55 protein-coding genes and 1 tRNA gene (2 of these 56 running past the window's edge) are annotated in these 57,671 nt (G+C 35.4%); 25 read left to right on the top strand and 31 right to left on the bottom strand.

The genetic code is table 11. The features are described 5' to 3' along the window. The 5 genes from galK to ACOCEA_RS10085 all read right to left on the bottom strand — a co-directional run. A protein-coding gene (galK, locus tag ACOCEA_RS10105; protein WP_420756111.1) for a galactokinase crosses the window boundary here: on the bottom strand, positions 1-641 show its 5' portion. The gene continues 517 nt to the left of window position 1, outside the view; the window shows 641 of its 1,158 coding nt (coding positions 1-641); the start codon lies at positions 639-641; the stop codon falls past the left edge of the window. 19 nt (positions 642-660) lie between these two features. Beyond that, the gene (locus ACOCEA_RS10100) at positions 661-2,397 is read right to left on the bottom strand and encodes a sodium:solute symporter family protein (protein ID WP_420756110.1); all 1,737 of its coding nucleotides are present in this window, start codon (positions 2,395-2,397) and stop codon (positions 661-663) included. Positions 2,398-2,508: 111 nt separating this feature from the next. Beyond that, positions 2,509-5,040: a PIG-L family deacetylase gene (locus ACOCEA_RS10095; RefSeq protein WP_420756109.1), complete on the bottom strand. Its 2,532-nt coding sequence runs from the start codon at positions 5,038-5,040 to the stop codon at positions 2,509-2,511. Between the two features lie 78 nt (positions 5,041-5,118). Then, entirely contained in the window at positions 5,119-5,685 is a 567-nt protein-coding gene (locus ACOCEA_RS10090; protein WP_420756108.1) for a mechanosensitive ion channel domain-containing protein, read from the bottom strand. A gap of 4 nt (positions 5,686-5,689) precedes the next feature. Continuing rightward, complete coding sequence (locus ACOCEA_RS10085) at positions 5,690-6,643, bottom strand: septum formation inhibitor Maf (protein ID WP_420756107.1); 954 nt, start codon at positions 6,641-6,643, stop codon at positions 5,690-5,692. A gap of 734 nt (positions 6,644-7,377) precedes the next feature. Here ACOCEA_RS10085 and ACOCEA_RS10080 point away from each other — a divergent pair. The 11 genes from ACOCEA_RS10080 (at position 7,378) to ACOCEA_RS10030 (ending at position 16,651) form a co-directional block, all read left to right on the top strand. Beyond that, the gene (locus tag ACOCEA_RS10080) at positions 7,378-7,881 is read left to right on the top strand and encodes a hypothetical protein (RefSeq protein ID WP_420756106.1); all 504 of its coding nucleotides are present in this window, start codon (positions 7,378-7,380) and stop codon (positions 7,879-7,881) included. Between the two features lie 119 nt (positions 7,882-8,000). Beyond that, positions 8,001-8,381, top strand: a complete 381-nt coding sequence (locus ACOCEA_RS10075) for a hypothetical protein (RefSeq protein WP_420756105.1) — start codon at positions 8,001-8,003, stop codon at positions 8,379-8,381. A gap of 86 nt (positions 8,382-8,467) precedes the next feature. Continuing rightward, entirely contained in the window at positions 8,468-8,785 is a 318-nt protein-coding gene (locus ACOCEA_RS10070) for a hypothetical protein (protein WP_420756104.1), read from the top strand. 4 nt (positions 8,786-8,789) lie between these two features. Then, positions 8,790-9,149 (top strand): hypothetical protein, encoded by a 360-nt coding sequence (locus ACOCEA_RS10065; protein ID WP_420756103.1) that lies wholly within the window; start codon positions 8,790-8,792, stop codon positions 9,147-9,149. Between the two features lie 97 nt (positions 9,150-9,246). Continuing rightward, a complete protein-coding gene (locus ACOCEA_RS10060) occupies positions 9,247-12,594 on the top strand; it encodes a DEAD/DEAH box helicase (RefSeq protein ID WP_420756102.1) in 3,348 nt (1,115 codons plus the stop codon). Positions 12,595-12,692: 98 nt separating this feature from the next. Beyond that, complete coding sequence (locus ACOCEA_RS10055) at positions 12,693-13,184, top strand: hypothetical protein (protein ID WP_420756101.1); 492 nt, start codon at positions 12,693-12,695, stop codon at positions 13,182-13,184. A gap of 417 nt (positions 13,185-13,601) precedes the next feature. Continuing rightward, positions 13,602-14,468, top strand: coding sequence for a hypothetical protein (locus tag ACOCEA_RS10050; protein ID WP_420756100.1), 867 nt, complete (start codon positions 13,602-13,604; stop codon positions 14,466-14,468). A 144-nt stretch (positions 14,469-14,612) separates the two neighbouring features. Further along, complete coding sequence (locus ACOCEA_RS10045) at positions 14,613-15,143, top strand: hypothetical protein (RefSeq protein WP_420756099.1); 531 nt, start codon at positions 14,613-14,615, stop codon at positions 15,141-15,143. Between the two features lie 2 nt (positions 15,144-15,145). Beyond that, positions 15,146-15,511, top strand: a complete 366-nt coding sequence (locus tag ACOCEA_RS10040; protein ID WP_420756098.1) for a hypothetical protein — start codon at positions 15,146-15,148, stop codon at positions 15,509-15,511. 389 nt (positions 15,512-15,900) lie between these two features. Then, entirely contained in the window at positions 15,901-16,251 is a 351-nt protein-coding gene (locus tag ACOCEA_RS10035) for a hypothetical protein (protein ID WP_420756097.1), read from the top strand. 136 nt (positions 16,252-16,387) lie between these two features. Next, a complete protein-coding gene (locus ACOCEA_RS10030; RefSeq protein WP_420756096.1) occupies positions 16,388-16,651 on the top strand; it encodes a hypothetical protein in 264 nt (87 codons plus the stop codon). Here ACOCEA_RS10030 and ACOCEA_RS10025 read toward each other — a convergent pair whose 3' ends face one another. After that, positions 16,652-17,230 (bottom strand): recombinase family protein, encoded by a 579-nt coding sequence (locus ACOCEA_RS10025; protein WP_420756095.1) that lies wholly within the window; start codon positions 17,228-17,230, stop codon positions 16,652-16,654. A 685-nt stretch (positions 17,231-17,915) separates the two neighbouring features. Between ACOCEA_RS10025 and ACOCEA_RS10020 the strand changes: the two genes are divergently transcribed. After that, the gene (locus ACOCEA_RS10020) at positions 17,916-19,607 is read left to right on the top strand and encodes a recombinase family protein (RefSeq protein ID WP_420756094.1); all 1,692 of its coding nucleotides are present in this window, start codon (positions 17,916-17,918) and stop codon (positions 19,605-19,607) included. 2 nt (positions 19,608-19,609) lie between these two features. Beyond that, positions 19,610-20,170, top strand: coding sequence for a Maf family nucleotide pyrophosphatase (locus ACOCEA_RS10015; RefSeq protein WP_420756093.1), 561 nt, complete (start codon positions 19,610-19,612; stop codon positions 20,168-20,170). On the opposite strand, the gene ACOCEA_RS10010 is transcribed toward ACOCEA_RS10015, so the two are convergent. Genes ACOCEA_RS10010 through ACOCEA_RS10000 form a run of 3 tightly spaced genes read right to left on the bottom strand, consistent with a single transcriptional unit; the run spans position 20,160 to position 22,058 of the window. Next, on the bottom strand, positions 20,160-20,732 hold the full coding sequence (locus ACOCEA_RS10010) for a Maf family nucleotide pyrophosphatase (RefSeq protein ID WP_420756092.1): 573 nt from the start codon (positions 20,730-20,732) through the stop codon (positions 20,160-20,162). The two genes, ACOCEA_RS10015 and ACOCEA_RS10010, sit on opposite strands and share 11 nt — an antisense overlap. A gap of 2 nt (positions 20,733-20,734) precedes the next feature. Further along, positions 20,735-21,262, bottom strand: coding sequence for a KdsC family phosphatase (locus ACOCEA_RS10005; RefSeq protein WP_420756227.1), 528 nt, complete (start codon positions 21,260-21,262; stop codon positions 20,735-20,737). Next, on the bottom strand, positions 21,246-22,058 hold the full coding sequence (locus ACOCEA_RS10000) for a Rossmann-like and DUF2520 domain-containing protein (protein WP_420756091.1): 813 nt from the start codon (positions 22,056-22,058) through the stop codon (positions 21,246-21,248). Before ACOCEA_RS10000 ends, ACOCEA_RS10005 begins: the two co-directional genes overlap by 17 nt. A gap of 86 nt (positions 22,059-22,144) precedes the next feature. Between ACOCEA_RS10000 and ACOCEA_RS09995 the strand changes: the two genes are divergently transcribed. Continuing rightward, positions 22,145-25,330, top strand: a complete 3,186-nt coding sequence (locus ACOCEA_RS09995; RefSeq protein ID WP_420756090.1) for a cytochrome c biogenesis protein — start codon at positions 22,145-22,147, stop codon at positions 25,328-25,330. A 4-nt stretch (positions 25,331-25,334) separates the two neighbouring features. Here the strand turns inward: ACOCEA_RS09995 and ACOCEA_RS09990 are convergent, their stop codons facing one another. Beyond that, a complete protein-coding gene (locus ACOCEA_RS09990; RefSeq protein WP_420756089.1) occupies positions 25,335-26,615 on the bottom strand; it encodes a M14 family metallopeptidase in 1,281 nt (426 codons plus the stop codon). Between the two features lie 261 nt (positions 26,616-26,876). On the opposite strand from ACOCEA_RS09990, the gene ACOCEA_RS09985 reads away from it, so the two are divergent. Together ACOCEA_RS09985 and bshB1 are read left to right on the top strand one after the other, a co-directional pair. Beyond that, positions 26,877-28,055, top strand: coding sequence for a trans-sulfuration enzyme family protein (locus ACOCEA_RS09985; RefSeq protein WP_420756088.1), 1,179 nt, complete (start codon positions 26,877-26,879; stop codon positions 28,053-28,055). A gap of 62 nt (positions 28,056-28,117) precedes the next feature. Then, positions 28,118-28,834 carry a bacillithiol biosynthesis deacetylase BshB1 gene (bshB1, locus tag ACOCEA_RS09980; RefSeq protein WP_420756087.1) on the top strand — a complete coding sequence of 239 codons (717 nt, stop codon included), beginning with the start codon at positions 28,118-28,120 and terminating at the stop codon, positions 28,832-28,834. Here bshB1 and ACOCEA_RS09975 read toward each other — a convergent pair. Both ACOCEA_RS09975 and ACOCEA_RS09970 read right to left on the bottom strand, forming a co-directional pair. Further along, positions 28,831-30,912 (bottom strand): tetratricopeptide repeat-containing sensor histidine kinase, encoded by a 2,082-nt coding sequence (locus tag ACOCEA_RS09975; protein WP_420756086.1) that lies wholly within the window; start codon positions 30,910-30,912, stop codon positions 28,831-28,833. The two genes, bshB1 and ACOCEA_RS09975, sit on opposite strands and share 4 nt — an antisense overlap. 249 nt (positions 30,913-31,161) lie before the next feature. Further along, positions 31,162-33,222, bottom strand: coding sequence for a tetratricopeptide repeat-containing sensor histidine kinase (locus ACOCEA_RS09970; RefSeq protein ID WP_420756085.1), 2,061 nt, complete (start codon positions 33,220-33,222; stop codon positions 31,162-31,164). Positions 33,223-33,421: 199 nt separating this feature from the next. Here ACOCEA_RS09970 and ACOCEA_RS09965 point away from each other — a divergent pair. Then, positions 33,422-33,497 (top strand) — tRNA-His (locus tag ACOCEA_RS09965). Positions 33,498-33,634: 137 nt separating this feature from the next. Here ACOCEA_RS09965 and ACOCEA_RS09960 read toward each other — a convergent pair. Continuing rightward, the gene (locus ACOCEA_RS09960; RefSeq protein ID WP_420756084.1) at positions 33,635-35,188 is read right to left on the bottom strand and encodes a M28 family peptidase; all 1,554 of its coding nucleotides are present in this window, start codon (positions 35,186-35,188) and stop codon (positions 33,635-33,637) included. Positions 35,189-35,352: 164 nt separating this feature from the next. Between ACOCEA_RS09960 and ACOCEA_RS09955 the strand changes: the two genes are divergently transcribed. Continuing rightward, positions 35,353-36,237, top strand: coding sequence for a phytanoyl-CoA dioxygenase family protein (locus ACOCEA_RS09955; RefSeq protein ID WP_420756083.1), 885 nt, complete (start codon positions 35,353-35,355; stop codon positions 36,235-36,237). On the opposite strand, the gene ACOCEA_RS09950 is transcribed toward ACOCEA_RS09955, so the two are convergent. From ACOCEA_RS09950 to ACOCEA_RS09940, 3 genes are read right to left on the bottom strand one after another with little or no spacing between them, the layout of a single operon-like run. Next, positions 36,234-37,940, bottom strand: a complete 1,707-nt coding sequence (locus ACOCEA_RS09950; protein ID WP_420756082.1) for a phytoene desaturase family protein — start codon at positions 37,938-37,940, stop codon at positions 36,234-36,236. The genes ACOCEA_RS09955 and ACOCEA_RS09950 overlap by 4 nt on opposite strands. Before the next feature lie 6 nt (positions 37,941-37,946). Continuing rightward, entirely contained in the window at positions 37,947-38,633 is a 687-nt protein-coding gene (locus ACOCEA_RS09945; protein ID WP_420756081.1) for an SGNH/GDSL hydrolase family protein, read from the bottom strand. Positions 38,634-38,644: 11 nt separating this feature from the next. Beyond that, positions 38,645-39,103: a hypothetical protein gene (locus ACOCEA_RS09940; protein WP_420756080.1), complete on the bottom strand. Its 459-nt coding sequence runs from the start codon at positions 39,101-39,103 to the stop codon at positions 38,645-38,647. Between the two features lie 101 nt (positions 39,104-39,204). On the opposite strand from ACOCEA_RS09940, the gene ACOCEA_RS09935 reads away from it, so the two are divergent. Beyond that, positions 39,205-39,663, top strand: a complete 459-nt coding sequence (locus ACOCEA_RS09935) for a hypothetical protein (protein ID WP_420756079.1) — start codon at positions 39,205-39,207, stop codon at positions 39,661-39,663. 785 nt (positions 39,664-40,448) lie between these two features. Then, positions 40,449-41,585 carry a Gfo/Idh/MocA family protein gene (locus tag ACOCEA_RS09930; protein ID WP_420756078.1) on the top strand — a complete coding sequence of 379 codons (1,137 nt, stop codon included), beginning with the start codon at positions 40,449-40,451 and terminating at the stop codon, positions 41,583-41,585. Positions 41,586-41,847: 262 nt separating this feature from the next. Here ACOCEA_RS09930 and ACOCEA_RS09925 read toward each other — a convergent pair whose 3' ends face one another. From ACOCEA_RS09925 to ACOCEA_RS09915, 3 genes are read right to left on the bottom strand one after another with little or no spacing between them, the layout of a single operon-like run. After that, positions 41,848-42,612 carry a TIGR02757 family protein gene (locus ACOCEA_RS09925; RefSeq protein WP_420756077.1) on the bottom strand — a complete coding sequence of 255 codons (765 nt, stop codon included), beginning with the start codon at positions 42,610-42,612 and terminating at the stop codon, positions 41,848-41,850. Then, on the bottom strand, positions 42,609-43,166 hold the full coding sequence (locus tag ACOCEA_RS09920; protein ID WP_420756076.1) for a CPBP family intramembrane glutamic endopeptidase: 558 nt from the start codon (positions 43,164-43,166) through the stop codon (positions 42,609-42,611). The genes ACOCEA_RS09925 and ACOCEA_RS09920 overlap by 4 nt, the downstream gene beginning before the upstream one ends. A 10-nt stretch (positions 43,167-43,176) precedes the next feature. Further along, positions 43,177-43,857 carry an ABC transporter ATP-binding protein gene (locus ACOCEA_RS09915; protein ID WP_420756075.1) on the bottom strand — a complete coding sequence of 227 codons (681 nt, stop codon included), beginning with the start codon at positions 43,855-43,857 and terminating at the stop codon, positions 43,177-43,179. 232 nt (positions 43,858-44,089) lie between these two features. Between ACOCEA_RS09915 and folE the strand changes: the two genes are divergently transcribed. From folE to ACOCEA_RS09895, 4 genes are all read left to right on the top strand, one after another. Further along, positions 44,090-44,689, top strand: a complete 600-nt coding sequence (gene folE / locus ACOCEA_RS09910; protein ID WP_420756074.1) for a GTP cyclohydrolase I FolE — start codon at positions 44,090-44,092, stop codon at positions 44,687-44,689. Positions 44,690-44,788: 99 nt separating this feature from the next. Then, on the top strand, positions 44,789-45,076 hold the full coding sequence (locus tag ACOCEA_RS09905) for a hypothetical protein (protein ID WP_420756073.1): 288 nt from the start codon (positions 44,789-44,791) through the stop codon (positions 45,074-45,076). 53 nt (positions 45,077-45,129) lie between these two features. Next, positions 45,130-46,350: a sulfite oxidase gene (locus ACOCEA_RS09900; protein WP_420756072.1), complete on the top strand. Its 1,221-nt coding sequence runs from the start codon at positions 45,130-45,132 to the stop codon at positions 46,348-46,350. Positions 46,351-46,368: 18 nt separating this feature from the next. Continuing rightward, positions 46,369-46,806: a monoheme cytochrome C gene (locus ACOCEA_RS09895; protein ID WP_420756071.1), complete on the top strand. Its 438-nt coding sequence runs from the start codon at positions 46,369-46,371 to the stop codon at positions 46,804-46,806. Positions 46,807-46,814: 8 nt separating this feature from the next. Here the strand turns inward: ACOCEA_RS09895 and ACOCEA_RS09890 are convergent, their stop codons facing one another. The 9 genes from ACOCEA_RS09890 to ACOCEA_RS09850 all read right to left on the bottom strand — a co-directional run bounded on the left by ACOCEA_RS09890 (position 46,815) and on the right by ACOCEA_RS09850 (position 54,860). Continuing rightward, entirely contained in the window at positions 46,815-47,324 is a 510-nt protein-coding gene (locus tag ACOCEA_RS09890; protein WP_420756070.1) for a hypothetical protein, read from the bottom strand. A 101-nt stretch (positions 47,325-47,425) separates the two neighbouring features. Further along, positions 47,426-49,690 (bottom strand): TonB-dependent receptor, encoded by a 2,265-nt coding sequence (locus ACOCEA_RS09885; protein ID WP_420756069.1) that lies wholly within the window; start codon positions 49,688-49,690, stop codon positions 47,426-47,428. Between the two features lie 54 nt (positions 49,691-49,744). Next, the gene (locus ACOCEA_RS09880; RefSeq protein WP_420756068.1) at positions 49,745-50,074 is read right to left on the bottom strand and encodes a hypothetical protein; all 330 of its coding nucleotides are present in this window, start codon (positions 50,072-50,074) and stop codon (positions 49,745-49,747) included. A 52-nt stretch (positions 50,075-50,126) separates the two neighbouring features. Next, positions 50,127-50,444 carry a DUF6787 family protein gene (locus ACOCEA_RS09875; protein WP_420756067.1) on the bottom strand — a complete coding sequence of 106 codons (318 nt, stop codon included), beginning with the start codon at positions 50,442-50,444 and terminating at the stop codon, positions 50,127-50,129. A gap of 29 nt (positions 50,445-50,473) precedes the next feature. Then, positions 50,474-50,935, bottom strand: a complete 462-nt coding sequence (locus ACOCEA_RS09870) for a DUF6146 family protein (RefSeq protein WP_420756066.1) — start codon at positions 50,933-50,935, stop codon at positions 50,474-50,476. Between the two features lie 71 nt (positions 50,936-51,006). Then, the gene (locus ACOCEA_RS09865) at positions 51,007-51,639 is read right to left on the bottom strand and encodes a DUF937 domain-containing protein (RefSeq protein ID WP_420756065.1); all 633 of its coding nucleotides are present in this window, start codon (positions 51,637-51,639) and stop codon (positions 51,007-51,009) included. Between the two features lie 67 nt (positions 51,640-51,706). Continuing rightward, entirely contained in the window at positions 51,707-52,657 is a 951-nt protein-coding gene (locus tag ACOCEA_RS09860; protein WP_420756064.1) for a D-2-hydroxyacid dehydrogenase, read from the bottom strand. A 3-nt stretch (positions 52,658-52,660) separates the two neighbouring features. Next, on the bottom strand, positions 52,661-53,725 hold the full coding sequence (serC, locus tag ACOCEA_RS09855) for a 3-phosphoserine/phosphohydroxythreonine transaminase (RefSeq protein WP_420756063.1): 1,065 nt from the start codon (positions 53,723-53,725) through the stop codon (positions 52,661-52,663). A gap of 70 nt (positions 53,726-53,795) precedes the next feature. Beyond that, positions 53,796-54,860, bottom strand: coding sequence for an acyl-CoA reductase (locus ACOCEA_RS09850; RefSeq protein WP_420756062.1), 1,065 nt, complete (start codon positions 54,858-54,860; stop codon positions 53,796-53,798). A 127-nt stretch (positions 54,861-54,987) separates the two neighbouring features. Here ACOCEA_RS09850 and ACOCEA_RS09845 point away from each other — a divergent pair, with 127 nt between their 5' ends. Next, positions 54,988-55,341 (top strand): 4Fe-4S dicluster domain-containing protein, encoded by a 354-nt coding sequence (locus tag ACOCEA_RS09845; protein ID WP_420756061.1) that lies wholly within the window; start codon positions 54,988-54,990, stop codon positions 55,339-55,341. A 48-nt stretch (positions 55,342-55,389) separates the two neighbouring features. On the opposite strand, the gene ACOCEA_RS09840 is transcribed toward ACOCEA_RS09845, so the two are convergent. The 3 genes from ACOCEA_RS09840 to ACOCEA_RS09830 all read right to left on the bottom strand — a co-directional run. Beyond that, complete coding sequence (locus tag ACOCEA_RS09840; protein WP_420756060.1) at positions 55,390-55,803, bottom strand: arginase family protein; 414 nt, start codon at positions 55,801-55,803, stop codon at positions 55,390-55,392. After that, positions 55,733-55,999 (bottom strand): arginase family protein, encoded by a 267-nt coding sequence (locus ACOCEA_RS09835; RefSeq protein WP_420756059.1) that lies wholly within the window; start codon positions 55,997-55,999, stop codon positions 55,733-55,735. The genes ACOCEA_RS09840 and ACOCEA_RS09835 overlap by 71 nt, the downstream gene beginning before the upstream one ends. Before the next feature lie 206 nt (positions 56,000-56,205). Next, positions 56,206-57,671: the end of a TonB-dependent receptor gene (locus ACOCEA_RS09830; RefSeq protein WP_420756058.1), read on the bottom strand. Its footprint extends 1,651 nt past the window's final position; the window shows 1,466 of its 3,117 coding nt (coding positions 1,652-3,117); its start codon lies off the right edge, out of view; the stop codon is at positions 56,206-56,208.

The following is a 57,671-nucleotide window of genomic DNA, read 5'->3' as shown; positions in this document are numbered from 1 at the left end:
TTGTGCTTTATATTAGAATTAATCAGCACCCAACTATAGCCATGAAGATTAATAGGTATATGTTTATGGTCAAGTGTTTTACAATCTAAGAACAACGCATTGGATTTTTTGCCATACAGTACGGCATATTGGTCCATAAGACCACAGTTTAAACCTATATTGTGTTCAGCTTTTTGGGCAATTAAGGCAATCTCCGCTTTGTTGATCCCCAAATCTAATAGTTCAGAAACTGCATATATAAACCCACAACAAAGAGCAGCAGAAGAGGAGAGACCAGAACCAATAGGGATATCCCCTCCAAAAACGCAGTCAAAGCCTTTTAAATTATACTTTTTATCCCGTAATATTTTTAATATGGCCTTAAAGTAATTGCCCCAAAAAGAGGAAAACTCGTTAGTTTTTCCATTTAGATCAAATGTTATTTGCTCAGGGGATGTTAAAAAGGTTTCTATATTAATGTGCTTGGAATCATTTTCCTGTATAGCAAAATATATGGCTTTTTCTATGGCTGCAGGCATTACAAAACCAAGATTATAGTCTGTGTGCTCGCCTATCAAGTTTATTCTACCTGGGGATTTTATAAGTAATGGTCGATTATTATATTTTGATTGAAATGAATTCTTAATTACTTCGGCAATCATTGTTTTGGTATTGCAAGATTTACTGGCTATTTATTAATGGTCTTTTAAGAACTCTATCAAATGCCTCAAAAAACAAAGCGATTAATATGACCATTGCAGCCCCTATAAAATTTAACCAAAGATAACCAAGCTTTTCCTCTCCACTAGGGTAGATATGTATGAGGTTGTAGTAAATCACACAAATAATTATTTGTGTGATTATTGCTGCAAAAAATACAGCGTTGCCTTTTACGAACTTAAAGAAGAATGCCAACAAAAATATGCCAAGAACGTTGCCATAAAATATACTACCTATGATATTTACAAGCTGAATCAGGTTATCAAATAAATCGGCTATACATGCTATTAAAATGGCTATTATACCCCAAATAAGTGTAAAAATTTTGGAGACTTTAACATAGTACTTCTCTGAACGAACTTCTTTTTTATTTCGTTTATAAAGATCTAATGCCGTAATTGTTCCCAGAGCATTTAGTTCGGAAGCCGTAGAAGACATGGCTGCGGAAAGTATTACCGCTAACAATAGACCTATTAGGCCCCTTGGTAAATTATGTAATATAAAGTGGATAAAAACATAGTCTTTATCATTCGTTTCTACAGAATCATTTGCCTGTTTAATCATGGATTTTGCGGCAACCCTATTCGTACTATCTTTTTTATTTATATCAATTATCTGCTGTTTGGCTTCTTGTACCGCAGTAAATTCCTTAAGATCAAGCGCTGTTGAGAATTTATTCTGGGCAATTCGCTTTTCAGCTTCCAATAAAACTTGGCCTTCTTGCAATAATTTATAGTCGTTTGCCAAATTAGATTCCATAACGGCTTGTGTTGCAGAAGGATTAAAGTTTAATGGTGACGGATTGTATTGATAAAAAACAAACACCATAACCCCAACCAAAAGAATAAAGAATTGCATCGGAATTTTTAGGATCCCATTAAATATAAGTCCCAATTGACTCTCTCGAATAGATTTTCCAGAAAGATAGCGTTGTACCTGACTTTGATCTGTACCAAAATAGGCCAAGGCCAAAAACAGCCCTCCAGTTATACCACTCCAAAAAGTGTACCTGCTCTTGGTATTCATATCAAAGTCTAGGATATCAAGTTTGTTACTGGCACCGGCAATTTTTAACGCTTTACTAAACGTGATATCCGATGGTAGATATCCTAAAATAAAAAAGAAGGTGATGAACATGCCCGTCATGATTATGAACATCTGCTGTTTTTGTGTTACACTAACCGCTTTTGTACCACCAGAAACAGTATAGATAATTACCAAAATGCCTATTATGATATTCAATGTCCACAAATCCCAACCAAGAACAGCAGAAAGAATTATTGATGGTGCAAAAATGGTAATCCCTGCCGCTAAACCACGTTGCATAAGAAAAAGTATTGCCGTTAAGGACCTGGTTTTTAAATCAAATCTACCTTCCAGAAACTCATAAGCAGTATACACTTTCATCCTATGATACAAAGGCACAAAGACCATACATATAATAATCATGGCCAATGGAAGGCCAAAATAAAATTGTACAAATCCCATACCATCATGAAAGGCCTGTCCTGGGGTAGATAAAAAGGTGATCGCACTGGCTTGTGTAGCCATTACAGATAAACCAATGGTCCACCATTGTGCTTGGTTTCCGCCTCTTACATAATCATTTACGTTTTTGCTACCTCTGGTTTTCCATACACCATATGAGACAATAAAAAGCAAGGTGCCACTAAGAATGGTCCAGTCTAGTGCTCCCATATTATTTAAATGATGTCATTAGGTAATAAAATACTAGGACATAAATAAGATTCAAAACAAGCACAATAGTATACTCTTTTTTCCAACCTTTAGCATCATCTTTTTCTGGGTTCATCCTTTTATTTGCTCTTTGTTTTCTAACTTATCTTTGCCTACAGATAACATGTTGGAAAAAAGTTTATATGCTCCTGGTACACCGGCTGGTAATTCCCTAAAGAAACTTAGTCCAGTATAAATATAGTTTCCTTTGCCATAAGGGGCAATTAACAAACTACCTTTTGACGCGTTTTCCCCTTCATCTTTCATTTCAAGAACAGGTGTAAATTGCTCTGCCCATTTATTTGGGAAGTATAGTCCTCTTTCTTGCACCCAACCCTTAAAGTCCTCTTGCTGAATCTTGTTAGGGAAATTAACTATTGAATGATTTGGTGCGATTAGGTTTACTTCAGAATTTTCGTTGGTAACACGGTCTCTCGAAATTTCTAGGCTATAAGGGGCGATATTCTCAAATTGACTTGCCCACCTACTGGCAGTATTATATTGGACAATAACATTACCTCCTTTTTCAACATAATCAAAGATGAATTTTTGTTTGAAACGTAGTTCTTCAACTACATTATAGGCACGTATACCCAATACCACAGCATCATATTTCTCTAATGATCCTTCATTGATATCTGCAGGATTTAGTAAATGAACAGTGTAACCAATTTGCTCGAGACTGGTGGGCACTTCATCACCGGCCCCCATGATATAGCCAATATGTTCTCCTGATTTCTCAATATTCAATCGTACGACTTTGGTTTCGGATGGCAGCAAAATGGTTTGTGTAGGAACGTGATCATAAGCTATACTGACTAATTCCTTACTTATTTCCTTACCATTTATGTTAATAATTGGGGAGATATAACTTGCACTTTCCAATTGTGGTGGATGTATAGTAAACACTAAGGTCTGCTCGTCACCTTTTTTTGTAATATTGAAATTTTGGGTTTCCTGATCTACATTCCAACCGTTATCAAAGTTTAATCGAACACTGCCAGTTATATTGTCCTTGTGTGCTTTAATGGTTACTGGAATCTGTTTTGAAGTGCCATCTGCAAAAATGATTACCTTTTCCTTTATACTTGCTGTGGCTTCTGGGATAATTTCAAATGGTTGATAAATTTCTCCCTTATCGGGCTTGGCATATTTATATACTACGTCAGTAGTAAAAGGAATGATAATATCCTTAAATTTTAAATTGAACGTTGCTTGAAAGGCCTTAGGCGTTTCTGGCATGCCTATCAGCTCTTTATTATCAACACGATACGTGCCTAAGCTTCCCTTCTCCATTAACCAATATGGACTGGTATACGTCGTGTTCAGGGGAATCTTAAAATCAATTTTTTGTTCAAATAGCACATTGTTCCTTAATGTAATGGGCTCTTGGGTTTGGGTTTGATCATTGACGGTAATAGATTCTATAATAACTTTATGGTTACTCCTATTCAATGCCTCAATATTAATATTGATATTTTCGCTTGGGTTTGAATACCCTACGTTTGTAAAGGATTCTAAATGTAAACCGGCAATAGCAAGTATAATGGCTTTTAGCTCTTTTGTTTTTTGGTTTCTCCAATGCTCGTCATTAACTTTTTGTAAAAGAACATAGGCTGCTGTTAATTCCTCTAAATGAACGGATGGGTCCTTAAAATTAAAATCTGATTGGACCTTATTTAAAATTTCACCAATTTTAGCACCACCTTCAATTCTTGTCCAAGTAGTGTTGATTCCATCAAATAAATTATTTTTATCAGCTGGTAAATCACCTTTTAGAAGTTCTATATATTCATTTTCAGAGCCCCTAGAGCTTAACCTTCCAAAGCCTTGGCACAAATGTTGGCTACTTGCTAAAGAGGCAATTTCATTATTGGATACACCTAATATTGGATAGTAAACACCTATATCTACATTAAGCATTTTGGATTTATCAGCTTTATCAAATTTTTCTTGGCTACCGTAGAACCACCAAGACGTATTGAAAAATAATCTTTTTGGCTGCCAAGTTCCTGTACCTTTTAATCTATCAGAATAGGCGGCAGGATTATTTGCCAAATCAAAGGCCTCCATGCTTAACATGGCAGATGAAGTATGATGGCCATGTGTACTTCCTGGACTACGGTGATCAAATCTATTGATGATAATATCTGGTCTAAATTTCCTTATCGTTGTAACAACATCCCCTAAAATGGCTTCCTTGTTCCATATTTCCAATGTTTCCTTAGGATGTTTAGAATACCCAAAATCATTGGCCCTGGTAAAAAACTGTTCACCGCCATCAATACTTCTGGCGGCCAATAATTCTTGTGTCCGCAACACCCCCAGTAGTTCACGTAATTCTGGTCCTATTAAGTTTTGCCCCCCATCTCCACGTGTTAAGGACAGATATCCTGTACGTGCATGTACATTATTGGACAAATACGAGATTAATCGTGTATTTTCATCATCAGGGTGGGCAGCGATATACAATGCAGTACCCAAAAAGTTCAATTTTTGGATGGCATGGTAAATCTCCGATGGTGAATGTTCTTTTGGTGACTGGGCTGTACTATTTTTCGATAAGAAAAGTATGCAAAGAGAAAGTACCCAAATTAGGCGCATATTGTTGGTTTTTGGTCTAAATTCAAAGATAACAAGATTAAGTACCTACCGAACTTTTTTTACAAGTACTTTAACAAACTATGATCCGCCAATTGAATCCTGCCCTTCCTGCTCTCTATAGGTTGAAACTAAAATGACACCTTTTTGCAAAATCATGTTATTTGGATACGTTAATACTTCACCATTGGCTTTTCTTAAATGTAAATGAAAGGCTTTAATATCTTCAATAATTAAATTTTCCTTTTCAAGATGTTCAGAATCTAAGAGTTCCTTATCAAGTATTTGAATGGTATTCCCAATTTTAAAGGGAAATGAGAAAAATATGATTACTCCGGCTGTAATATTGCTTAAAATAGACCATTGTGCAAAAAGTGCAACTCCTATTACTGCAAATACAGAGGAAACCAACACCCCAAGATCTTTGTAATTCACGCCCCAAACCAAAGTCAACGCGGCACCAATAGTTAGACTTAAACCAATAGAGATATATTTTACAATAAGGTTAGTCCTTACTTGATTGAACTCACCTATTTTCCCAACTTTTCTGACTATTGATGTCAAAATAAGCTTAGCGGTAAATGCTAAAATAAGTATGATAAGGGTGCTTAGCAGTTCACTCTTATGGATGGCAATAAATTCTTCCATTTTTCTATAATCCTAAACTATCGCGCAAATATAAATCCTTATTACTATTCTGTTGCCAGTAAGGACTTTTAATGGTCTTAATTTTTGTTGCGGTTGATGTTAATATTTTAGCTGCCTGACCAAAACCTCCTTTAAATGAATCTGTCCATCCTTCAATGGTATAAGGAAATGAGTTCATAAAAGATATTTTTAATGTTCTCTGTAATTCTGGATAGACAATAGAATATATGCTTATATCATCCTTTTCACTAAAAGATGTTATTGCCTTATATGCCTTTAATTCTTTATGGGACAACCTAATATATTCCAAAGATGGAATCATAGATATTTCACCTACAGGTAAATTTTTATGATTGACCCTTATCTTGTTCCATATTTCATTTTCCAAAACAGTTTTTTCTAAATGAAATTCTTGATCCGCTTCAGATCCAAAATAGGAATGGGACATAATTTCAAAATCAGACCTATTATTTACTTGTGCGTAAACGTGACCACACCACTCTTGCGATGAAAAAGAAACCTTAAGGGCATGTTCATTATCATATACCGGATAAAAACTACTGGTCATAATAGAATAAGGGTAAATGCCGGTTATATAATTCTTAGTTGCATTAAGTTTTAAAACTGGAATATTTGATGGGTCGCTTTCATCTGCTTTCACTTGTAATTCAGGTAAAAATGGTTCTGTAACATATATTAATACCGCATTGCCATCTCTTAATTCCCCATATCTGGCCTGTTCTAGTTTATATGAACTAATTTCTGCATCGCCAGCATACCAGTACGATTTAAACTCATCCGACAGCTGTACTTTTTGGCTCTTATTTTTATTAACGGCCTTTTCTGAAGAAGGTACATTATCCGTATCATTTGTCTGGTCCTTACAAGAATTAAGCAATGAAAATAAAACGGCGGCCAGCAGTACTGCCGTTTCAAATCGTAACCATTTTTTAAACATAATTGCGAAGTTTTATTCGAAAATCGAGATTAAATACGTAGGACACATGTGTCGAATTAGTATTATTTCATGTAACTACCTCGTGAGCTATCTCTAAAGTAGTTTACTAAAATTAATCAAAAAGGATTAGCCTACCATGTCTGTTAACGTTTTGTATACGAGGTTCGTTGGTAAGCCAACTACATTTGTTATGTATTCATTCTACCTATTAAATTATAAAATCGGACTGTCCAAATATAAAATTGACGTTTATAACTCTTAGAAACTACGGTTTTTTCATCGTCACTTATGGAATAATTTTATCCCTCAAATTAAACGACTTGACCCGTTATTAAATCATGACAATATGTTAAACTAATACTAAATCTGCTTTTCCATTTACTAATTCGTATTTGAAAAACTCTTATTCAAATATAGGAGAACAATAAAATGACTTGCATATTTAACGATAAGACAACTCAGGTTTGAACCAAATTTAAGGTGTTCTAAAAGACTTTTCTAAAGGTAAGGAATACTTTGTTTGAGCGGACGAGATAAACGCTTAAACGCCCTGTTTTAGCTCTCATTTTTCCATCATAATCGCTTTTAAAAAAAGAGGGGTTGAAAAGCCTCTCTTATTTTTAATCAAATGAGAAGAGAGTATTTTCAAGGATACCTAATTGAACATAAAACGGACTATAGCTGATGCCGTGCCAAAAGAAGGCTAGAAACAATTATTTATTAATAACTTTTTTATGAAAAAAGAGAGAACGGTTGCGTATACCGACAGCAGTAAGCTGGTTAAACTACGCAAAGAATTAGAGTTTAAGATAGACCAGCTCACGGAGCATCTATCTATCATCGCCCAAATCAACTCACATTTGAACGAGAGTTTTCAATCAAGGGCAGAGGTCGAGGCTTATATTGAGAAGCTCGGCTATCGTAATCTGGCCTTTGGAGCTGACTCACAAGGTTTCAGAACCTTGTACTTGAGTCTCGTTAACTCAACCAGACCTGAAATAAGCGAGGAACTGGCAGAGGTGAAAAATCTAAAGGTCGTTCAAAAGCCTGAGGCCATGGACATCTTACGCCAAAAGGCCACTGAGTATGTAGCCGAGGAATACCAAGATGCGGTTTACATGGTTCAGGAGTTTATTGAGAAATTCAATATGCTTTCAAGGCAAGAAAGAAGAGCCTTGACTATACAAAATGGAGAGTTAAAGTATAATGTCGCAATGTTAGCTTTCGTTCGAGAATAAATTAGATAGGCAGATAAACTATATAGTATAGGATATAAATAGACTATTTAAAATTTTAAAGAGGGTAGGTAGAATACCGTAAAATCCCTCTTTAAATCTTGACTAAAAAATGATTTACCATGATAAAAATAAAATCAAGGAGAGGGACTTTAACTAAGTCCCAATTACAGTTAATAAAGAAATGTTCCCCTGCAATACACACAATTATAATGAGGGGTACAGTGGAGGATGTGCTTGTATTTCCCTACCTAAATAATGGTGATAACCCGACTATAGGTGATTACGCTACTATAAATGGTAAGCTCATAGATGCAGAGAGAATAATGCCAGACGGGTCTAAATATGTTTTTAGGAATGGCAGGCTCATGGAAATAATACCAGAATCTTGGATAGCTCCCATGTGTGAAACGAAAGAGGAGAGAATAAACGCTATAGCGAAGGAATTGACCACTGATTTTAAAAAAGAAATAAGTCAGGTCAGAAGAATTTTAGGGCAATGAACAAAATATTATCAAGAGTCGTAAGAGTAAAACCATTTGGTACTTATGAGAATGAACACGGACTTTTCTACTCCTTTGAGTATAAAATGGAAGACCTCACAGTCCTAAGGGCTAACCACAGGGAGAACAAACATTTTAACGTAGGAGACGAGGTAGAGTATTTAATTAAAGGAAACAATGGTCTACTTACTTATGGAACTGTAGGAAAACCCTCAGGTAGTCTACATATCCCTCGTTTCGATATTGCCCCTCATGAAAGGAAGGCAATGATTGAACATTCAATAATGTGCGCCTGCGTACTTGCGGACAGGTTAAATACAGAACCCTTAAAAGCTACTGTAAAAAGACTCGCACGAATGGTTTACGAGGTAAACATTGAGCTTTTGGATGAGATTAAAACATAAGGTTATGAGAAAAATAGAAGCAAAATCAACGGGGTCAGAAGGCTGGAGAACCCTGACAAATTTCGAAGCTTACGAAATATCGATACAGGGTCAGATTAGGGCTAAGGAGCGTTCCTTTATAACGGATGGAAACCTTCATACCAGAAAATCAAAGACCATCAAGCCCTACAATCATTTTAACAACAACTCCCTAAGGATTCATTTGACCAAAGACGGAAAGAGATACTCAAGGAGCGTTGCTTATATGATGATAGAGTCCTTCTATGAAATAAAACAAGGATTTAGGTATGAGGTATCCTATAGAGACGGTGACCTAAATAACTGCTCATTGGACAACCTCATTATTTATGAGAGCAAAATTTAGAATTAAGGACAAAGCCAAAAAACTATCAAAGTCGGAGTACTGGGCTTTTCTGTTGGTTGGATGGCAAATAAATCCTTTTTCTGATAATTTGAGTTAGATGGGAAAGACATTTGAAATTAAAAAGACATTTTATGAGATATTCGAGCATCCTCCTGAACAAGTAGAGGACAATTTTGTATTTACCAGAATTGAACCCCATTACAGTAATGGTATAGATTTTTGGGACAAAAACGCTTATGAGGACTTGATGGAATATCCATTAGATGGCGTTTATGGTTATTATGACCTAAAAGGTTTAGTAGACTACACTAATTCAATCCAAAAGGGAACTGAAAAAAGACAAGAAGCTTTTCTCACTGGCAAATATGAGGGAGGTACGAGCGGTCAATACAAGACAATCAAAAGTTGCGCCCTAGCATGGGATATTGACGCAAAGGACAATTCCTTTTTAAAAAACCATAGAAAAGCAGACAGGGCTAACGTAATACAAGTCCTTAAGCAGTACTCCTTAATGATGGGTAAATCCTCCTCTGCTTTAGGTTTATGGGGCTTTCTCTATGTGCCTGAGCTGGAGAACCTCAATTATGAGGAGCGAGGTGAGTTTAAGGACATAGCGGATAAAATCTTTGACTATATGACCTCAATGATATTTGAGAAAACGAAGGTCAAAGTAATTTTTGATTACTCTCAAGGTGCTTATAGACAGATTAGGTTTGCAGCACATCAGAAAGAAAAAATTGAACCAAACTATAAGCCTATACCTATAGGCTTTAAAAAAGTGGTCAAGAAAGAGCCCCTTCCAATAACAGGTAAAAACAGGAGAAGCTCAGGTTATATTAACGAGGGGTCAATATTTGCACAGTTCAACAGAAACCATTCACCGGAGGACTTTTTACCTGCCTGTAATTTTACCCATGTAAACGGTAATAGATGGAGATACAACAATAGCGTCAACTCTACCTCTGGAGAGGTCAAGGACGGTGTATATATTGCCAACTCATCAACATTTGCCAACGAGCTGAGACAGCCAGACCTAATGTCAAAAAAGGCTTTTACGCCTTATGACCTCTTTAGGGCAGCAAATAACTATACCCATCTGGAGGCTTTGACCCATCTAAAAGCAGATGGCTATAAGTCCATTGAGCCTAATTATGACAAATTGAAAAAGGAGGTTGAGCTAATAGATCATGAGAATGATGTATGTATTGTAACGGATAAGTTAGAAGGCTTAAGCCTTTCCGATAAGTACAAGTTTTTTAGGGAGGCCAATATACCAGAAGATTTAAGGGACACTTACAGGGCTTACCTAGGGCTTAAGGACTTAACAGTACCTCAGGATGAGATACTACCATTAAATGGCTTTGTGAGTAACAGATTAGCCGAGATATTTGATATAGCGGACAAACACCCAAGGTTGGCCGTAACGTCCGATACTTCTACAGGTAAGACCTATTCTATTATACATGGTCTGGACAAACACAGGGAAGGGGCTAGAATGCTTTTAATTGTTCCCTTGAGGGGTATTGCATCTCAAGCAGGCAAAGGCCACAAGAGCATCATTAAGCTCTTCGGGAACGTGAAGGAGCAGCAATTTATGGATGCACATTACATGCAAATAGTTGTAGCAACGTATCCTCAGGCTCCTAAGGTTTTGAAGAGTACGGACAATGTCTTTGACTATATAGTATTAGATGAACTTCATAGTCTAATCCTGACCAATGATTACCGTAAGGGGTCAATAGCTAAGTTGTATGGTAGGCTGGAAAGCTACCTTGAAGCAAATCCAGACACCAAGCTCATAGGGATGACCGGTACACCTCTAAGCCTTTTAAAACCTTTAGGGTACTATATGCTCAAATTAAAGAGCGATACTCCCAGAATGGAGATTACTCAGCGTTTTGATGGGAGAAACGCCCAGAAAATAGTAATGCAGCACCAGTTAAATGCTGTGGTAAAAGATACCGACAAGGTTATTTATAGGGTTGTTGCAACCAAGGGTCTATATCAGTTAAAGGAGTGGCTAGTCTTGACTCAAGGTTATAAGGAAAATGAGGTACTCGTATTGACTGGAGCAGATAAGAGAGGGGAAGACTGGAAGAGGCTTGTTGAGGATGATGTATTCAATAATGAGATTAAGATTGTACTGACCAGTCCTTTAATTGATGAGGGCGTCAGCATCAAAAATGATGACTTTACTCAGGTGGTATTTGTTGATCCTAGTCCAGTACTTAGACCTGAGCCTTTAAAACAATTTTCAGCACGATTGAGAAACCCAAGACCCGACTTGAAAATATATCACTATGTCAAGGTAAGGAGAGGGGAGTACGTCTCAGAGTACATGGATGACTTTATTGAGGTAAGGGATGAAATGAACTCTATAATTAACGAAAGGTCAGGAGGCGACAGTACCTATAAAAGTATTTTGTCTTTTGACTATTTGACCGTTGGGGATAATAGGCTAAACGAGCTTTTATTGGCTTATGAGGAGAGTACGAACTTCTTTAGGGGTCTGAGTATTTATGATTTTAATGAGTTCCTTTTGGAGAACTACAATATAGAGGTAGTTATTGACTCCGACTATATAAAGGAGAATATCAAACTTGAAAACAAGGATACTCTTACAGGCAAGCCACTAAAAGAGAGAAAGACCTATATCGTTAGGGAGAGATGGCTGGAGCTTTTAACCGCCATGTTCAATGCAAGTACTGGTAGAAGTGAGGACTTGATAATGATAACTGATGCTAATGAATACGGTCAATGGATTGCTCCAGAGGAGGACTTTGAAAGTTTTGTTTCGGATAAAAGAAACCTAGAGCATTTCATGCAGGTGGTCAAGTTTTATCTATTGATGCGAAGGCATAATCAAGAGCCGTTTTCACAAATGTTTGACAAATACGGGCTTTTGGAGAGTAGTTCTGAGCTATACAAAAAGGGTATGTATTTAAAACTTGCCTTGACCTTAAAACAACCAATAGATGAGAATGACTTTAAAGAGAAAAAGGAACTGGAAAGTATACTTAGCTCGATAAAGGAGGTCGATACATTGACCATTGCAGAATTTAGAAAGCTTTGGAGAACCCATAAACTCCCCAAGAATAGAATTTACGGAGCTAATACAGAGCTTTTAATAAGAAGGTTTTTGACCGTCTTTACCCATCTGGTTTGGTATCAGAAGGAAAAACGCTTTGTTAGGAAAGATGCCCATGAGGGATTATATGAAAAATTTAAAAAGCGTTGGCAAGAGCCTGAGATTTTACTGCAAGGGTTAGAGACAAGTCCACAGGATGAATTTATAATAACTCAAGATGGGATTCTGGATACAAAAACCAGACAGCTTGAATTATTAGTACCTGAGGAGGGTAATCCACCCGAAGAAATATTGCGAAAAAAACAATTAAGAAATGCAAAGAGAAGAAAAAGGAAAGTCGATTTACCTACTAGCTAAATCAAGAATTAAAGCCAGAAGACTAGCTGATAAAAAGGCCTTCGAACAATCATTAATGAAAATAAAAAAGAATAAGAATAATTAAAACTAAACGAGTTATGAGCAAAAAATTAAGAGTTGAGGACAGATTAAAAAAATGGTTTGAGGTCTTTAAAGATACCTTAGACCCAAAAGAGGTCGCAATGGCCGTACTTACACAAAAAGAGTTATTTCTTACTGTAAACGGTATGATGTCAGAAGAGGATAGGGCAGAACCCATGGACATCGACAAATTTTGTGATGAAGCATATATTAATAGTCTAGTTAGATTGTCGGATGTGTTCAAAGAGAATTGGAACAGCTATTTTCAATCATTGAGCGCAGGTTGGAAGGTTGAATTAATAAAAAGGTCATTTAATGACTCACAGCCCCATAAATATCAATATGCAGTGGAGCGTTCTTTTCCAGAGTTTAAAAGCAATTTCAAACCTATCGAGCGCAAAGGAGATATGATACTACACTTTCATGTCAATAGTGTTGAGGTCTTTGAAACGATTAGAGAACTAATACACGGGGATCATAATACAAGGGTATCACTAGTTGAGGAGTAAAATCGATATGGGGAATTAATCCTTAATGATCCTATCAATCCTCTGAATAGCCCCTCTTAAGTTCTTGGTCAACTTAGGAGGGGTTTTAATTTGTTAGTGAATAGTTCTAATTTGCAAATTCTTAGAAATTCAGTTAGTTATAGTTTTCGGGTCAAATTACCGGTAACGAGGCTTGTGGGGTTGGGTTCACGAACCTACTAAATCCATATCAAACCATTAATGTAGCAAACTTTTATAGTGAATATTACATCATTTGCAGACTGGTTATATAGCTTACAACACTTGCACAAATCTCAATTTTGAAAAGATTTTATAAGGATTGTTTGATATTAAACCAACTGGATTCTAATCGATTAAATATACTTTCTCTAAATTTAGAATTATATTTATTATCTGTTAACCTATCCAAAATGATTGATGTCTAAAAAAAATAGTAAAAAACTTTCTGCACAGGATAGATATGATTTGCTGAGACTAAAAGCAATTCAGGATGTAGATTCAGGACTAATAGATAAGTATTCTAGAAAAATAAAGATTTATTCTATCGCAGCTTCTATTATAGTGGTTATATTCGGTTATTTAGGTTATAATAATATTCAGGATTTAGTTTCATCGGAGGTAAATAAGACGGTTAATAAAACTGTAGATGAAGAGGTTACTAAAACAATTACTCCAATATTAGATAGAATCCAGACAAGAGTAGATAATAGTTGGGAAAGCAGCATCTTAGCCAAAAATGCTGCCGATAGAATTTCAGAAACTTCGAGAACCGTAGAGTCCCAAATTAGTAAATCTCAAAAAAGTATTGAAATAACCTCAGAGTTAAATTCAGTTGTTAAAGACTCTTTAAAAACACTAATAGACTTGTTAAATGAACAAAACACTGAGTTGGATAGATTAAAAATTCAAATGTCAAATCTCTTCAACAGTATGAAAAATGAAACCTTCAGAAGTTCTAATGAAAATAAATATAGAGTTGTAAAAATTGATGAAGAATTTGCAATTATAGTTTTTAAATTAGATGCGATTCCAATACCTGAAAGTGTCAAATTACAATATCATATTTATGCTCAGCCATATGAAGCGTTTGAAATTAACAAGAATATCATAATATTGAGATGGGGGGACAATTTAAAGAATCTGGATAAGCATGATTTCTACATATCTTATATTCAAGACCCTACTGCTGAGAAACCATATGATGATTTAAAGCAGGAAGAGGGTTGGATAAAGGCAGGAGATAGTCTTATTTTTAAAGTTTGGCAAGATTCGCCAGGATTTTAGAGATTTACATTTGACTTATTCTCACATTTCAATAGAGTGCTTTTCTCTTTTCCGAACACATTCGATTTTAGCCTAAGAATTACCTTCTAACTTTAGGATTTATTAAATTAGTAACTAAGAAGTTTTGCGATTATAAATTAAGAATTGGTAGATAAGTTATTTAAGGATTGGGATTTAGAAACTTGGGCAAACGTTCTAGAGGTAATTGGTTTTGTTATTACGGTAGTTTCTCTAATCGTTGCTTTATTCGTGAAATCAGAGTTGAGCAAACTTAAATCTAGCTACATATTTGACAACCGAGTTAAACACCACTCAAAAGCGTTAAAGAATACGGTGTCAACACTCAATAAGTATTTTGACGAATACGACTCCAACCACGATTTAATAAAAACTGAACTAAGAGTCTGCATTTCAGAATTAGAAGATTTAATTACAAAATTAGGATTTTGGGAAAGTATTAAATGCCGTCGGTTAGTCTACTTTATAAAAAGAAGGTTGACAAAGCCTTTTGAAAATAGGACTAAAAAAGGTCATCCTCTTAAAGAACTTATCAAAAGGTATCCTAAAAGATTGTATACAACTACCTATTATGACAACTATCATATTTACTCAGGCATCTACGGGATTATAAGGCAAATTGAGAATATAAAAAAAAATAAAGACAAATCATTGTAGCTATGAGCGCACAAGCACAAAAAACAATTTTAAAACTAAACCAAATGACCAAGGATGACGAAATTATTTGGTCAGTATGGAAAACTAAAATTAATTCTTTGGAGGGGCTTGAAAGGCTATTAGGGAATGCATATTTCTCAGAGGTAAATACCAAAGAATTACGGATTTACAAATATGAAGCTAGACATTATTATGACGAGGACGCATTTGATTGGGTTTCCCATTTTCGTCTAGAGTTTATAGACAAAAACGGTAATACTACGTGGCAATTTCCAGAGGAGTACGTACTACCGGATTTGTACGAGTCTATTCAATACAAATTATCTGGAGCATCAGAGTTCTTTGGTGATTTTCTTGACGAGGAGTAAAAAGTGGAAAATCGACCTGAAATTTTTGGGCGTATCTCTATCTGATAATGGGTCTCTAAAACTGTCTTTGACCTATATATCCCGTAAAATGAAAAGTACAAAAATGGGAAATTAAATAGTACACACTTTTAAAGACCTTATGTGTTGAAAGTAAGTATTATACGATTTCTAAAACGTGTACTATTCATTTTTCCAATAGGGCAGTCAAAATATCTTGCCAAATCCCTTACAACCTCAACAAACATAAGGCATAAGATCCATTGCTTAAATTGTACAATTTAATTTACAGTATGTACAGGCATTGGTATTATAACTAAGCTCTAGGGGTTGATAACTATCAATTTTATTTATCATATATTTGTATTATAATCAATAATATTTATATAAAGATGGATTTAGAACAATTTGAAAAGATAGCCTTTACCATGAGAAAGGATTTAAACGAGGAGTGGAGGCTCAAAAGACCCAGCCCTCATACGTTGGATAGGATTGCCAGTAGGCTGCTAAATATCGTTAAGGAGGTACGGGCTAAGGATGAGCTTACAGACGATAAGCTGTACTGGTTAAAAATGCACTTGGATATTTTCCTAGCCGATTTGGACGGTAAGCTATTGCACGATTACAGGAGGGACAATAAAAGGTATCACGGGCTTTGGTCAAAGGAAAGAGGAGACCTAGCCAGTTTCATAACTAGGTTTAAGGAGATTTTAGAAAACAGGGAGGCAACAAAGGCCGATTAACCATTTAATAGTAGCCAAAAGTCCCAGATTGCTCTAAAATTTTTGAGTGCTTCCCTATACAGAAGAGACCTCCAAATACTGTCCTAGGGGGTATATTTTTATTTGGTAATTTGGAATATATCCATAATTTTGGATTATGTCCATTAAGTTTAGAAATAATAACAAGAAGATAATTAAGGAGCTTCTCAGGGAGATTGGGGAGCATAATTACAATATGGCCTTAAAGCAGAAAATGGTAGGGAACAGCAAGCCCCTGTCCATGGAGGGCTTTTATATAGAGGCTACAGAGCATTATCTTAGGTTGTGCTATATGTATCCCAGTCGGTACAGGTTAATGATAATGGACGTGGAGAGGTATAAGAACATACCAGTCGATGGATGGTCAAGGGTAAAGGAGTGATTACCTGATAGCGTTCTTTATTTTCATTGCGGTTGTATGAGAGACCCCTGAGAGTTTAGCAGCTCTTCTAATGGATTCACCAGACCTAAGCTCCTTAGCACATTTGGCGTTTTTAGGCTTGGCCAATAGCTCCTTAACTGATAAAGGTTTAGAGCCTCCGTTAGCCTTATAAGCTCCTCTCTGCTTAGCTCTCTCAATACCTTCTCTCTGCCTCTCTTTAATGGTACTAAGCTCAAACTCTGATAAGGTAGCCATAATGGATAGAACCATTTTAGAGGTGGGACTCTCCTTGCCATCTACAAGAGTACTAAGACCCTCCTTTTGGGAGACAACATTAATGCCCTTAGACGTGAACTCTTTGATAGTTGAAAGTATGTCCATGGTATTACGACCTAACCTATCTATAGACTGTACGTATACCTCCTTTATTGATCCATCATTTAATAGCTTAATGGCCTGAGGTCTCTTATTAAAAGGTACAGAGCCACTAACTTTGTCAATGTACAGCTTATAACCGCCCTCTTTTTGCCTGTCCGTATTCTGCTCCGTTGTGGAGACCCTTATATACTTTGCTTTCATAAGTAAGATTTAGATAGGTAATGTATGTACAATTCTGGACGTGTACAATTATCAACCCATTTTTTCGATGAAAGGAGGTATTTATACTGTACAATTATAAGGTATACCTTGATAGTGGTACAAACTATGATTTATTTCAAGCTAAAGTAGGGTAAGATTTACCTCTGTAATTCCAAAAATTGTCCGTGGGAAATCCGAACTTGGCAAAACTCTAGCAGGCCAATGATAACGGGCATTACCAGAGGTTTTGGTGAGAGAAATATTTTGCAAATTTATATATATTTTACAAAAGTAATTAGCCTTCTTAAAGGAGGTTCTAACAGTGGCCGATTTTTTGATACCCCCACCCCCTCAAGGCTTTTTTGTGCGTGATTTGTACAACTACACCCATTTAATAGAAATGTTATAAATATAACAAATCGGTAATATTATAACAAAGTGTTGAAATATAACAATTTATGTTATATTATTTCATTTTATAACAATTATATGCCTATTGGTTATATATCCTAACCTATGACGGCTATTTGCTTGATATATGTAAGCCGTAATGCAAATTCAGCCTTAACTATGACCTGTCGGATACCATATTTTACAGGCATTTCATCCAAATGAAGAATAATTACTTGCAATATGATAGTGGTATAATTACATTTACCCTATTATTGACCCATGTATCTAATTTATGCTAGCAATTTATACAAGACTGTCGGTTAACGACGAGGAAAGCAACTCTCTGGAGAACCAAATAAGAGAGGGACGGGATTTTGCAAAGGCCAACGGTTTCAAGAAGCTTGAAATATATAACGAGGGGCATGGGATAAGTGGGGGAGCTGACATTAAGGACAGGCCGGAACTTGACAAAATGATGAGGGACATTGCAACTGGTAAAATCTCTACTGTTTGGATGAGAAACCAGAACAGGTTGGAAAGGAACAGTATGACCTTTCATCTCTTTGCAGACCTAGCAAGAAAACATAAGACAAGTGTAGTTTTTGGAGATAAAGAGACCGACTGGGACGACCCAAGTAACTTCTTACAGTCATCTATACTGACGGCAATAAATAGTTATCAAAGAGAGCTACAAAGCTACCAGACCAAAAAGGTATTATCCGACAACGCAAAGGAGGGCAAGGCCCATGGGAAGACCCCTTATGGATATGACGTGGACAAGGATAACAAATATGTACCCCATGCAGAGCATGCTGAGGTAATACGGATGATTTACAACTGGTCAGCGAACGGGGAAACGACCCCGTCAATAATCAAAAAGCTAAACAAATTGGGCATTAATCCTCCAGAGGGCAGCAAATGGGCTAAATCCACACTCAACAAAATTCTTAAAAAGAGACTGTATCTAGGGGAGCGCAAGTTCAACGGTACGCTAGTACCTATGCCCCAAATTATTGATAAGGAGACTTACCAAAAGGCTAGGGAGACAGTTAAAAAGCACTATGTTCAAAAGGGAAAACCGCAGAGAGACAGGTTTTATCTCAATGGACTTATAAACTGTAGGGAGTGCGAAGGCAGATATTTGGGTACGTTCACGAAAAAACCTTATTATGAGTGTACCACAAGAAGGGAGCATAACAATGAGTGTAAGAGTAGGAACATAAGGCAGACGTATATAGAGGACTTTGTTTGGTTTCTGTTGACCGTACAGTTTCCTAAAGAAGTTGAAGAGGTGGTAGCCAATAATGAAGAGCTGGAGATTCTTGAAAGTAGAATAGGGGAGTATAGGGCGAAACTACTTGATCTCGACAGACAAGAGGAAAGACAAGCTGACCTTATGGTCAAAGGTGCTGTATCAATGACCGCTTTAACCAAAATTTCTGAGAGGATAGAGAGGGAGCGTACCACCGCAATGGCTAAAATTAGAGACTTGGAGGAGGAGCTAAAAGGTTTTGATAATCCAGATCTTACCGACCTAAAGTTAACCGAAGCAGCTACCCTGCCAAACAGTTTAAAAAAGGAAATAGCCCAAAAGTTTATACTTAGTATTGATATATGGGGCAATGACCTGCCTATGAGGATAGACATTAAATTTAAGGCTCACGGCCTGAAAATGTCATATTACGTAAACAATACAAAAGGATATATAATGTCAAGGGATAGAGCTATTCTTTATATTACAGGCAAAGGGTTGATAAAAAGTTTTGACAGAGCCTCCGACAAATTGAAATGGTGGCACAAGGAGCCTGAGCTATTAAAGACACATAAGGAAATACTCAAAACCTCTTATGTCTCTGGAGATTTGATAAAAGGCCATGTTGACAAAGTACCAAAGGATAACTATACACCCTCCTTACTGACAAAAAAGGACGGTACGCTTTATGAGGATAGGAACACGAGAGTAACTGAAATACTATTTCAATAATTATGGTAATACTAGGCTCAAAATCTCCACGTAGACAGGAGTTGCTCAAATCGATGGGTATAGAGTTTGAGATAAGGACAGCAGATGTCGAGGAGATTTATCCTGAGGACTTAAAGGGAGCTGATATATCAGATTATCTGGCAAAGTTGAAGGCTCAGCCCATAAAACCAACTTTGAAGCAAGGAGAGATACTCCTGACCTCCGATACGGTAGTATGGCATAAAGGGGAGTCATTGGCTAAAGCTTCCGATAGGGAGGAGGCCATAGATATGTTAAGGAAACTGAGCAATAGCACTCACGAAGTAATAACCTCAGTCTGCTTTACTACTTTAGACCAGCAAAAGGTAGTAAATCAAACCACAGAAGTAACTTTTTGCGAGCTTACAGAGGAAATGATAGTCTATTACGTAGATAATTATGAACCTTACGATAAGGCTGGGGCTTATGGCATACAGGAGTGGATAGGGTTAGTAGGTGTTAAAGAAATCAACGGGTCTTATCACAATGTCGTGGGTATGCCGACCTCTTTAGTCTACAATACCTTAAAAGAATTTAGCAGCTAAACGAATTAGATATATAGTTTGAGTCATTTACATTAGTATAGGATCCCTTAATTTCTTCAACACCAATTAAACCAATCCATTCTTGTATACCATAAGCTCCAGCTTTATCAAAAGGCTTAAAATTTTCTATATAATAGTTGATTTCCTCTTCTGTTAGCGTTTTAAACTTCACCTTAGTGGAGTGGTTTTTTACAATTTCTTTATCTTCGGTCGTAAAACAAACCGAAGTGATTACTTCGTGCCAATCCCCAGATAGTTTTAGTAGCATTTGGGTGGCTTCATTTTTGTTTGAGGCTTTGGCCAATGATTCGTTTTTATACCACACCACTGTGTCTGAGGTAATCAATATATCATTCGTCCTTAATGTGCCCTTAAATACGGATGCTTTTAATTTTGCTAAATAATCCGATATTTCCGCTGCTTGTAAATGCTCGGGATAAATTTCATCAACGGGATTAACCTTAATTACAACATCAATATTTAAATCCTTAAAGAATTGCTTTCGTCTGGGGGAGCCTGATGCTAAAATAATCTGGTATCCTTTTAGTTTGTCTAAAAGCATAATTAATCGTTTGCAGCACTAAAGTGGTTCATCCAATCGCCACGTACTTTTAAAACCTGCTCTATGACATCCCTAACGCATCCTGCACCACCATTTATAGGAGAAATATAATGGCAGTTGGTTTTTACCTCTGGCGTGGCATTTTGCGGACAAGTAGCCATACCAACAATTTGCATTGGGGGTATATCTGGTATATCATCGCCCATATATAGTACCGCTTTGGCGTCAATACCATAAATATCCAGATATTCATCCAGTGCATCAATCTTGTGGTGCGCTCCAAGGTAAATATCTGTTATTCCCAATCCCTGTAAGCGCTTTTTAACACCCTCATTGGTGCCGCCGGTAATAATACATACATTGTATCCTTTACTTATAGCTACTTTTAAGGCGTAACCATCCTTTATGTTCATTTTTCGCAATAATTCGCCATCGGTGGTTATCATTACGGTACCATCGGTCAAGACCCCATCAACATCAAAAACAAAGGTGGTAATATTACTTAAATACTCTTTATAACTTTTTTCCATAGTGTGCTTTAATTGCATTACTTAGTAATTTATATATCTCTCTGTGTTTTTTATCATTCAATAATTGCAAATGAGAATGCAGCGTTTTTCGGTCTCCTCTTCTTGCTGGACCTGTTTGGGCTTGTTCAGGCGTTAAAACATCTAGTTTATCAACCGTCTCTTTCATCAAGGGTTTCAGCAATGAGAAATCAATGGTATACTCTTCACAGATTTGTTTTCCTATACCATATAAATAGTTGGTGAAATTATTTGTAAAAACTGCAGATACATGTAGTGCCTTACGTTGGTTGGAGTCAATATGCTCCACAGTATTACTAATAGTTGATGCTACATATTTTAATAAATTTAAATCCTTTTCACTAGTTGCCTCAACACAAATAGGAATAGTTTTAAAGTCTAGTATTTTTCCGCTTGTAAAACTTTGTAGTGGATAAAATACACCTGTATGTGAATGTTTGGAAAGAGCATCCATAGGTACGGCACCAGAGGTATGCACTAATAGACCGTCAAGCGTAAGTTTTTCTGAAACTTCATGAATTACGTCGTCCTTAATAGCCATTAAGTAAACATCCGCTTTTGGTAAATGGGTCCAATCTGTAAATACTTCAGTTCTGTTACTAAAATAGTTTAAGGCATCGGTATTTCTTCCAGCCACCGCAAGAACTTTTACTTCATCTTTTTTATGAAGTGCCTCGAACAAATTTTGGGCAACATTTCCTGTCCCAAGGATAACAATGGAAATCATTTTGCGAAAATACAAAGAATAATATGCAGTAAGTTGGCTGAAAATTAACATAATTGTTTATGTTTTATACAGTAGCTTCCTTATTTAAAATGGTAAAAGGACGTATTTTTGCATGCTGAAAACCAATGTCCATTTACATGACAGACTTGCTCAAGAAAATTTTCTTCTCTACCCGTTTAATGTCTATTCTTTTCATTGTTTTTGCCACTGCTATGGCATTTGGGACCTTTATAGAAAGTTGGTATAGTACAGAAACAGCTCGTATTTGGATTTATAATGCTACTTGGTTTGAAGTAATCATGGTGTTTTTTGTAATAAATTTTATTGGTAATATTTCTAGATACCGATTGTTTCGTAAAGAAAAGTGGGCCGTTTTGGTTTTACACCTTTCATGGATATTGATCATACTAGGCGCTTTTGTAACACGATATATAAGTTTTGAAGGCATGATGCCTATTAGGGAAGGAAATACTGAAAAGGTATTTTACTCTGATAAGACCTATTTGACCGCCCATATTGAAGGAGAGATCAATGGAGAACCTAGGAGAAAGATAATGGAAGATAATTTGATTGTTACTCCCGAGGCATTGAAATCCAATTTACCATGGAAAAATGATTTCAATGGACAACCATTTACCATTTCATATGTTGACTTTATTGATGGTGCCAAGGAGGGCTTAATTCCAAACGAAACCGGGAACAGGTATTTGAAAATTGTTGAAGCTGGTGATGGTCAACGTCATGAGCATTTTTTGGAAAATGGTAAAGTTGCCAGTATTCACGGGGTTTTATTTGCATTGAATAAAGAAACAGAAGGGGCCATCAATATTTTAGCTCAAAATAACAATTATCAAATAAAATCTCCTTTTCAAGGTAGCTTTATGCGAATGGCAGATCAATTTCAAGGTAGTTTGGAGAAAGATAGCCTGCAACAGTTACAATTAAGGTCTTTATATAATGCTGCTAATATGCAGTTTGTAATACCAGATTCTTTGGTTCAAGGCAGTTATGGTGTGGTTGAGATTCCTGAAGCTGAAAAACAAGATTTTGATTCTGATGCACTTGTTTTGGCCATTACCAGTGGGAATGAAACCAAAGAGATAAGAGTACTGGGTGGTAAGGGTGGAACAGAGTTTACTGATAAATTTGCTATAGGTGGGTTGAATTTTGCATTACGCTATGGTTCAAAAGTACATGAGTTACCCTTTGAAATTAAATTGAATGATTTTATAGCTGAGAAACATCCAGGTACTGAAAACGCCTATGCTTCATTTATGAGTAAGATTACCGTTAATGATGAACGTCCTTTTGATTATGATATTTTCATGAACCATGTATTGGATCATAAAGGGTACCGATTTTTCCAAGCTAGTTTTGATCCAGATGAAAAAGGCACCAGACTTTCTGTAAATCATGATTTTTGGGGTACTTGGATTACCTATATTGGATACTTCTTGCTATATATAGGGTTAATGGGAATCATGTTCTTTGGAAAGACCCGATTTAAGGATTTGGCCAATTCCTTGGAAAAGTTAAAAGAGAAGAAGAAAAAAGTATTGACCACTTTTATACTGTTAATTGGCCTAAGCATAACACTAAGTGCCCAAGAGCACACAGCAGATGATGGCCATGATCACTCTTCTACAGTTCCTACCCAATTTCAGATAGATTCTTTGTTGAGTACTTCAATGGTAGATAAGGAGCATGCGGATAAATTTGGAAAGCTGGTAATACAGGATGAAGGTGGTAGGATGAAGCCTATTAATACATTCTCATCAGAATTACTTAGAAAATTAAGCTTAAAGAATACGTATCAAGGCTATAGTTCTGACCAGGTATTTTTATCAATGATGATGAATCCTGCCATTTGGTATAACACGGAATTTATAGCGTTAGATAAAAAGGCTCAGAATGACAGTATACGTAAAATTATTGGTATTCCTTTAGGTCAAAAATATGTGAAGGCAACTGACTTTTTTGATCAGAAGGGGAATTACAAATTAGAACCCTTTTTAAGGGAAGCTACCTCAACCAATAACCCCAACAAGTTTGAGCAGGATTTTAAGGATGCAAATATTCGTTTAAGTCTATTAAATAAAGCTTTGGGTCAAGATATTGTGAAAATATTCCCTCTGCTTAACGATGAAAACAACAAATGGATATCGGCTGTAGAATATAGAGGAGGACAATATCAAATTGCGGATTCACTTTATGGTAATTTTGTGAAAAATGCAGTTCCTTATTATCTGATGACATTAGGGAAAGCTCAAAAAACAGGGGACTATACCGAGGCTGATAAATTATTGGCAGCTTTTAAACAAAACCAACAAAACCACGGTTCGGAAGTGCTTCCTTCCGAAAACAAGATCAATATCGAAGTAATTTATAATAAACTGGACATCTTTAACCGGTTGTATAAATATTATGCTTTAGTAGGTATACTTATGTTCTTTGTACTACTGTTCCAGATATTTAAGGGAAGGGGAATTTGGAATATAGGTGTCTACTTTTTTAAGGGTACCATCTTGTTATTTTTTGCTTGGCATACCGCTGGTTTGGTATTGCGTTGGTATGTATCTGGTCACGCACCATGGAGTAATGCCTATGAAAGTATATTATATGTGGCATGGGCTACCATGGGAATGGGATTATTATTAGGTAGAAAAAATGATATGACTATTGCAGCATCGGCATTTGTAACAGCTATGTTATTATGGATTGCGCATCAAAGTTGGGTGGATCCCTCTATCGCAAATTTACAACCTGTTCTAGATAGCTACTGGTTAATGATTCACGTAGCGGTTATAGTTGGCAGTTACGGACCGCTCACTGTTGGTATGATTTTAGGTTTTGTCTCCCTAATTCTAATTCTTTTAACCAATAAAAGAAATAAAAAACGCATGGACATTAATCTTAAGGAGTTGACCATTATTAACGAGCTTGCATTGACGGTTGGTTTGATTATGTTAACTATAGGTAACTTTCTTGGCGGCCAATGGGCCAATGAGAGTTGGGGTAGGTATTGGGGATGGGACCCTAAAGAAACTTGGGCCTTGATTTCAATTATGGTCTATGCCTTTGCAATACATACTAGACTGGTTCCTGGACTTAGGGGGAAATGGACATTCAACTTCTTAAGTATAGTTGCATTTGGGAGTATAATGATGACTTATTTTGGCGTTAATTTTTATTTAGTGGGATTACATAGCTACGCTAGTGGTGCTCAAGTAATAACACCAACTTTTATTTGGTACACTGTTGCAGGAGTAGTTTTATTAGGCGCTTTAAGCTTTTGGCGCTATAAGGTGAACTATTCAAAATAGTGACTTAATCAGCTACCAATAATTTCATGATTTCCTCTGCGGCAACTTGACCTTTTTGTTTTAGAAAATCCCGTGGTGTATTGTCACCTAATTCAAAAACAATGGCCGGCATATGATGGTTCACATAAAAGTAATTTCGTGAGACCATAGTTGGTGTTGTATTTGCCGAGGGTTTTATATTCGTATATTTTTGTGGTAATCTGTTTGAAATATTTTCTATCCAATCAAACACAATTTTACCTTTTTTTCCAATTACCGTGCTGTCAATAGGGTAGTAGATGTCATCCCATGTAGAATGAAAATCGGCCCCAAAGACAAACTCATATCCTTCGTCACTTTTTTTATTTAAAAAATCTTTTATACTTCTAGTTTCTGGTTGATTAAAATTTTGCCAATCCCGGTTAAGGTCAATTCCTCCCATGTTATGACGCCAATGACCATTATCTACCCCATCTGGGTTCATTAATGGCGCAACAAAAACATCGAACTCTTGTCTAAATTTTTTTGCCTGATCACTCTCCCCGGTAATGGTCTCTATAAATGATTTCATGGCCAAATACCCTGTTACTTCTGGCGGATGTTGTCTAGAAATAATCATTAATGCCTTTTTTGTAGCTGCCTGTTCTTTAATCTCCATAAGCATCATGGGTCTTTTTTCTGTCGATTTTCCAATTTCATAATTGGTTATAAAAGGCTTGGATGATAAGGAATCTATCCATTGTTTTACCCTTTTGGTGGTATAGAGCTCTTGAGCGCTGATCCATATAGGATTTTTACCCACCTGTAGGATTATTTCTGTAAATTCTGGTGCAGCCTTAATTCCAAAATCACCTTCCCCTGGGTTAATTATCTTAAAGTGGGTACTATCCAAGACCTTAAAATTTTTCCCATCATTGCTTATTTTAGGATAGTATCTACTTCTGCTATCTTGATAGGATAATTTTATGGTAATTTCCCTTGGATTATTGGTCCAAACCTTAAATGCATACCAAGGACTTACATTAATAGGCGTGTTTTCTGCAGTTATCCATATGGTATAATGATCATTGCCATCATCCGCTACACCATTTAGCCTCGCACCATCAAAATCATTGGTGAAATAGGTTTCATTGGATAAATTCCAAATACCTTTCCATTGTCTTTGAACAGGTCTATTAACGGTCGGCACAACAGGACTTGCTCCTTGGCCTTGGTATACTTTTTCAGAACCAATGGTTTTGGACGTGTTTTTACACGAAGTGATTAAAATAATTGGGAATAGAAGTACTAAATAAATAATCCTCATACTAAACTAATGTCTTTATCTATTATTTTTAGAAATTGATTCTAAATTATAATGATACTAAAATCTTATTGGATAAGCATCCATTGGCCTTTTTTAAATTTTTGATTTATGAAATTAATTTTAATTTCACGCTTTAAGCATACTATTCTTAATTTGAACACGATAACTAAGGAATCATACTATCAAAGGTTATAATTCCAAATCTCAATATTGATAAGTGTACTGTAATTCGTACTTTTAAATCAACTAATATTTTCATTTATGAGCTCAAAAAGTAAAGGAATAAATACCGTATGTACCCATGTTGGGGAGCTAGTGGATAAACAATATAAAGGCGCGGTATCTCCATTATATATGAGTACTTCCTATGCGTTTGATGATGTTGATGTAAAGCGATACCCACGATATTTTAATACACCCAACCAAGAAGGCCTGTGCAAAAAAATTGCTGCGCTAGAACATGCAGAGGCAGCTTTAATTTTTGGCAGTGGTATGGCTGCAGTAAGTACAGCACTTATGGCTTTTTTACATGCAGGAGACCATGTTGTATTACAGCAAACGCTTTATGGTGGCACTTATAATTTAGTAACCGAGGAGTTTGCAAAGTTTGGAATTGAATATTCGTTCACCGAAGGTTGGGAACCAAAAGATTTTGAAACCCAAATAAAAGATAATACCAAGGTAATTTATATGGAAACCCCATCAAATCCCTTACTGACTATTACCGATTTGGTCGGGGTAGCCAGTATTGCTAAAAAACATGGTATAATTACCATGATAGATAATACTTTTGCAAGCCCTGTTAATCAGAACCCTATAGAATTTGGTGTTGATGTTGTTATTCATAGTGCTACAAAATATATGGGCGGACATTCAGATATTTGTGCCGGAGCTGTGGCATCTTCGCAAAAGAATATGGATAAAATATTTCATTTGGCAAAGAATTTTGGGGGAAGTCTAAGTGATTATACCGTCTGGCTTTTAGAAAGAAGTATTAAGACTATGGGCCTTAGGGTAAGGGCACAGAATGAAAATGCAATGGCCATGGCTTACTATCTAAATAATCACGATGATATAGCGGCTGTTTATTATCCTGGTTTACCCACTCATAAAGATCATGAACTTGCAAAAAAACAAATGAAGGGATTTGGGGGCATGTTATCCTTTGAACTTAAGCCTAATATTGATGCCTCTTTATTTCAAAAATCATTGCGATTGATAAAATCTTCAATGAGTTTAGCGGGTGTAGAAAGCACAGTGCTATCCCCAACCCAAACATCACATGCTTTGATGAGTGCAGAGATAAGGTCAAAACAGGGAATTAAAGATGGTTTAATTCGTTTTTCGGTAGGTATCGAAGAAGTAGAAGATTTAATTGAGGATATTGAATACGCCATAATAAAAGTAAAAGAATATATTTCTATACCATCAGAAAATTAAATTATAACGTAAGTTTAGAAATAGCAAACGACCAAGTCTAAATTAAGATCAACCAAATTTTTATGAAGTTAGATATATTAGTATTTGGAGCTCATCCAGATGATGTAGAGTTAGGAGCCGGCGGTACTATCGCTAAAGAAGTTTCTTTAGGAAAAAGAGTAGGTATTATAGATTTAACAAGGGGAGAACTTGGCACCAGAGGTACTGCGACAATAAGGGATGGGGAGGCAGAAGTATCTAAAGAAATACTAGGTGTTACGGTAAGGGAAAATTTAAAATTTAAGGATGGGTTTTTTATTAATGATGAAAACCACCAGCTAAAGGTAATTATGATGATTCGTAAATATCGTCCAGACATTGTTTTGTGCAACGCTATTGATGACCGCCATATAGATCACGGTAAAGGAAGTAAGCTAGTAAGCGATGCTTGCTTTTTAAGTGGATTGATGAAAATTGAAACTAAAATAGGGCAGAAGGAACAAGATCCTTGGCGGCCAAAATTAGTATACCATTATATCCAATGGAAAAATTTAAAACCGGATTTTGTAGTCGATATCAGTAATTTTATAGATAAGAAAACAGAAGCAATTTTAGCCTATAGTTCCCAGTTTCATGACCCAAAGAGTAATGAACCAGAAACCCCAATTAGTAGTAAGACTTTTATTGAAAGTGTAAGATACCGTGCCCAGGATTTAGGTAGGTTAATAGGTAAGGATTATGCAGAAGGATTTACGGTAGAAAGGGTGTTGGCCGTGGAATCACTTGAACATTTAATTTAAGCAGTTTTTTTATATTTTTTAACTGCTTTAGGCAAAGTAAAATAAAAGCTGGACCCTTTATTAAGAGCGCTATTGACCCAGATTATTCCGTTATTTTTTTCAATCATTTCCTTACACAAGGACAATCCTAAACCCGTCCCTTTTTCATCATTGGTGCCATAAGAGGTATGGGTTTGACTTTTGCTGAAGATTTTACCCATCGTTTCTTCATTCATACCAATGCCATTATCCCTTACATAGATTTCCCAATGTTTTGTTTTTTCAATAGCACCTATGGTAACCATACCATTCTTAGGAGTAAATTTAAGGGCATTGCTAATTAAGTTTCTAATCACTATATCCATTTGGTCACTATCAGACCAGGTAAGTGTATTATCATCAAGTCTATTAATTAATTTAATGGATTTTGAATTCGCAATTTCTGTTAATAAGGCAATATTTTCCAAAACAATATGCTTAAGGTCCGTTGAACGTGGTTTTGTTACTGACCCGTTCATTTGAGTTTGGCCCCAGGATAATAAATTGTTAAGGGTAAAGGAAATGTGATCGATATCCGATTTAAGTTTTGGCACAAACCCTAGAAATTCATCCTTGGTCATTTCACCTTCCTTAAATAATTTGATCAAGCCTTGAAATGCTCCTATAGGCCCTCTTAAATCGTGTCCGATAATAGAAAAAAGTTTATTTTTAGTTTCGTTCAATTCCTTTAAGTGCTCTTCTTTTTTCTCAAGATCTGATTGTTTTGAAATAAGTTCTTTATTTAGGGCTTTTTGTATTCTTGCATTTTTTCTAATAAGTAATGTTATTCCAAGAAATATTAAAAGAAGGAATAGTGCTATATTTAAATATAGCCATTGTTTTGCCAGCGCTTCCTCATTTTCTAAGATTAAGAGTTCTTTTTGTTGATCATACTCAATTTTTGTCTTGAGCATTGTTAATCCTTTTTTATTTTCATTTCGGGACAAGGTATCTGAGACTTTTTGATAAAGCTCATGATAGGTCAAAGCTTCTTTAAAATCACCTTTTTTCTTGTTTATGGCATATAGAATTTCAGCACACTCCCTTGTTCCAGAAATATCAGCTATTTTTTTAGAAAGACCCATTGCCTTTTTTGCGTATACTTCAGAAATACTGTCTTTGTTTAATTTTAAGTTGGCTTTGGCAATTCCATTTAATAGCGGTATTTCCGATCTATCGTCGTTTAGGTCATTATGTAAAAGCTCACTTTGACGGTACCAGTACATTGCCCAGTTATACTTTTCTTGTTTAAGGTATATTTTACCCTTTATTTCATAAGCATAAGCCAACCAATCCAATATTTTTTTATCCTCAAAAATTCTAATAGAATTATTGACATTGTACATGGCCAGTTCTAAATTATTCATGTCGGCATATGCAGAGGCCATATTACTCATTGTTTCTGCCATAATAATGGGGTCACCAATTTCCTCGTTCAAGGATTTTACCTTTGTGTAAAAAATCATGGCTTGTGTATAATCCTTTTGTGAGATATACAGATTGGCTATATTTTCCGTAATAATAGAGAGCATAATTTTCGCATTTACATTCTCTGCCAGTTCTATGCCTTGTAAATAATATTTTAATGCCAAGGCATAATCACCCATATAACCATATTCACCTGCTATATTGTTTATATTAGAGAGTTTTAGCGTTGAATTCCCTATTTCATCAGCTATTTTAGAAGCATTTTTATAATTCTTAATTGCCGTGTCATATTTACCCTTATCAGAATAATATGTTCCTAAACTGGTAAACGCGTTTGATTCACCCTTTAGATAGCCCGATTGTTGACTAAGACTTAATGCTTCTTTGGCTAAAATATAAAGGCTGTCCAAAACAAAATATCTTTGTTCATCAGCTAAATCTAGCATGGTATCTATATATAGTGTATCGGATTTTTTAATCCCCTGAAGTTTTAAGTTACCAAGCTCATGAAGTATACTATCACGTAAACTTACTTGTGCATTAGCTTGGTTTATTTGCAAAAAAACAAATACACACAGTAACACAGGGAAATTCAGAAACTTTTTCCTTATTAAAAGGATTCTTCGATTCATAATTAATGGACAGCGATAAATATTGGATGTAAATATATTTATAGTTGTTTAAGAAAAGTAATTAATGTTGTGAAACGACTGATTTTATGTGTTTTATCTATCTAAAAGTGTATTTTGTCGATAAAATAAATATTTTACTTTTTAAATATAAGCTAATTCAGTAATATATAAATTTTAAAAAATCCTTCCTTTTGTGCTCATTAAAACACTACTATTTTCTGGGTCTGTTTACTTTAAATGAGATTGTTATTATATGTCTAGTGGAAAGCATACAAAAAAGGTACTGCCTTGTTTTTCTTCACTTGCAGCATAAATGGTGCCGCTATTTTTTTCTATCATTTCTTTACACAATTGTAAACCAAGGCCAGTACCTCTTTCCATATTAGTTCCAATTGATGAATAATGATTGTAATTGCTAAATATTTTCTTCAAGATTTCGGGGGACATGCCCACACCTGTGTCCTTAATGGCAATTTTTAGAAGTTTGTCCTCTATAAATCCTTGTACCCAAATTTTCCCATATTCTGGTGTAAATTTTATTGCGTTACTGATCAAGTTTCTAATAATAATATTGAAATGATTTAAATCTGCATAGACAATCATGTTTTCAGTAAGATTATTTTTTACTGTAATATTCTTTTGTATTATGTTCTTTTCAAAAAGATTTATAATAGTATCAACTTCAGTTTTTATATTTATAGTAATTCTTTGCGTTATGGCCCCTTTCATTTGTGTTTGGCCCCAATTAAGCAAATTATCCAATGTAAATTGTATGTGCTCTAGGTCCTTGTATAATTTAGGAGCGAATTTCATGTATGCTTTCTCTCCAGATTCATTTTCTAGGGTAAATTTAACTAATTCCTTTAGTGAAATTATAGGCCCTCTAAGGTCGTGACCTACAATAGAAAACAATATGTCCTGATTTTTATTGATTTGATTTAGTTTGAACTCATTTTCGGAAAGTATTGTTGTTTTCTCTTCGAGCTTCCTATTGAGTTTATTTACTGTTTTTTTAGATTTATAGATTAGAAAAGAAACTAGAATAGAGATAACTAAAACTACAGAAAACCATTGCAGGTATTTTCGTTGTTTGACAATTCTTTCATTATTTTCACTATCAATACGACTTTTTTCCTTTTCAAACTCAAGCCTAGTATTTAGCATAGTTATGTTAATGTTATTTTCCTCTTTTGCTATACTGTTACTTAAAGCATTTGCTTTTTCTAAATATTTAAGGGCCAACACAGGCTTATTGGTTTGTTTATATAGAGCATATAGAAGGGTAAAACATTTCTGTTGGCCAGTTTTGATCTTCATCGTATTATAAAGTTCTAAACTACTATCTATTAAATTATTAGCTTGATCATAATTTTTTATTCCTAGTTTAGATTTTGCAGCACCTAATAATGCATCAGCTCTTCCTTTTAAATCTTCTATTTCATTATGAATTTTCAAGGATTTATTAAAATATAAATCTGCAATTTCAAATTTTTCTTGCGCTAGATAAGCATCGCCCATGTTGTTATAAGAAAATGCCAACCATTCTGGAATCTTTAATTTCTTAAAGACTTCAATACTGAATTCTAATTTTGGAAGTGCCAATTCCCATTCATCCTTCTTGATCAAACAATAGGCAAAATTGGAAGCTAGCTGCCCCTCTATTTTATCATTTTTATAGGTATTAAATATTTTCAAACCATTATCAAAATATATTTCTGCTTGTTTATGATTATTTAGAAGGCTAAACATTACACCAAGGTTTAGGTTCTGCCTACTTTGCTTTTCCTTATCCCCAAGTTTTTCGGCTATATCAAGTGCTTTTTTTAACGCCTTAAAGGAGTCAGGGTATTCAGATTTTGAAAAATAGGCCTGCCCCAATTGATTATAGGCTTCCAGTAATTGTAAATCATCAATTTTAGTATATGAGTTAGTAAGGATTGGGTTTAACATTTCAATGCATTTGTTGGCCTTTCCTGTATATAAATAATACCCGGAAAAATTGAGCACAGAATTAATCTTACCAGTATTGTAGTGTAATTGCTCACTTAAATCCTTTGCTTCTTCGGCCAGTAAAAGCATGGAGTCCAGTTCACTATATCTTAGTTCCCAACTTAATTTATTCACTAAGTCTATATAGGCAGTGTCTTTTTTAAATTCTAAGTTATCCTTCTTAATTGAAATTACCCTGTTTTTTAATTTCTGAATACTATCAACTTGTGATATGCTACAAACAGAATATGTGATAAATAACGCTGTAAGTATTGTTTTGAGAAAATAGGTGTAACGTTTTTGACTCTTTTTTTTGTGCAAAACATAAGTATTGTAAACTTCAATTGATTGGTAACCAGTAGTTTTCAAATGTCTAGGCCTTTTAATTATTTAGGGCAATGCTAATACTTTAAATTACAATTATTTTATGAGTATAAACCCTTAAATTGAATGATAATTATATGCAGAAAACGTTTGAAAGATCAGGAAAAAAAATTTACCTTTGCCACCGCTTCTAAATGGTGGTTGTAGCTCAGCTGGTTAGAGCGCTGGATTGTGGTTCCAGAGGTCGCCGGTTCGAACCCGGTCTTCCACCCTAATAAAGCAGTAAGCAAGGTCCCGTAATATGTTACGGGACTTTTTATTTTGACAACGGTCTATTTTTCATCTAAAAAAGGTAAAAAAATAGTCCCAACAAATAGCTGGGACACTTATAATGATTTTCTTAAAAAGATTAATTTAATGCCTTGTCTACCTTAATTTTCTCATTTCTATTAGCGACTTCCCAAGCGGTATGAAAAATTAAGCGGGACCTATTCTGTAAAAGGTCATAATTTATTTTGTCAGGTGTGTCAGTCGGCCTGTGATAATCTGCATGCGTACCATTAAAATAGAAGATTATCGGTATATTGTTTTTTGCAAAATTATAATGGTCGCTTCTGTAATAAAATCTATTAGGATCATTTTCATCATTATAGGTATAATCCAATTCTAGATTCGCATATTTACTATTTATTGTTTCAGAAAGTGTGTGTAATTCTATACTTAATTTGTCTGAACCAATTAAATATATGTAATTTCTATCGCCTTCCCTTTTAGGGTCAATTCTACCAATCATATCTATATTTAAATTGGCAACAGTTTTATTTAATGGGAAGATAGGTTCAATATCTGTATAATACTGTGAGCCAAGTAATCCTTTTTCCTCGCCGGTAACATGTAAAAAGACTATAGATCGTTTAGGGCCATTACCTGCATCCTTTGCAATTTTAAAAGCTTCGGCAATTTCCAATAACGCTACTGTTCCAGAACCATCATCATCTGCACCATTATTAATCTCACCATTTTCCAAAATCCCAATATGATCCAAATGGGATGAGATAACCAAATATTCATCTGGTTTTTCTGAACCTTTAATTATAGCGACCACATTTTCAGATTCAATTTCTGTAGAACTGCCAGAAATGTTAAAATCCATTTCAATTGATAAGGATTTTGGCGTGTTATCATCCTTTATTTTTGGTAGTATAACGTTTACTAATTCCTCATTTAAAACAGCATTAAAAATTGCTTTGTTGTTATTTTTTAATTCCATCCTTCCAGATTTAGAATTTTTCGTTCTATTAAAATAGGAAAGGACTCTTGGGTATAAATTAGGGGAATACATAAGTACTGCAGCAGCTCCTTTGTCTGCCAACACCTGAAACCTGTCCATGTTATCCTTACTCCATTTAGAGGGTTCTATGGTGCCAGTTATGATATATGTGCCATCTGTATTCATAGGTTCGCCATCCTTGATCAGGACCAATTTTCCAGTTACATCAATATCTTTAAAATCAGAGTAGTTGTCATCTTCAATACCATAGGCTGCATAAATGATTTCATTAAAATTGGCGGTCAAACTATTGAAGCTAACAAAATCATCGCCTAGTACATACGTATTACCATTAATTGTAGCCGTTCCACTTGGAGTTTTGGCGATTTCTAATGGTACGGTTTGAAAGTAATTACCATCTACCTTGGCTGCTGGGATGTCAAGTAATTCATATTGTGATTTTAGATATGCAATAGCTTTCTTCTGTCCAGGTTGTCCCGTTTCCCTACCTTCATATTCATCTGAAGCATATGTATATAAATGTTCTTTTAGTTCAGATTCAGAAATTGAACTAGCATACTCAGCAGGATCAACAGCAATTACTTCTGCTCCTGAATTTTCTGCAACAATTGTTTTTTGGGAAGTATTACAGGCAGTAAGCGCTATACCTAGAATAAAAATTATTTTTTTCATTTTTTAAATCAAAATTTTTCAAAAATAACCAAAAGTTGAGACGTAATTACTATTTCTTAATTGGATTGAATTTTCTTTAAAGTATTTATTGTGAAAAGTATTTTGCGTATGGGTGCAAATACATTATTAAATTAGTAATTTACTGTAAGATAATTAATTGAATAATGGAAATTAAAGATTTAGCCGATTATCATCATTTGGTGTCAGATTTATTTCATTTACCTAAAACTGTGGATGAATGGGAACCCTACCGTTTGTCAAAGGAGCAGATACTTCATTTTCATGAAAATGGGTATGTTTCAGGAATTAAATTACTAGAAAAGCACCAAATTATACAATTAAGAAATGAATTGGATGATCTAATGGACCCCCATCATCCCGGTCATCATTTATTTTATGAGTTTCACAGCAATGAATCCAATGATAATGATTCTGTACTATTTCATTCACTGGGGCATTGGCGAATAACAAAAGGTTTTCATGATGTACTTTGGAACCCTGCTTTTATAATGGCCGCATATCAATTATTAGAAAATAAACCAGTGCGTTTTTGGCATGATCAAGTTTTTAGCAAACCTGCAAAGCATGGCGGGGTAGTGGCTTGGCATCAAGACTATTCATACTGGACAAGAACAGTTGCTATGCAACATTTGACTTGTTGGACGGGCTTGGACGATGCCACAACAAATAATGGTTGTCTGCATTATGTGCCCAAAAGTCATAAATGGGGACTATTGAATGCACCGGAGCTGGCAGGGGACATGAATGGGTTATTGAATTTTTTAACGGATGAACAAAAGAATGAATTTAATCCAGTGCCGATTGAACTTGAAGCAGGTTATGGTACATTTCACCATCCGTTATTGGTTCACGGCTCTTTTGAAAATAAATCTAAAAACCCACGCAGGGCATTTGTTTTGAATGTATTCGCAGATGGTACTACCTCCAATACAAACAAACCTCTTTTAAAAGGTGTTCCGCCAATAGCCAAAGGAAGTAAAATGCAGGGTAAGTTTTTCCCAATATTATATCCAGTATTAGGCTACTAATTATCTAATGATATTTTATGCTTGGCCTTTTTTTGTCGTAGTTCTATTTTTCTCTGGATGCTTTCAGGGTAATTGCCATAATCATCCTCTGCTTCTAAAATCATTAACTCTTGGTCTGCAAGGGGGGCTTTTAAATCTTCTGGATTGCAACTTAAAATTATAGCTGCGGTCTCTACCCCAGAATGGCTAGCACCTGCCACACCATGTGACAATATACTTGCACCACATAAATATAAATTCCCAATCTCACTTTTGGCCTTAAATGCAAACGGGCCAATGTGTTTTAAACTTTTTTCCGTTCCATAAACATTACCGTTTGTAGTATGAATATAATGTTGGTTGGTTATTGGAGTTCCTAATTCTTTTGTAACAATATGATTGGAAATACCAGGCATAACTTGTTCTATGCTTGCAATCATCTTTTCTGTGAGCTTTTCCTTAAATTCCAAATATTCTTGGGAACGTTGCCCAGATTCTTTCTCATATTTTTTGAAAGAAGTGAAATCTATAAAGGTAATCACCTCTAAGCTATGATGGATACCGTCATAACTCGTAGGGTCTTTTAAAGTTGTACAGCTAATAAAAAGCCCATCAAAAGTTTCACCTTTTAAAATATCTTTTTGCATGGCGGCTTCATAATATTCATCTGCATCTTTATCTGGGGTAATCCAGATATTACCAGAATCCAAACCGTATTTGGTGACATCGGTTGCTACAGTTAGAAAAAGCATCAACGACGTACAAGAGTATTTCGTGTTACTTAGCTTTTTTTGAAGTTTTGCGCTCAAATTTTCTGTCCCAATCAAGTTATGATAGGTAATACCTACATCTGCATTGGACACAATTTGTTTAGCATAAATGGTGCTACCATTTTCAAGAACTACGCCAATAGCCTTTTTTCTCTCATTACCCTCTAATAGTATTTTATTAACCCTTGAACTTGTTCTAACCTCTCCGTCATATTTTTTGATAGCCTTTGTCATGGCCTTAACTAGGGCACCACCACCACCCATGGGGTAATATCCCCCTCTAAAATAATGGAACATTAGGGCCGCATGTAATATGAACGCGGCCTTTTTTGGCTGTAACCCGTGGTCACCGCATTGTATGTTTAAAATATTTTTTAGTAGGGGATCTTTAATGTGCCAATCTATAACGCGCTTTAAACTAAACAAACCGTATTTTCCAAAATGCCTTGTACGATAAGGCAGTGTCAACTTTTGCCAAAATCCTTTAATATTTGGAATTAGGTAGAGCTCTTCGCTAACTAAATGAAGTAGTTTTAAGTACTTTTTTATATTTTTTTTCTCTTTTGGAAAACGTGAAATTAGTCTAGATTCTAATTCTTCTTCACTGGAAGGGAAGTCAAATTGATTTGTCCCAACATGCACATGTTCGTAGGCTTTTGGATTCATTCTAAAGAACACGAGGTCGTTTGCGATACCTAAACCCTTATATAAATTGCTGGTAGCCTCACCTTCACCCAATAAACCTATATAATGCACCCCGGGCGTGAATCTGTGGCCGTTGAGATAAAAACTATGGCACCAACCACCAGGAACTTCATGTTGTTCTAATACTAATACTTTCTGACCAGCTCTGGATAGACAAATTGCAGCCGCCAAACCTCCTGCGCCTGAGCCAATTATAACGGTATCCCAATTTTCAACCGTTTTATCCTTAAGAGAGGTGTCTTTATACAAATTGATTTATTCCAAGGCTTTTATAATAGCGGCTTCAACCAAAGGTTCCATTATTTTATATCCAGCTACGGTTGGATGTACTTCATCTTCCGCATATTTTTTTGGCAAGCCATTACGTTCATCTGCCATTGCAGAAAAATAGTCAAGATAAATATGACCCTTTTCATCTGCATAATCCTTCATCATTTTATTTAAGGAAATAATCTTATTGGCAGGTTCCAATCCTGGTTTCCATGGATAGTCGTATGCTGGTAATGTTGATGATAATATCACCTTAATACCATTGGCATGTGCCATTTCTGCCATTCCTTTTATATTATCCATGATCATTTCTATGGTTGAAGGGCCCGTATTACCAGCAATATCATTGGTGCCTGCCAATATTACGACCGCCTTGGGTCGTAAATCGATGACATCCTGTCTAAAACGAACTAGCATTTGTGGGGTAGTTTGACCACTAATACCTCTATTGATAAAAGGTTTGCCTTCAAAAAATTCTGGTCTGGCATGTAACCAACCAATAGTAATGGAATTTCCCATAAAAACAATCCTATTTTCATCTTTGGCTGGAATTTCTAATTTAGCATTATCAGACCTAAATTGTTCTAGATTGGCCCAATCCTGTGCTTTTAGGTTAGAATTACATAATAAGGTTGTCACTACACCAAGTATTAAAATTCTAATATTTTTCATTTTAGTATTTTTTAAAATTGAAATTTTTGACGTTCTTCATTAGTTAGCGGTAAACTTTCTATAATCTTGCTTTTATTAGGCCTTTGTGCAAATAAATATACCAATAAACAAAAGGAAATAATTAAGGGTAAAGCGTTTCCGGTACTATAATACACAAAAAGAGAAAGGAATGCAGGGGCCTCTATTAGTATATATCTAATATGGGTAGCCGATTGATACTTTTTCAATTTATATTCAAAAGTGTCCGATGATGTTACTTTTGAAATCATTTTTTTGAAAACGGCCTGACTTCCAAAATAGCCCAAAAGGGCAACAACGGGTACAACGTATAATAAAGGATCGGCACCTTCTGTACTGGTGTTAAATCCTTTTCCTTGTGCTACAGCAATTAAAGTAAATATCACTAATCCCGCAACAAGAGAAATATGCATAAAAGAAAGTGTCTTTAAAAAAGCCTTTAAATCCATCATTTTATTTTAAGTGTTCTAAGATAATATAATTAAATGCTTTTGCTTAGTTTTTGGATTTAATTAAAGTTGGTTGATTTACTATTTGATATATTTACGCGGAAATGAAAAAAAGTATTTTAATACTGTTAGTTTTTTATGCCGTAAACTATTGTCAATCTCAATTATCAGAAGATAAGGCACTGCATTTTTTAGGTGGTAATTTGTATGGCTTAGTTGGAGCAGGTGTTGCAGATCAAATCTCAAAAGGTAATCGTACATGGACATTTGTAGGGTCTCTTGGTGGTAGTCTTTTAATTGGACTAGCTAAGGAAAGTATTGACAAAGCTCAATATGATGGTTGGGACAATGACGATTTATTGGCTACCGTACTAGGTGGTGCTACCGTAGGGGTTACGATTGACCTATTTAGGCAACGTAAAAAGAGAAAAAGAGATGCTTTTTATAATCAGGCCATCGGAAATTCTTTTAGCAATATGTGGCATAATAAACCAAACAAGGAACTAAATACATCTTTGCCATTGCTTGCAATCTCAAATGGGGTTTTAAAAAGAGATCTCTAATATTTGGCACTTTTGACATTGGCTTAGGTGTTAAAGATAAAATCCCTAATATCATCTTTGCCTTTTTTAAGTCTTCTTTTCGTAAGTACATTATATGGACTAATCTATATACTTTAAATCTTAAACAATCTTTCATGATTTCATTAGGTGCTACTTAGCAATTAGCATATTTTACTTTAAAATATGCGGTAGTACCATCTAAGTAATCTGTTTGCACATAACATTTAAGTATAGGTTTTGTACCATAGCTTGACTTCCGCTGTTATAGGTATCGTCATCATCATTATTTCAAGGATGTATAAAGCCGAACATATTGTATTGCTTATCTGTTTTAAATGAAGTTCCTCTTGCAAAAAGTAAATAATAGGAAGGGTAAAGCTTTGAAGTCGAGAAATAAGCTCAGAATAATAATTGGGTTGCATACCAGGCAATTGCTAGTCAACTCCTAGATACCTAGATTCTAATCATCCCATAGTGACCCCTCCCTTAAGTTAATATTTGTATCAAATAAATAATTGTGTATGCTTTAGGTTTAGAAGGTATTTTGGTTAAATCATTGTTTTGATGTGTATTTGACACTGTATTATAAAGCCATAAAGCAGAGATATAATGGGGTAGATTTAGGACGGTCCACCATTCATGGTTGCAATCTGTGTTATGGCAATCCGTATGAATATCATTATTGGGTATTTGGGTGTAAAAAATAGCAGTTTAATCGAAAATTGAAATAGTAATAACCTAATGCTGTTTCTTATTATCTTTAGAATGGACATTTATCTATAAAAATGAAAAATTTAACACGTAGGGATTTTTCCTTAACTCTTGGCAAAGGTTTAATAGCAACTTCATTATTAGGTAGTTCTAATTTGGCTTGTGCTACTGAAGTAGGCAATCAAAAGAAAAAACTTGGTGTGGCCCTGGTTGGTTTAGGTAGTTATAGTACGTATCAATTGGCACCAGCATTATTGGATACAGAACATTGTTACTTGGCAGGGATTGTTACAGGCACACCTGAAAAGGAGTCAATTTGGAAGGATAAGTATGCTATTCCCCATAGTAATATTTACAATTATGCGAATTTTGATTCCATTATTAATAATGCAGATATAGATATAATTTATGTAGTGTTGCCCAACAGTATGCATGCAGATTTTTGCATTAGGGCTGCAAAGGCTGGTAAGCATGTTATTTGTGAAAAACCCATGGCAGTTAGCGTTGCGGAATGTGATGCAATAATAGATGCTTGTAAAAAGGCGAATGTAAAGCTATCTGTTGGTTATCGTATGCAATCTGACCCATATACTAATGAAGTGAAGAAATTTGTTAGGGAGAGAACTTTTGGGGAAGTACATTTTGTTTCTTCCGATGCTGGGTACATATCCCAAGGAAATCCAGACCAATGGCGTTTAAATAGAGAACTTTCAGGTGGTGGAGCATTAATGAACATGGGGGTTTACTCAATCCAAACAAGCATTTATGGGGCAGGAGGGAATCCTATTTCTGTTACGGCACAAGAATTTAGCACACGACCAGAATATTTTAAGGAAACCGACGAGACCATAACAGCTCAATTCGAATTTGTTAATGGAGCGGTTGCCCAAATGTTTACTTCCCATAATGCCAATGGAAATAGATTAAAATGCCATTGTGCAAATGGTTGGTTTGAGCTAGATCCTGCCCATAGTTATGGACCCATTAGCGGTAGAACATCTAATGGTAACGTTATCAGTTTTTCCCACCAAAGTCAGCAAGCCCTCCAAATGGACGATTTTGCAAAACATATCCTTTTAGGAAACCCAAATATTGCTCCAGGAGAAATGGGAAAGAGAGATATGATAATTGTAGAAGCTATATATAAGTCCATAGCGGAAGGTGGTAAAAAACAAAATTTGGATTTGGGCGAAATGGGAATTGTATCTTGATTGGATTATCATCATTTCATTAAAAGACTACATACAATAGTATCAAGTAAAAGTTGCCTAAAATTGTTGATAATGCACAATGGTGTATATCAAGGTAAAGGATATAATTCAATTTTAAAATCTAATTCGTGGATCAAGAATCGGATTTGATGTGCCTCACCGAACCATACCAACAAGACGCTTTGAATATAGCATAAAATGAATCTGAGGCAATCATTGCCTTAATGAAAATCCCTACTGATAAACAGTATGAAAATGTAAATTAGAATTTTTCAAATACACCTAAACCAAATAAGGCAAAATCATATTTAACTGGATCAATAGGGTCCAGTTTTCTGAGATTTTCATCAAGTTCAGCCAAAGCCTTAGCATCGTTTTGTTTACGTTTTAAAAGACCAAGTTTCCGGGAAACATTGCCAGAATGAACGTCCAAAGGGCATGATAATTTGGATGGAGGAATCTCTTTCCATAATCCAAAATCTACCTTGGTGTTAGCATCCCTTATCATCCAACGTAAAAACATATTAATACGTTTTGCGGCCGAACCTTTTAATGGATCCGATACATGCTTGGTCGTTCTACTTTCAAATGGAAGTTCAAAAAATACTTCCTTGAATTTAGAAATAGTTGGTTGCAAGGACTTAGTAGTTTGGTTTTCAGTGAAAACACTTTCTAAACCCGTATGTTCCTTATAAATATTTTGTAAGCTCTTAATAAAATAGTGAAGATCAGTGTGGTTAAAAGTTCTGTGAACGAAACCTTCTAGTTTTAATAAATCATCTTCTTCATGGTTCATTATATACTCATAAGGACTCATGTCCATCAGATTCATTAGTCTATGGGCATTGTTGATAATACTTTTGCGATTACCCCAGGCAATGGTAGCTGTTAAAAAAGCACTAATCTCAATATCCTCTTTTTTAGTAAATAAATGTGGGATTTGAATGGGATCAGTCTCTAAAAATTTTGGGTTATTGTAAGCAACAACCTTACTATCTAAAAACTCTTTTAACGCTGCTTTTTTCATTGTAAGGGAGTATTCAGCATCTGAAATAGTATTATTGGGCCAACTATAATTAAATTATAAAGGGCATGCATGAGAATAGCCCAAATAAGTCCAAATTTAACCCGAACATAACCCAATAAAAAACCTACAAAAATCTTTGGAGCTACTAATAAAGGGGAAAACATAAGCACCAAGGTTGTAATTTCAAAATTGGTGATATGATAAAAACCAAACACTAAGTTTAAAATGTAAAAGGCAACAGGAAAAAGTTTTGAATGTTTAAAAAAAGCCATTGGACCTCTAAAAATGGTTTCCTCAATTAGGGGGGCTACTACTACCGCAGCACCAAAGAGAAAAGTTTTAGAATAATTTTCAAAGAAGTCATCCATGGCATGTTTGCCAAAATTTAATTCAAGAGCAGTTTCTAAACCACCAATGATAAGTGCAAATAAAAAACTAAATGCAATGGCAATACCAGTGAGTTTTAGAATAGCGGTAAACCTGTATTCCAAATTGGTGTGATCGTCAATAATATACTTTGGGTCTTTAACAAATTCCCAAATTATGAACAGCATAGTGTTTTGATTATGCGTTGATGATTTCTTTATCTACAATTTTTCCATCAACCATTGTAAGTTTGCGGTCTGCCATCTCGGCAAGTTCCTCGTTGTGTGTAACTATAACAAAGGTTTGACCAAATTTATCCCTTAATTCAAAAAATAGATGATGTAACTTATCCGCACTTTCAGAATCTAAATTGCCGCTAGGTTCATCAGCAAAAATGATTGAAGGATTATTGACCAATGCCCGTGCCACCGCCACACGTTGTTGTTCCCCACCGGAAAGTTCAGAGGGTTTATGTTCATAACGATCTGCTAACCCTAGAAAATCCAATAGTTCCTTAGCTTTGGTTTCTGCATCGGTTTTAGGAGTCTTTTTAATAAAAGCTGGTAAGCAAACATTTTCCAGCGCTGTGAATTCGGGTAGCAGCTGATGAAACTGAAAGATAAAACCTATATGTTCGTTCCTAAAACGGGCTAACTCTTTTTCATTGAGGGTTGTAGTATCTGTATTATTTATAAGCAAAGTGCTTTCCCTTTTATTTGTTTGTACATCCAAAGTGCCCAGTATTTGGAGTAAAGTTGTCTTGCCTGCGCCAGATGCCCCCACAATAGATACAATTTCGCCTTTTTTAATATGTAGGTCAACACCTTTTAAAACCTCTAGTTCACCGTAATATTTATGAATATTGGAGGCTTTTATCATGAGTAGAGAATTAATGTATTAGTTTAAGGAAAATTACAAAGGCCTAAATTAAGGAAATTAGATAATTGGGGGAATGATAATTGAATATTTAAAAGAGACCTAACAACATTAAAAAGATAACAAACCAAAAAGATTATGTTTGTAACAACTATTTAAGATTAAATTATATAGGCGATAAGATAATATGCTTAAATTTGTTTAATAAAAATAACCAAAGATTAAACACAAATATATGTCCCCATACAGGAATTTAGAAGAGTATAATTTGGAGATCACTGATGAAGTAAGGGAAAGGTATTCCTCTATTATTAATGAAATAGGGGAGGATATTGGTCGTGAAGGATTGGTGAAAACACCTGAACGAGCCGCAAAAGCAATGCTGTTTTTAACACAAGGTTACAAGCAAGATGCGGTAGAGATATTAAAAGGAGCCATGTTTAAAGAAGATTATGATGATATGGTCATAATTAAGGACATCGAATTATACTCTTTGTGTGAGCATCATATGTTGCCATTTTTTGGCAAAGCGCATATTGCATATATCCCTAACGGACATATTGTTGGTTTAAGTAAAATTCCGCGTGTAGTAGATGTTTTTGCAAGACGATTACAGGTACAGGAACGTTTAACACATGATATTTTGGAATGTATAAATGAAACTTTAAAACCAAAAGGTGTCGCAGTGGTAATTGAGGCATCACATATGTGTATGATGATGCGTGGTGTTCAAAAACAAAACTCGGTAACCACCACATCTGGATTTAGGGGACAGTTTGAGAAGATTGAGACCAGAAATGAATTCTTAAAACTAATTAGTGCCAGGTTGTCTTAGAACGGTTATTAAAGGCATTAGGATTTAAGAATTAAATTTGGGTTTGGCATCTTTGTTGTATTTGTTATTGGGAATGAATAAATTTCATAAGAATACCATATGAACAAAAAGTACAAACATCTATTGCAAGGATTACTTTTTGATGGCATAGGAATGCTATCTTTTGCCATACCTTTTATTGGCGAATTTTCCGATGTCCTTTGGGCACCTCTTTCTGCCTGGCTTATGACGCGTATGTATAAAGGCAAAATAGGCCAAGCGGCTGGAGTTCTTACATTTATTGAGGAATTGCTGCCTGGATTTGACTTAATTCCCTCCTTTACCTTAATGTGGATATATACCTATATTCTCAAAGGCTTTAAAAAAGGTAAAGCCATTGAGGTATAGTAGCTAGCTAATAAAATCAAAAAAACTTAACTTTAGCTCAAATCATCCAAGTTTTGAAAAGAAGAAGTTTTGTAAAGAAATCTAGTTTAACAGGCCTTGCCACATTGCTGGGTATAGACGTTGTATTTAAGGAATTTATGCCTGAAGGTTATGTTCCGTTAGCGTTCCAAGAATCAGATCCATTTCAATTATTTAAAAAAGACCCTTCTATGGTTGTTTTGAATGACAAGCCATGGAATATGGAAGCACAAGCACATTTGCTGGATGATTTGGTGACCCCAAATAAGTACATGTTTATTAGGAACAATGGATTAATTCCGGAAAAAATTGATGTTGGGAATTGGGAACTTCATATTGATGGGGAATCAGTTAAAAGTCATAAAACCTATTCTCTTTCTGACTTAAAATCTAAATTTAAACAGTATACGTATCAGCTAACATTAGAATGTGGTGGTAATGGCCGGAGTGAATTTAATCCACCTGCAAAAGGCAATCAATGGACTATTGGCGCTGTTTCATCTGCAGAATGGACAGGAGTAAGGTTAAAGGATATATTACAAGACGTAGGAATAAAGGATGATGCCGTTTACATAGGGTATCATTCTGCTGATATCCATTTAAGTAGAAATCCATCAAAAGAACCTATTTCGAGAGGTGTGCCTATTTCAAAGGCGTTACAGGAGGAGACTTTATTAGCATTCAAAATGAATGGGGAGGATATCCCGCTCGTACATGGTTTTCCTTTACGATTGGTGGCTGGCGGTTACCCAGCATCGGCTTCCGGAAAATGGCTTACTGGAATTAGTGTAAGGAATAAAGAACACGATGGTGAAAAAATGGGTGGAAGTTCCTACCGCGTCCCATGTGAAACCGTTGCACCTGGGGAAACCGTTTTAGATGAAAATATGTGCATAATAGAATCCATGCCTGTAAAGTCATTGATTACCTACCCGAAATCGGGTGCTATATTAAAAACTGGGGATAGTTTGAACATAAGGGGGCATGCCTGGGCCGGTGAATTGGAAGTGGAGAAGATAGAGTTCTCAATAGATTTTGGAAGAAGTTGGATTAAGGGTAATTTAAAGAAACCTGTAAATAGATTGGCTTGGCAACATTTTAATGGTACCATAGCATTTCCAAAAAATGGCTATTATGAAGTTTGGGCAAGGGCCACTGATTCTGGCGGAGAGCAACAACCTATGGTATTACCCGGTTGGAACCCCAAAGGATATTTAAATAATGCCTGTCATAGAATTGCTGTAAAAGTTGCATAATAAACAAACTAGATATTGATGGGAAAAATTAAACAGCATTTCACTCTATTAATATTAGTTTGCGCTTTGGGCTTAGTGGTTGGTATAGGATTTCATTATTTTAATTCACCAAAAGAAACCTTGGAAATTGGTAATGAGGAAAGCAATATTGAAATTGAGGCCGTAGAAGGTGTGGTGGATGGTGTGCATGTTGCAACTGGGCTAGTTAATGCAAAAGGGCTTAACCAAGTGATAACCAATTGTACAACGTGCCATTCCTCAAAACTAATAGTTCAAAACCGAATGGGAAAAGAACAATGGAATGCTACCATTAGATGGATGCAAGAGACACAAGGACTTTGGGACCTGAGTGAAAGCCAAGAAATCATAGTAGATTATTTGATCACCAATTATCCTCCCTTACAAAAGGGTAGGAGGTCTACCCTAACAACGGTAGATTGGTACGAGTTAAAGTAGAGTTCAATCTACTTCTTGCTTCCAATAATCCAGAGAACCGTTCCTGTACCCGCCAGACCAGCACCTGCACCAAGCATTACCACGCCAAAACCTCCCCTGGCGTCCCCAGAACAGTTTCCATTAACGCATTCATAATAAAGTTCATCAGCACCAGCAACCATAATTCCTCCAATAATAGCCAGAGGAACGCCAATATAGGTGAGAATTCGTCCCGTTTTCTCCATTGGATGTTTTCTCCTTTTAAAAGGATACTTCATATTTAACTTGTCAGAGACAGAATCTGTATCCAGATATTCTAGAGATAGTATTGAATTAGAATTAGCTTCTTTTGGCATCATATATGTAATCCGATTTTCAATATTGGTTAAATCATATATATTGCTGGCCCTATAAAATTGATTACTAACTATATTTAGATCAAAATTTGATGATGCTGACTCTTCTACGTTCAGGACTTGTGAACTAACGGAATAAAATGAAAATAAAAGTAAAAATGCAAAGTACTTAAATGCGGTCATAGTTATGGTTGGTTATAAGTTATCAAGCGTATAACGACCATTTAAAAGAAAAAGTCTCTCACAATAGGTGAAAGACTTTTTATATAATTATGAGTTTTTCTTTATATAGGAATACTAATACCAAGATTAATATTCCTTCCTATATTAGAAATACCATCCGATTTTAAACGCGATAAATGAGAAACATAATTTTCATCAAAAACGTTGTTGGCGCTTAATTTTAGGTTTATATCCTGATTTGAAATGGATAGGGTAGTACCCAATCCAATATTAAATAGGTTATAGGATGGTGTGGGTGTTTCAAAATCACTCACCTTATCTTGCTCAAAAAAGGACCTAAGGGTTAAAAACCCATAACTGTTTTTAAAATAATTTTTATTAGATTCAAAGGTAAACCGTAACGTGTTGGTCCAGTTATTGGCGGGTATCAAAGGTAAGTCAGCACCTTCTTCCAGTTTCCCCCGTACAGCTGAATAATTGCTCTCTAAATGCAACCAATCCAATGGATGAGGGTGAATATGTATCCCAGCTTCCATACCATATAACCTAGCATCTTGTTGTAAATAAAGAAATATGGCATCTTGATCAATAAATTCGCCATTAGGTTCTAAATAAATATAATCTGAAATACTATTATAAAATCCGTTTACAAAAAATTCAAAATGCTCGTTTTTATATTCTAAGGAAATATCGGTCTGTATATTTCTCTCATTGGTCAAATCAGGATTTCCTATTTCAAACCTGTTGGCTCCTTCATGTGAACCGTTTGATGTAAGTTCCGCTAAATTTGGAGCTCTAAATCCGGAAGCTAAATTAATTCTAGTTGTAAAACTCTTAGTAAAATCTATCTTATACCCAGCTGCTAAATTGAAACTATTAAAATTTCTATCAAGCGCCGCAATATAGTTTTCTTCACCTAAAACTCCGTTTACATCACCATCAAGTGCTCTTCTATCATATCGTATACCTAGCTGTAAGTCACTTTTGTTAAAATGTATATGTGAAGTGGCCAATACGCCAATATCTTTTGTAGTGGCATCTGGTATTAATATTTCTTCGCCGAAATTACTGTTGGTTTGGTTCATGCCTTGCACACCGACTATAGTTTCCACTGCGCCTAATTTTGGTAAGCTATATTGAAAATTATAGCTCAATGTCTCTAATTCCATATCTAATGCCGGAGCCTCTTCTTCATTTTGGGATTCGGCCTCAGAAACCACATCTACTTGTCCATGATCATGTTCTTCAAATTCTTTTCTATTATTTTTAGTATAACCTAAAATAATTTGTAAACTGGAATTTTTAAAATAATAATTTGTTTTGGAACTAACAATATGGCTCGTGATGTCTTGAAAGGGTTCAATGGCTTCCCTATTCTTACTTTGTTCCCCAATTTCCTCAGGAATACCAAGTTTAGTAGTGTTTAAATTATAGCGTAGTTCTGAATTAAAATTAGTGCCCTGAAAACCTAATCCTGATTTAAAATCAAAATCATTGAAACGCGAATTGGTGACGCGTTCCCCATTGCCTGTTTTATAATCAACATGGGAGTTCCCACCAATTCTGGCAAGAAATTTAAGTTTTTCAGAAGATGTCTTAAAACCTCCATTACCAGAAATCCCTGCTGTATTTGAAAAGTAATTAAGGTTGATGTCTCCTTCTGTATCATTAGGGACTGCAAATTTTTCAGGATTTAGATACAGCACGCCTCCTAAGGCATCTGAGCCATACAATAAAGATGCAGGACCTTTAATTACCTCGACACTTTCAATACCTGCGTCACTAATTCCCAAGCCATGCTCATCGCCGAACTGCTGGTTTTCTAGACGTATTCCTTGTGTGTAGGTCAATACCCTATTGGAACTTAATCCTCGAATTACCGGTTTTCCTATTCCTACTCCTGTAGAAACACTTTCTACACCTGGTATATTTGTAATTCCATCCGATAAGTTTATGGCACCTGCTTTTTTTAGCTCGGTAATAGTGGTTTGTTCAACTTTCATGACATTTTCACGTTGTAATTTGTGAAAAGGAGTGGAAACAATAACTTCTTCCATTTCAATTGCTGAAGGAATCAACCCTAAGGAAAACTGAGTTAGTTCATTATTGAGTTCTAAAGTTTGGGAATACGTTTGGAATCCTAGGTAGGATAATACAATTTTAAAACTACCTGTTGGTAAATTAGAAATTTCATAAGTACCGTCTTCTTTGGTAACCGTGCCTTTTTCTAATTGTGGAAAGTAGATGGAAACTTGTTCCAATGGTTCCCCTGTATCTTTATTGGTAATAGTGCCTTGAATAGTTTTCTGTGCAATGACAACATTGCTAAAAAATGCCAATAGTATGACAGTAAATAAATATTTCATGTTCGTTAATGTTTTAAGATAATTAATCCTCGGAAATCTGTATAATACAAGTAATTACACAGTTGGCGGACCTCTTAAAACAAAATGAAGACTTTGATACTTACTTAAAAAAGTATAATGATTTATGGTCTCCTGTAAAATTTTTGGAGATGTAAAAATCTCGGCAACAAAAAGATTTGGATAGAACAATGAACTAAGTTGATAATGCTCAAAATCACAATCAAACTCTACATTGTGTATATGTAATGTGCCTTCTGAAACGCAATGTACGCTTTGATGCTCATTGATACCATGGTTAATTTTTATTAAGTAGGGGGTTAAAAGACAAACTATGATTACTAATGCTGTCCATGCGTACAAGATATTTGGTCTCTTATTCCCCATATTACAAAGCTAACCAATCGTTAGGTTAAACAGCTGTTAACTAATTCTTAAATTAATTAAATAAGAAACCTAGACCTATCCTTTTGAGCATCTTTTTTTCAAAAGCCCAAAAAAACTTAAACTGACCAAATAACCAGCCATAAATAACAAGTAATAATTGATAGAAAGGGAAAATTAAAAGAATTCGAAGTGTCCAATACATTGTTGAACCCCACCACGTAGTTGGAAAAGTACCATACTCTAATCCAATGAACTGTAAAAAAGGCTTGGCCACATAAACAGACGAGGAACCGGTAATGGAAAAAACGATAAAGATTATTATTAATTGAAAATTGTTGGTAATCCCCCAACGTTCTTTTAGTTTGTTCATAGCTTCTTTATGAACTGCAAAGATAAATTCTAAATACGAGGTAAAAAAGGACCTAGGCGTTGATTATACTTTCTTTGGAAATAGATGAAGTAATTGTAAAGCTTATAGTTTACTTCATAACCATAGTCTATATTGGGTTTATAGTCTATCTGAAGTTCATACAAATTTGGACTGAATCTATTTGGTTGTAGCACTCTCTGGTTCCATTCATTTACCATAATCCAATTTCTATTTTCAAAAAAAGATTGTGAATAATACCCCCTAGGTTTCGCAATGGAGTTTAGCCATGTATTAAATCCAGGTTCAATAATTATAATTTCGTATTCTGTTTTGTCACTGGCAATAGTAATAGTATCTTCCTTAGTTTGGGCAAAAACCTGTTTTTCTGTTTCGGTGATTGTCAAACGTTCCTTTGTTGCACCACAATTGGCGGCTGTTATTACTAAGGCAAAGATTCCAATAAGGCTAAATATATGTTTGAAACGACTCACTTTCATGTCTTTAAGATACAAAAAAGCCGCTTGTGACTACAAGCGGCTCCCGTTAAATATCGTTAAAGTGCTTATTTACCGAATAAACCTCCCAGCAGTCCTCCAAGACCACCCTTCTTCTTGTTGCTTCCCATTACCATTCCGGCTACATCATCTAAAATACTGCCATCACCATCTGCATCCAACAATGTCGTGATCAAGCTTTGGTTCTGTTGTGGTTGACCTCCTAGCATACTTCCTAATAATGCGTTCATACCATTGGAATCATTAACTTTGCTTTGTGAGGTTTCCCTTCCCAAATACCCCATGACAATCGGGGCAGCAATTTTAAGGATTTGGGCAACCGATCCTGCATCTAATCCTGATTTTTGACTCAATGCATTTTCTACTTGAGGTTGTTTACCCCCAAATACATGGCCAAGAATACCAGCACCATCTTGAATTACAGAATCATCTACGCCCCCTTGAAACAAGCCCCCCAAATTATCTAATATGCTACCGTCATGTTTGTTAGATAACGCACTCATAAGGCCTTGTGCACCTTGTGGTGAGGAAACATTCTTTTTCATAGCACCTAGAAGTAGGGGCATTGCCATACTAAGTACATCAGCGGTTTTATTTTCAGGTTGGTTGGTTTGACCGGCAACCCCGCTAATTAATTGTTTGCCCATTGGGCTGTTTAATAAATCTAATAATCCTGCCATCTTATAGTTAATTTAATGTTAGGTCTGAAATTTACAAAAACCGATCCTAAAATTTGTTTGGATGTATTTATTTTAAAGCATTTATAACCTTTTCAGCTAATTCTAGGCCAATTCTATCCTGTGCTTCTTTGGTAGCTGCGCCAATATGGGGCGATAAGGAAATATTTGGGTGCATTAATATCCGAATTTCAGGATTAGGTTCTGATTCGAATACATCTAAACCTGCAAAGGACACCTTGCCATTTTCCAGTGCTTCGACCAAGGCAACTTCATCCAAAACTCCTCCTCGTGAGGCATTTATTATACCTACGCCATCTTTCATAGCATGAAAATCATCCTTGCCCATTACATATTTTTGTTGAGCAGGTACGTGAAGTGTAATAAAATCGGCCTGTTCTAAAACCTCTTGTTTAGTGGAGTTGTGAAGATTAAAAGTAATTTCTTGTCCATCATAAAAGGCAAGTTTAATCTCTGCTTTTTCAACTTCAGGGTCAAAATACACCACTTTCATACCAACACCAAGGGCAATTTTAGCAGTAGCCTCACCAATACGTCCCATTCCTATTATACCAAGTGTTTTACCCGATAGTTCTATTCCCTTGGCATAGGCTTTTTTAAGTTGTTTAAAATTGCTGTCCCCTTCTAAGGGCATTGTTCGGTTGGCATCGTATAAATAACGAACACCACCATACAAATGGGCAAAAACAAGTTCTGCTACAGATTCTGAGGAGGCGGCAGGTGTATTGAATACCTGCAAACCCTTTTCTTCAGCATAAGTAACATCTATATTGTCCATACCTACACCACCACGCCCAATTAATTTTAAGTGCGGACAAGCATCTATCAAAAACTTATCTACTTTAGTGGCACTACGCACCAGTAAACCTATAATATTATGTTTGTTGATGAAATTGGCCAATTGTTCTTGGGCAACTGTGGTTGTCAAAACTTCAAATCCATTTTTTTCAAGAATGGCTATACCGTTTGCGGATATACCATCATTGGCAAGTATCTTCATTAGTTATCCTTTTCTTTCCATTTCACTCATTACATCAACTAAAACACCAACGCTTTCCAGGGAAAGTGCATTGTACATACTTGCTCTATAACCACCTACAGATCTATGTCCGTTTAGACCGTTAATTCCAGCTTCTTGCAGCATGGCGTCAAAGGTTGGTTTTAGGGCTTGATCACTGAGGTTAAAAGTGGCATTCATAATTGATCGGTCATCCTTATTTGCATAACCTTCAAAAACAGGGTTTAAATCTATTTCTGAATAGAGCAGACTGGCTTTCTTTTCATTGACCTCTTCAATTGCCGAGATACCACCTAGATTTTTTAACCAATCTAGGGTTAACATAGATACATAAACAGCAAAAACTGATGGTGTGTTGTACATACTGTCTTTATCAATATGTATTTGATAGTTGAGCATTGAAGGAATTTTTCTGGATACTTTGCCTAAAATGTCCTCTTTTACAACTACCAATGTAGTTCCAGCCGGACCCATATTTTTTTGAGCACCGGCGTATATCAGATCAAACTGGCTAAAATCTAAGGTTCTTGAGAAAATATCAGAACTCATATCACAAACCAACGGTGCTTCTGTTACCGGAAATTTTTTAAATTGTGTACCATAAATGGTATTATTACTGGTAAGGTGAAGATAATCTAAACCTTTGGGCACTGAATAACCTTTAGGGATATAGTTGAAATTCTCATCTTTAGAAGATCCCACTTCAACAACTTCTCCGAACAATTTTGCCTCTTTAATAGCCTTATCACTCCATGTACCGGTATTTAAGTATCCGGCCTTAGTTTCTAATAAATTGTATGCTACCATTAAAAATTCAAGACTTGCACCGCCTTGTAAAAATAGTGCTTGGTAACCCTTTTCTTCTAAACCTAATAGTTCCAGTGCCAATGTTCGGGCCTTCTCCATTACATCCACAAAATCTTTACTTCTGTGAGAAATTTCAATTAACGAAAGGCCAGAACCATTGAAGTCCATGACGGCCTCAGATGCCTTTAACAATACTTCTTTTGGTAATATGCATGGTCCTGCGCTAAAATTGTGCTTTTTCATTATTTGTATAAAATTTAAAGTCAAAGGTCAGAAATTAATGATGATATTTCGTTATTGTCAATAGATAATTCTATGATGTTTTTAACAGGAATTCAACAGTATCCACGCCATCTGCATAATCCCATAAGGTTGGTTGCTGGGTCTTTCCAAAGGAAATTCCTTTGTCCATTATATCCCTTGTTACTACACATTGTATTTGTGCATGGTCTTTTTTTAATTTAGTTAAAAGAGAGGTCTTATCATTATAATATTCGTAAAATATAGTTGCAATGGGTGAACCATAGCCCTGATCTTCTTTTAACATTAAGAAACCATTATCCAAAAACTTAAATTCACTCATAAGGTAAACGGCCTTGTTGTAGTCATAATTGTTGGCGTATTTTGCCTGATTGACAATATCCTTAAAATCATAAATCGCATTAAAAAACATGTCAAAAACATAATCATTTGGCACAAACAATTTAGAAACACTTCTACAGCCAAGTCCATAATAGGTAAATATATCTATACCTAAGGCATGTAATTCTTCTAGACTCTCATTACCATCTAGAACAGCGACGGAATTTCTATTTTTTCGAATGATGTGAGGTTTTTTACCAAAGTAATATTCAAAATAGCGAGCAGTGTTATTGCTTCCCGTGGCAATCACCGCATCAAATTCTGGAAGCTTGGCATCTGTAAAATAAACCCTTTCCTTAAATTTCGGGTCTTGTTCAGAAAGGAAGTCTACCAAAAGGGGAATCAACAAAGTGTCATTGCTTGATAATTTTACAACCGCATTATTACCAGTGAGCAATACGGACAGTAAATCGTGAAAACCAACCAAAGGAATATTTCCTGCCATTATAATAGCTACGGTTTTGGTGTTACTTTTAGCTATATCATATTTGCATAACCAAGATGATAAACTTTCTATTGTTAGCGCTTTAGACCATTGTTTAAAAGCGTAAACAATATTTTCTTCTGTGAACCAACCATTGTAATGTTTGGCAGTTTGGACTACTCGTTGGAATTTTAAATTCCAGGAATTATCAGATAATTCGTTTAAATTACCTGAATTTGAATAATCACAAAATTTATTAAGGAAATTTCCAAGTTTAACAAAAGGATCAAGATCTTGCTTAAGCTGGCTCATTATATTTGTAAAAGGAAGTTTTAGGGTTTACCTTTGTGCAAAAATAAGGATACTCATTTAAAAATTTTGAAGAAATAAATTTGATGAAAATGAGTTATATTCCTGGATTAACATGTATATATAGATTATGGCAATTATAATAACAGATGAATGCATAAATTGTGGTGCTTGCGAGCCCGAGTGTCCTAACACTGCAATTTATGAAGGTGCGGATGAATGGCGATATAATGATGGTACTTCATTAAGCGGCAATGTTGTTCTACCTAATGGTAAAGAGGTAAATGCCGAGGAAGTACAGGAACCTATAAGTGATGAAGTGTATTATATTGTTCCGGATAAATGTACCGAGTGTATGGGTTTTCATGAAGAACCACAATGTGCCGCAGTATGCCCTGTGGATTGTTGTATACCGGATGAGGATCATGTAGAATCTGAAGAGGTACTACTTGCTAAGCAAAAGTTCATGCACCCAGAGGGGTAATTGTAAGAACTGAAGTCTATCATCTTTACGGCAATTTCTTTTAAAATTTTATTGATTACTATTCCTGTAACACCATTGATATCCTTTTTTTGGATTGTATTCTACAATATCTGTCTCTACAATAGTTGTATTAATACTTTGAATTATAACCAGCAATTGTCCGGTACTTAATCTTCCTGGCCCATGGTGGGATACCCTTGCGGCAAATGCAGGACCTAAGATATCTAAATCTATAGATACGTATAAAGGACCTTTTAACTTGGGCATCTTCCTTAATTCAAAACCTTTACATTGTATAATGATTACCCTGTATTTATCAGCTTGTTCTTGTTGATAAGATGTTAGTGTCCTTATACCTACTTGGACAAGTTTTTTGCCAAATTGTTTTCCATTATTCTGGAAAAAGGACAGGCATGTGAATAGGGGTCCCTTCAAATTCTTGATACAAATCAGAATGTGCATCAATATGCAGATTAAACAAATTATTGTATTTTGAACGCATGGCATAAATTATGGGATACGTAATAGAATGGTCACCTCCCAAAGTAATGATGGTTTTATCCTTTTTTAGATTCTCAATAGTGATTTCTGTAATATCCAAATAATTGTCTATTTTAAAATCACCTTTGTCATCGAGCATATTTGGTGTAACCTCCATACCATTTTCTGAAAAAAAATTGAAGAATTACTTTGATAACTTTCCTTTGCTAATGATGGCGCTAATTAAAGCCCTTCTTTTTAGAAAAGAAGATTTATCGTCAAATGAAACTCCCCGTAGTATTATTTTCTTTCCCATAGCAAAAAAAAGCTGCCTTAACTTAGGCAGCTTTAAGATAATTTAAAAGTTAATTTTAAGACAATGTCTTAAAATTTATAGTTTAATGATAAGTTGAACATTGTTCCCAATTGGCTAAAATGGTAGCCATCATATGTCATTTGAGAATAACGTTGGTTAAATGTAATCAAGTTAGATTGATTTAAAGTCTGAGCAGGGTCGGCCAAGATAGCATCACCAGCAGCATTCTTGGATTTAAAACTCCACTCAGGTAAAACATTCAAAATGTTATTGATGTTCAATGCAATCGTAAATTTATCGGTAGCATTGAAGTTAACACCTAAATCAGTAACAATCTTAGGTGTGAATTCTGTAAATAAGTCAGCACTTAGGCCCTGTTGTTGAAATGTAGTTTTACCAAAGAAGGTATTATTCAATGATAAACCGAATTTATTGATGTTGTAATTAGCACCCAGTATCCATTTTGTAACAGGCCTAGAAGTGAAAAACAAGGCTTCTTGTGTTTCATTAACTACGGACTGTCCAGAATTTGCAACTAAAGGAACATCCTTAACAGCTCCATCTCTTTTATTCTGGATGGTATAATTTCCGGATAAGTTCAAATCCAACTCACCTTCTCCAATAATGATATTCTTATACGCCAATACCACATCTATACCAGAGGTTTTGGTGTCAATCGCATTAGAAAAGAAACTAACATCACTTAAATTATTATTGGCTAACAAAATATCCAAGGGATTTGTGGCATCTCCACTTGGACCTATTTCAGACCCTAAAACAATCCTATCCTTTACAGCAATATTATAATAATCTAAGGTATAACTAAAATTATTTGCGATTTTACCTCCAAAACCAACTGTAAAGTTTGTGGAAGTCTCAGCATCTAATGATTCTATACCTAAAAGTTTCGCTTGTGTCGAGACATTGTTTATTAAACCACCAACCTGAATCCCTTGACCGGGGACAAAGCTATATTGTGCTTTTTGTGTATAAATTTGGTGCAGGGTAGGGGCCCTAAATCCAGAAGAAATAGACCCTCTTAAGGTAAATTCGTCACTTACTTTGTAACGAGAGCTAAATTTGTAAACAAAAGCATTACCAAAATCTGAATAATTTTCTGTTCTTATGGTACCGCTTAAAAGGAAAGCATCGGTTACATCATAATCCAAACTAAAATACCCTCCAATATTATAACGGTTGAATTTACCGGAATTTTGAGGAGAAGCACCTGCAAATGAATCGGCACCACCTCCATCATAAGAAGCTAGCTCTCCTTCTATCACTTCAAAAGTCTCTGTTCTAAACTCTGCACCAATACCAATACTTACCTTATCAGACAAAATTCTAGAAATATCTATATTTCCTACATTGTGGGAAAACTTAGTTCCTCCCGGATCAAATGATTGCTGACTATTTTCCCTATACAATTGAGAACCTTCGGTAACCTCACCATCATCAATTGAACCGTTACCGTTAGTATCAACCCATGTTGATGGGGAATAAACGACATTACGGTTATGAGAGTTATTAACTT

It is taken from the genome of Maribacter luteocoastalis (assembly GCF_048890225.1).
GTDB lineage: Bacteria > Bacteroidota > Bacteroidia > Flavobacteriales > Flavobacteriaceae > Maribacter > Maribacter luteocoastalis.
The sequence above is the reverse complement of the archived record's forward strand: the minus strand, read 5'-3'. Positions and strand labels throughout refer to the sequence as shown.

Bases quoted from the DNA above. Each gene is read 5' to 3' on its own strand.
- ACOCEA_RS10100 (WP_420756110.1), bottom strand. From the start codon at position 2,397: ATGGGAGCACTAGACTGGACCATTCTTAGTGGCACCTTGCTTTTTATT.
- ACOCEA_RS10095 (WP_420756109.1), bottom strand. From the start codon at position 5,040: ATGCGCCTAATTTGGGTACTTTCTCTTTGCATACTTTTCTTATCGAAA.
- ACOCEA_RS10090 (WP_420756108.1), bottom strand. From the start codon at position 5,685: ATGGAAGAATTTATTGCCATCCATAAGAGTGAACTGCTAAGCACCCTT.
- ACOCEA_RS10085 (WP_420756107.1), bottom strand. From the start codon at position 6,643: ATGTTTAAAAAATGGTTACGATTTGAAACGGCAGTACTGCTGGCCGCC.
- ACOCEA_RS10080 (WP_420756106.1), top strand. From the start codon at position 7,378: ATGAAAAAAGAGAGAACGGTTGCGTATACCGACAGCAGTAAGCTGGTT.
- ACOCEA_RS10075 (WP_420756105.1), top strand. From the start codon at position 8,001: ATGATAAAAATAAAATCAAGGAGAGGGACTTTAACTAAGTCCCAATTA.
- ACOCEA_RS10070 (WP_420756104.1), top strand. From the start codon at position 8,468: ATGGAAGACCTCACAGTCCTAAGGGCTAACCACAGGGAGAACAAACAT.
- ACOCEA_RS10065 (WP_420756103.1), top strand. From the start codon at position 8,790: ATGAGAAAAATAGAAGCAAAATCAACGGGGTCAGAAGGCTGGAGAACC.
- ACOCEA_RS10060 (WP_420756102.1), top strand. From the start codon at position 9,247: ATGGGAAAGACATTTGAAATTAAAAAGACATTTTATGAGATATTCGAG.
- ACOCEA_RS10055 (WP_420756101.1), top strand. From the start codon at position 12,693: ATGAGCAAAAAATTAAGAGTTGAGGACAGATTAAAAAAATGGTTTGAG.
- ACOCEA_RS10050 (WP_420756100.1), top strand. From the start codon at position 13,602: ATGTCTAAAAAAAATAGTAAAAAACTTTCTGCACAGGATAGATATGAT.
- ACOCEA_RS10040 (WP_420756098.1), top strand. From the start codon at position 15,146: ATGAGCGCACAAGCACAAAAAACAATTTTAAAACTAAACCAAATGACC.
- ACOCEA_RS10035 (WP_420756097.1), top strand. From the start codon at position 15,901: ATGGATTTAGAACAATTTGAAAAGATAGCCTTTACCATGAGAAAGGAT.
- ACOCEA_RS10030 (WP_420756096.1), top strand. From the start codon at position 16,388: ATGTCCATTAAGTTTAGAAATAATAACAAGAAGATAATTAAGGAGCTT.
- ACOCEA_RS10025 (WP_420756095.1), bottom strand. From the start codon at position 17,230: ATGAAAGCAAAGTATATAAGGGTCTCCACAACGGAGCAGAATACGGAC.
- ACOCEA_RS10020 (WP_420756094.1), top strand. From the start codon at position 17,916: ATGCTAGCAATTTATACAAGACTGTCGGTTAACGACGAGGAAAGCAAC.
- ACOCEA_RS10015 (WP_420756093.1), top strand. From the start codon at position 19,610: ATGGTAATACTAGGCTCAAAATCTCCACGTAGACAGGAGTTGCTCAAA.
- ACOCEA_RS10010 (WP_420756092.1), bottom strand. From the start codon at position 20,732: ATGCTTTTAGACAAACTAAAAGGATACCAGATTATTTTAGCATCAGGC.
- ACOCEA_RS10005 (WP_420756227.1), bottom strand. From the start codon at position 21,262: ATGGAAAAAAGTTATAAAGAGTATTTAAGTAATATTACCACCTTTGTT.
- ACOCEA_RS10000 (WP_420756091.1), bottom strand. From the start codon at position 22,058: ATGTTAATTTTCAGCCAACTTACTGCATATTATTCTTTGTATTTTCGC.
- ACOCEA_RS09995 (WP_420756090.1), top strand. From the start codon at position 22,145: ATGACAGACTTGCTCAAGAAAATTTTCTTCTCTACCCGTTTAATGTCT.
- ACOCEA_RS09990 (WP_420756089.1), bottom strand. From the start codon at position 26,615: ATGAGGATTATTTATTTAGTACTTCTATTCCCAATTATTTTAATCACT.
- ACOCEA_RS09985 (WP_420756088.1), top strand. From the start codon at position 26,877: ATGAGCTCAAAAAGTAAAGGAATAAATACCGTATGTACCCATGTTGGG.
- bshB1 (WP_420756087.1), top strand. From the start codon at position 28,118: ATGAAGTTAGATATATTAGTATTTGGAGCTCATCCAGATGATGTAGAG.
- ACOCEA_RS09975 (WP_420756086.1), bottom strand. From the start codon at position 30,912: ATGAATCGAAGAATCCTTTTAATAAGGAAAAAGTTTCTGAATTTCCCT.
- ACOCEA_RS09960 (WP_420756084.1), bottom strand. From the start codon at position 35,188: ATGAAAAAAATAATTTTTATTCTAGGTATAGCGCTTACTGCCTGTAAT.
- ACOCEA_RS09955 (WP_420756083.1), top strand. From the start codon at position 35,353: ATGGAAATTAAAGATTTAGCCGATTATCATCATTTGGTGTCAGATTTA.
- ACOCEA_RS09945 (WP_420756081.1), bottom strand. From the start codon at position 38,633: ATGAAAAATATTAGAATTTTAATACTTGGTGTAGTGACAACCTTATTA.
- ACOCEA_RS09940 (WP_420756080.1), bottom strand. From the start codon at position 39,103: ATGATGGATTTAAAGGCTTTTTTAAAGACACTTTCTTTTATGCATATT.
- ACOCEA_RS09935 (WP_420756079.1), top strand. From the start codon at position 39,205: ATGAAAAAAAGTATTTTAATACTGTTAGTTTTTTATGCCGTAAACTAT.
- ACOCEA_RS09930 (WP_420756078.1), top strand. From the start codon at position 40,449: ATGAAAAATTTAACACGTAGGGATTTTTCCTTAACTCTTGGCAAAGGT.
- ACOCEA_RS09925 (WP_420756077.1), bottom strand. From the start codon at position 42,612: ATGAAAAAAGCAGCGTTAAAAGAGTTTTTAGATAGTAAGGTTGTTGCT.
- ACOCEA_RS09920 (WP_420756076.1), bottom strand. From the start codon at position 43,166: ATGCTGTTCATAATTTGGGAATTTGTTAAAGACCCAAAGTATATTATT.
- ACOCEA_RS09915 (WP_420756075.1), bottom strand. From the start codon at position 43,857: ATGATAAAAGCCTCCAATATTCATAAATATTACGGTGAACTAGAGGTT.
- folE (WP_420756074.1), top strand. From the start codon at position 44,090: ATGTCCCCATACAGGAATTTAGAAGAGTATAATTTGGAGATCACTGAT.
- ACOCEA_RS09905 (WP_420756073.1), top strand. From the start codon at position 44,789: ATGAACAAAAAGTACAAACATCTATTGCAAGGATTACTTTTTGATGGC.
- ACOCEA_RS09895 (WP_420756071.1), top strand. From the start codon at position 46,369: ATGGGAAAAATTAAACAGCATTTCACTCTATTAATATTAGTTTGCGCT.
- ACOCEA_RS09890 (WP_420756070.1), bottom strand. From the start codon at position 47,324: ATGACCGCATTTAAGTACTTTGCATTTTTACTTTTATTTTCATTTTAT.
- ACOCEA_RS09885 (WP_420756069.1), bottom strand. From the start codon at position 49,690: ATGAAATATTTATTTACTGTCATACTATTGGCATTTTTTAGCAATGTT.
- ACOCEA_RS09880 (WP_420756068.1), bottom strand. From the start codon at position 50,074: ATGGGGAATAAGAGACCAAATATCTTGTACGCATGGACAGCATTAGTA.
- ACOCEA_RS09875 (WP_420756067.1), bottom strand. From the start codon at position 50,444: ATGAACAAACTAAAAGAACGTTGGGGGATTACCAACAATTTTCAATTA.
- ACOCEA_RS09865 (WP_420756065.1), bottom strand. From the start codon at position 51,639: ATGGCAGGATTATTAGATTTATTAAACAGCCCAATGGGCAAACAATTA.
- ACOCEA_RS09860 (WP_420756064.1), bottom strand. From the start codon at position 52,657: ATGAAGATACTTGCCAATGATGGTATATCCGCAAACGGTATAGCCATT.
- serC (WP_420756063.1), bottom strand. From the start codon at position 53,725: ATGAAAAAGCACAATTTTAGCGCAGGACCATGCATATTACCAAAAGAA.
- ACOCEA_RS09850 (WP_420756062.1), bottom strand. From the start codon at position 54,860: ATGAGCCAGCTTAAGCAAGATCTTGATCCTTTTGTTAAACTTGGAAAT.
- ACOCEA_RS09845 (WP_420756061.1), top strand. From the start codon at position 54,988: ATGGCAATTATAATAACAGATGAATGCATAAATTGTGGTGCTTGCGAG.
- ACOCEA_RS09840 (WP_420756060.1), bottom strand. From the start codon at position 55,803: ATGCACATTCTGATTTGTATCAAGAATTTGAAGGGACCCCTATTCACA.
- ACOCEA_RS09835 (WP_420756059.1), bottom strand. From the start codon at position 55,999: ATGGAGGTTACACCAAATATGCTCGATGACAAAGGTGATTTTAAAATA.